The 57,671-nt window shown below is 37.7% G+C and carries 55 protein-coding genes and 2 pseudogenes (1 of these 57 cut by a window edge); 41 read left to right on the top strand and 16 right to left on the bottom strand.

Translation table 11 applies throughout. The features are described from left to right. The 14 genes and pseudogenes from ACE025_RS04235 to ACE025_RS04300 form a co-directional block, all read left to right on the top strand. A protein-coding gene (locus tag ACE025_RS04235) for a Gfo/Idh/MocA family protein (RefSeq protein WP_485937792.1) crosses the window boundary here: on the top strand, positions 1-172 show its final stretch. It extends 731 nt beyond the left edge of the window; 172 of the gene's 903 nt are visible here — the last part of the coding sequence; its start codon lies off the left edge, out of view; the stop codon is at positions 170-172. 147 nt (positions 173-319) lie between these two features. Continuing rightward, positions 320-1,699, top strand: a pseudogene (locus ACE025_RS04240) (TrkH family potassium uptake protein). Between the two features lie 188 nt (positions 1,700-1,887). Next, the gene (locus ACE025_RS04245) at positions 1,888-3,267 is read left to right on the top strand and encodes a TrkH family potassium uptake protein (protein WP_485937794.1); all 1,380 of its coding nucleotides are present in this window, start codon (positions 1,888-1,890) and stop codon (positions 3,265-3,267) included. A gap of 13 nt (positions 3,268-3,280) precedes the next feature. Then, positions 3,281-3,952, top strand: a complete 672-nt coding sequence (locus tag ACE025_RS04250) for a potassium channel family protein (RefSeq protein ID WP_485937796.1) — start codon at positions 3,281-3,283, stop codon at positions 3,950-3,952. A gap of 232 nt (positions 3,953-4,184) precedes the next feature. Next, complete coding sequence (murB, locus tag ACE025_RS04255; RefSeq protein ID WP_485937798.1) at positions 4,185-5,102, top strand: UDP-N-acetylmuramate dehydrogenase; 918 nt, start codon at positions 4,185-4,187, stop codon at positions 5,100-5,102. 331 nt (positions 5,103-5,433) lie between these two features. Then, entirely contained in the window at positions 5,434-5,976 is a 543-nt protein-coding gene (locus tag ACE025_RS04260) for a helix-turn-helix domain-containing protein (RefSeq protein ID WP_485937800.1), read from the top strand. Between the two features lie 74 nt (positions 5,977-6,050). After that, on the top strand, positions 6,051-7,142 hold the full coding sequence (locus ACE025_RS04265; RefSeq protein WP_485937802.1) for an ABC transporter ATP-binding protein: 1,092 nt from the start codon (positions 6,051-6,053) through the stop codon (positions 7,140-7,142). Positions 7,143-7,152: 10 nt separating this feature from the next. Further along, positions 7,153-7,968: an ABC transporter permease gene (locus ACE025_RS04270; RefSeq protein WP_284029578.1), complete on the top strand. Its 816-nt coding sequence runs from the start codon at positions 7,153-7,155 to the stop codon at positions 7,966-7,968. Beyond that, a complete protein-coding gene (locus ACE025_RS04275; RefSeq protein WP_485937804.1) occupies positions 7,965-8,798 on the top strand; it encodes an ABC transporter permease in 834 nt (277 codons plus the stop codon). The genes ACE025_RS04270 and ACE025_RS04275 overlap by 4 nt, the downstream gene beginning before the upstream one ends. Beyond that, positions 8,795-9,868, top strand: a complete 1,074-nt coding sequence (locus ACE025_RS04280) for an ABC transporter substrate-binding protein (protein WP_485937806.1) — start codon at positions 8,795-8,797, stop codon at positions 9,866-9,868. Before ACE025_RS04275 ends, ACE025_RS04280 begins: the two co-directional genes overlap by 4 nt. Before the next feature lie 344 nt (positions 9,869-10,212). Continuing rightward, complete coding sequence (locus ACE025_RS04285) at positions 10,213-10,671, top strand: ASCH domain-containing protein (protein WP_485937808.1); 459 nt, start codon at positions 10,213-10,215, stop codon at positions 10,669-10,671. 39 nt (positions 10,672-10,710) lie between these two features. Next, positions 10,711-11,382 carry a ribose-5-phosphate isomerase RpiA gene (gene rpiA, locus ACE025_RS04290; RefSeq protein ID WP_485937810.1) on the top strand — a complete coding sequence of 224 codons (672 nt, stop codon included), beginning with the start codon at positions 10,711-10,713 and terminating at the stop codon, positions 11,380-11,382. A 178-nt stretch (positions 11,383-11,560) separates the two neighbouring features. Beyond that, entirely contained in the window at positions 11,561-11,917 is a 357-nt protein-coding gene (locus ACE025_RS04295) for a hypothetical protein (RefSeq protein ID WP_485937812.1), read from the top strand. A 158-nt stretch (positions 11,918-12,075) separates the two neighbouring features. After that, entirely contained in the window at positions 12,076-13,380 is a 1,305-nt protein-coding gene (locus tag ACE025_RS04300; RefSeq protein WP_485937814.1) for a pyrimidine-nucleoside phosphorylase, read from the top strand. Between the two features lie 68 nt (positions 13,381-13,448). Here ACE025_RS04300 and ACE025_RS04305 read toward each other — a convergent pair whose 3' ends face one another. Continuing rightward, positions 13,449-14,048 carry a TraX family protein gene (locus ACE025_RS04305; protein ID WP_485937816.1) on the bottom strand — a complete coding sequence of 200 codons (600 nt, stop codon included), beginning with the start codon at positions 14,046-14,048 and terminating at the stop codon, positions 13,449-13,451. Between the two features lie 171 nt (positions 14,049-14,219). Here ACE025_RS04305 and ACE025_RS04310 point away from each other — a divergent pair, with 171 nt between their 5' ends. Further along, complete coding sequence (locus ACE025_RS04310; RefSeq protein ID WP_485937818.1) at positions 14,220-14,939, top strand: AzlC family ABC transporter permease; 720 nt, start codon at positions 14,220-14,222, stop codon at positions 14,937-14,939. Then, on the top strand, positions 14,932-15,261 hold the full coding sequence (locus tag ACE025_RS04315; RefSeq protein ID WP_485937820.1) for an AzlD domain-containing protein: 330 nt from the start codon (positions 14,932-14,934) through the stop codon (positions 15,259-15,261). Before ACE025_RS04310 ends, ACE025_RS04315 begins: the two co-directional genes overlap by 8 nt. 56 nt (positions 15,262-15,317) lie before the next feature. Here ACE025_RS04315 and ACE025_RS04320 read toward each other — a convergent pair whose 3' ends face one another. Then, entirely contained in the window at positions 15,318-15,665 is a 348-nt protein-coding gene (locus ACE025_RS04320) for a hypothetical protein (protein WP_485937822.1), read from the bottom strand. A gap of 560 nt (positions 15,666-16,225) precedes the next feature. On the opposite strand from ACE025_RS04320, the gene ACE025_RS04325 reads away from it, so the two are divergent. Next, positions 16,226-16,759: an acyl-CoA thioesterase gene (locus ACE025_RS04325; protein ID WP_485937824.1), complete on the top strand. Its 534-nt coding sequence runs from the start codon at positions 16,226-16,228 to the stop codon at positions 16,757-16,759. Between the two features lie 44 nt (positions 16,760-16,803). On the opposite strand, the gene ACE025_RS04330 is transcribed toward ACE025_RS04325, so the two are convergent. The 7 genes from ACE025_RS04330 to ACE025_RS04360 form a co-directional block, all read right to left on the bottom strand. Further along, positions 16,804-17,799: a YhdH/YhfP family quinone oxidoreductase gene (locus ACE025_RS04330; RefSeq protein WP_485937826.1), complete on the bottom strand. Its 996-nt coding sequence runs from the start codon at positions 17,797-17,799 to the stop codon at positions 16,804-16,806. A 420-nt stretch (positions 17,800-18,219) separates the two neighbouring features. After that, a complete protein-coding gene (gene fni, locus ACE025_RS04335) occupies positions 18,220-19,290 on the bottom strand; it encodes a type 2 isopentenyl-diphosphate Delta-isomerase (protein ID WP_485937828.1) in 1,071 nt (356 codons plus the stop codon). Between the two features lie 39 nt (positions 19,291-19,329). Further along, complete coding sequence (locus ACE025_RS04340; RefSeq protein WP_485937830.1) at positions 19,330-20,403, bottom strand: phosphomevalonate kinase; 1,074 nt, start codon at positions 20,401-20,403, stop codon at positions 19,330-19,332. A 56-nt stretch (positions 20,404-20,459) separates the two neighbouring features. Continuing rightward, the gene (gene mvaD, locus ACE025_RS04345) at positions 20,460-21,446 is read right to left on the bottom strand and encodes a diphosphomevalonate decarboxylase (protein WP_485937923.1); all 987 of its coding nucleotides are present in this window, start codon (positions 21,444-21,446) and stop codon (positions 20,460-20,462) included. Continuing rightward, positions 21,430-22,383 (bottom strand): mevalonate kinase, encoded by a 954-nt coding sequence (gene mvk / locus ACE025_RS04350; protein WP_485937832.1) that lies wholly within the window; start codon positions 22,381-22,383, stop codon positions 21,430-21,432. Before mvk ends, mvaD begins: the two co-directional genes overlap by 17 nt. Positions 22,384-22,413: 30 nt before the next feature. Further along, complete coding sequence (locus ACE025_RS04355) at positions 22,414-23,772, bottom strand: tripartite tricarboxylate transporter permease (RefSeq protein WP_485937834.1); 1,359 nt, start codon at positions 23,770-23,772, stop codon at positions 22,414-22,416. Positions 23,773-23,783: 11 nt separating this feature from the next. Then, complete coding sequence (locus tag ACE025_RS04360) at positions 23,784-24,032, bottom strand: hypothetical protein (RefSeq protein ID WP_485937836.1); 249 nt, start codon at positions 24,030-24,032, stop codon at positions 23,784-23,786. Between the two features lie 249 nt (positions 24,033-24,281). Here ACE025_RS04360 and coaA point away from each other — a divergent pair, with 249 nt between their 5' ends. Together coaA and guaA are read left to right on the top strand one after the other, a co-directional pair. Beyond that, positions 24,282-25,205, top strand: a complete 924-nt coding sequence (coaA, locus tag ACE025_RS04365) for a type I pantothenate kinase (protein ID WP_485937838.1) — start codon at positions 24,282-24,284, stop codon at positions 25,203-25,205. A 173-nt stretch (positions 25,206-25,378) separates the two neighbouring features. Continuing rightward, entirely contained in the window at positions 25,379-26,899 is a 1,521-nt protein-coding gene (gene guaA, locus ACE025_RS04370) for a glutamine-hydrolyzing GMP synthase (protein ID WP_485937925.1), read from the top strand. Positions 26,900-26,956: 57 nt separating this feature from the next. Here guaA and ACE025_RS04375 read toward each other — a convergent pair whose 3' ends face one another. Continuing rightward, complete coding sequence (locus ACE025_RS04375; protein WP_485937840.1) at positions 26,957-28,477, bottom strand: GIY-YIG nuclease family protein; 1,521 nt, start codon at positions 28,475-28,477, stop codon at positions 26,957-26,959. Between the two features lie 336 nt (positions 28,478-28,813). Between ACE025_RS04375 and ACE025_RS04380 the strand changes: the two genes are divergently transcribed. After that, on the top strand, positions 28,814-29,437 hold the full coding sequence (locus ACE025_RS04380; protein WP_485937842.1) for a dihydrofolate reductase family protein: 624 nt from the start codon (positions 28,814-28,816) through the stop codon (positions 29,435-29,437). Between the two features lie 124 nt (positions 29,438-29,561). Here ACE025_RS04380 and ACE025_RS04385 read toward each other — a convergent pair whose 3' ends face one another. Further along, complete coding sequence (locus ACE025_RS04385; RefSeq protein WP_485937844.1) at positions 29,562-29,882, bottom strand: DUF898 family protein; 321 nt, start codon at positions 29,880-29,882, stop codon at positions 29,562-29,564. A 213-nt stretch (positions 29,883-30,095) separates the two neighbouring features. Between ACE025_RS04385 and ACE025_RS04390 the strand changes: the two are divergent. The 3 genes and pseudogenes from ACE025_RS04390 to ACE025_RS04400 all read left to right on the top strand — a co-directional run bounded on the left by ACE025_RS04390 (position 30,096) and on the right by ACE025_RS04400 (position 31,848). Then, positions 30,096-30,482, top strand: a pseudogene (locus ACE025_RS04390) (VOC family protein). A gap of 66 nt (positions 30,483-30,548) precedes the next feature. Further along, the gene (locus ACE025_RS04395) at positions 30,549-31,052 is read left to right on the top strand and encodes a GNAT family N-acetyltransferase (protein WP_485937846.1); all 504 of its coding nucleotides are present in this window, start codon (positions 30,549-30,551) and stop codon (positions 31,050-31,052) included. 31 nt (positions 31,053-31,083) lie between these two features. Further along, entirely contained in the window at positions 31,084-31,848 is a 765-nt protein-coding gene (locus ACE025_RS04400) for an SDR family oxidoreductase (RefSeq protein WP_485937848.1), read from the top strand. A gap of 77 nt (positions 31,849-31,925) precedes the next feature. On the opposite strand, the gene ndk is transcribed toward ACE025_RS04400, so the two are convergent. From ndk to ACE025_RS04415, 3 genes are all read right to left on the bottom strand, one after another. Next, the gene (ndk, locus tag ACE025_RS04405; RefSeq protein WP_485937850.1) at positions 31,926-32,327 is read right to left on the bottom strand and encodes a nucleoside-diphosphate kinase; all 402 of its coding nucleotides are present in this window, start codon (positions 32,325-32,327) and stop codon (positions 31,926-31,928) included. Between the two features lie 146 nt (positions 32,328-32,473). Then, positions 32,474-33,379, bottom strand: coding sequence for a protein kinase family protein (locus tag ACE025_RS04410; RefSeq protein ID WP_485937851.1), 906 nt, complete (start codon positions 33,377-33,379; stop codon positions 32,474-32,476). A gap of 34 nt (positions 33,380-33,413) precedes the next feature. After that, complete coding sequence (locus ACE025_RS04415; protein ID WP_485937853.1) at positions 33,414-33,917, bottom strand: AAA family ATPase; 504 nt, start codon at positions 33,915-33,917, stop codon at positions 33,414-33,416. Positions 33,918-34,162: 245 nt separating this feature from the next. Here ACE025_RS04415 and ACE025_RS04420 point away from each other — a divergent pair, with 245 nt between their 5' ends. Beyond that, a complete protein-coding gene (locus tag ACE025_RS04420) occupies positions 34,163-35,749 on the top strand; it encodes a Mur ligase family protein (RefSeq protein ID WP_485937855.1) in 1,587 nt (528 codons plus the stop codon). A gap of 135 nt (positions 35,750-35,884) precedes the next feature. Here the strand turns inward: ACE025_RS04420 and ACE025_RS04425 are convergent, their stop codons facing one another. Then, entirely contained in the window at positions 35,885-36,988 is a 1,104-nt protein-coding gene (locus ACE025_RS04425) for an NADH-dependent flavin oxidoreductase (protein WP_485937857.1), read from the bottom strand. A gap of 246 nt (positions 36,989-37,234) precedes the next feature. On the opposite strand from ACE025_RS04425, the gene ACE025_RS04430 reads away from it, so the two are divergent. Further along, a complete protein-coding gene (locus ACE025_RS04430; protein ID WP_485937859.1) occupies positions 37,235-38,032 on the top strand; it encodes an SDR family NAD(P)-dependent oxidoreductase in 798 nt (265 codons plus the stop codon). A gap of 39 nt (positions 38,033-38,071) precedes the next feature. Then, complete coding sequence (locus ACE025_RS04435) at positions 38,072-39,301, top strand: NAD(P)/FAD-dependent oxidoreductase (RefSeq protein ID WP_485937861.1); 1,230 nt, start codon at positions 38,072-38,074, stop codon at positions 39,299-39,301. 61 nt (positions 39,302-39,362) lie between these two features. Here ACE025_RS04435 and ACE025_RS04440 read toward each other — a convergent pair whose 3' ends face one another. Next, on the bottom strand, positions 39,363-39,812 hold the full coding sequence (locus ACE025_RS04440) for a hypothetical protein (protein ID WP_485937863.1): 450 nt from the start codon (positions 39,810-39,812) through the stop codon (positions 39,363-39,365). A gap of 127 nt (positions 39,813-39,939) precedes the next feature. On the opposite strand from ACE025_RS04440, the gene ACE025_RS04445 reads away from it, so the two are divergent. The 15 genes from ACE025_RS04445 to ACE025_RS04515 all read left to right on the top strand — a co-directional run bounded on the left by ACE025_RS04445 (position 39,940) and on the right by ACE025_RS04515 (position 57,162). Continuing rightward, positions 39,940-40,320 (top strand): VOC family protein, encoded by a 381-nt coding sequence (locus tag ACE025_RS04445; protein ID WP_485937865.1) that lies wholly within the window; start codon positions 39,940-39,942, stop codon positions 40,318-40,320. Between the two features lie 172 nt (positions 40,321-40,492). After that, positions 40,493-41,332 carry a BglG family transcription antiterminator LicT gene (gene licT / locus ACE025_RS04450; RefSeq protein ID WP_092479302.1) on the top strand — a complete coding sequence of 280 codons (840 nt, stop codon included), beginning with the start codon at positions 40,493-40,495 and terminating at the stop codon, positions 41,330-41,332. A 150-nt stretch (positions 41,333-41,482) separates the two neighbouring features. Continuing rightward, complete coding sequence (locus tag ACE025_RS04455; RefSeq protein WP_485937867.1) at positions 41,483-43,435, top strand: beta-glucoside-specific PTS transporter subunit IIABC; 1,953 nt, start codon at positions 41,483-41,485, stop codon at positions 43,433-43,435. 53 nt (positions 43,436-43,488) lie between these two features. After that, complete coding sequence (locus ACE025_RS04460; RefSeq protein WP_485937869.1) at positions 43,489-44,904, top strand: glycoside hydrolase family 1 protein; 1,416 nt, start codon at positions 43,489-43,491, stop codon at positions 44,902-44,904. A gap of 20 nt (positions 44,905-44,924) precedes the next feature. Next, positions 44,925-46,334: a glycoside hydrolase family 1 protein gene (locus ACE025_RS04465; protein ID WP_485937871.1), complete on the top strand. Its 1,410-nt coding sequence runs from the start codon at positions 44,925-44,927 to the stop codon at positions 46,332-46,334. 123 nt (positions 46,335-46,457) lie between these two features. Continuing rightward, the gene (locus tag ACE025_RS04470) at positions 46,458-47,975 is read left to right on the top strand and encodes a glycoside hydrolase family 43 protein (RefSeq protein WP_485937873.1); all 1,518 of its coding nucleotides are present in this window, start codon (positions 46,458-46,460) and stop codon (positions 47,973-47,975) included. Between the two features lie 325 nt (positions 47,976-48,300). Beyond that, positions 48,301-48,996, top strand: coding sequence for a DUF969 domain-containing protein (locus ACE025_RS04475; RefSeq protein ID WP_485937875.1), 696 nt, complete (start codon positions 48,301-48,303; stop codon positions 48,994-48,996). Positions 48,997-48,999: 3 nt separating this feature from the next. After that, positions 49,000-49,923: a DUF979 domain-containing protein gene (locus ACE025_RS04480; RefSeq protein WP_485937877.1), complete on the top strand. Its 924-nt coding sequence runs from the start codon at positions 49,000-49,002 to the stop codon at positions 49,921-49,923. Positions 49,924-50,258: 335 nt separating this feature from the next. Then, complete coding sequence (gene pcp, locus ACE025_RS04485; RefSeq protein WP_485937879.1) at positions 50,259-50,906, top strand: pyroglutamyl-peptidase I; 648 nt, start codon at positions 50,259-50,261, stop codon at positions 50,904-50,906. Between the two features lie 247 nt (positions 50,907-51,153). After that, positions 51,154-51,360 (top strand): hypothetical protein, encoded by a 207-nt coding sequence (locus ACE025_RS04490; RefSeq protein WP_485937881.1) that lies wholly within the window; start codon positions 51,154-51,156, stop codon positions 51,358-51,360. A 169-nt stretch (positions 51,361-51,529) separates the two neighbouring features. Continuing rightward, positions 51,530-51,814, top strand: coding sequence for a DUF2089 family protein (locus ACE025_RS04495; RefSeq protein ID WP_485937882.1), 285 nt, complete (start codon positions 51,530-51,532; stop codon positions 51,812-51,814). After that, positions 51,814-52,110 (top strand): hypothetical protein, encoded by a 297-nt coding sequence (locus ACE025_RS04500; RefSeq protein ID WP_485937884.1) that lies wholly within the window; start codon positions 51,814-51,816, stop codon positions 52,108-52,110. The genes ACE025_RS04495 and ACE025_RS04500 overlap by 1 nt, the downstream gene beginning before the upstream one ends. 461 nt (positions 52,111-52,571) lie before the next feature. Further along, positions 52,572-53,240, top strand: a complete 669-nt coding sequence (locus ACE025_RS04505; protein ID WP_485937886.1) for a DUF421 domain-containing protein — start codon at positions 52,572-52,574, stop codon at positions 53,238-53,240. Positions 53,241-53,615: 375 nt separating this feature from the next. Further along, on the top strand, positions 53,616-55,370 hold the full coding sequence (locus ACE025_RS04510) for an ABC transporter ATP-binding protein (RefSeq protein ID WP_485937927.1): 1,755 nt from the start codon (positions 53,616-53,618) through the stop codon (positions 55,368-55,370). Position 55,371: 1 nt separating this feature from the next. Beyond that, complete coding sequence (locus ACE025_RS04515) at positions 55,372-57,162, top strand: ABC transporter ATP-binding protein (RefSeq protein WP_485937888.1); 1,791 nt, start codon at positions 55,372-55,374, stop codon at positions 57,160-57,162. Positions 57,163-57,671: the final 509 nt, after the last annotated feature.

Consider the following 57,671-nt stretch of genomic DNA (forward strand, 5'->3'; position numbering starts at 1 on the left):
AGAAACAAGAATGTTTGGCGATTGGGACAATACTTTAGAAAAACGAGGATTTGCTCCTTTGATTCGTCAATATATTGAAGCTATCAAAACAGGAGGAAAGAATCCTGTTAGTTTAGAATCTTCTTTCTTGAGTCACCAAATTTGTGAAGAAATCGTTTCTGAAAACGAATAGAAACAACTAATAAACAAAAAAATAGACAGGATATCTGTCTATTTTTTCGTTTATCTATGTTATCCTACATTTACTATTGCTGAACTATGAATCGGACAACAGATTAAAAATCAGCAGAAAGGTATCAACAAGAAAGGAATGTACTGAATGATCAGAGATAAATTTCGCGTATTATCGCTGTCTACAAAAATTGCGGTAAGTTTCTTGGTCATTATCTTTACAGGTTCTTTGTTATTATCTATGCCAATCAGTCATATGCCCGATTCAAACGTTGATTATTTTGATAACTTATTTACGTCAGTCTCAATGGTCTGTGTAACTGGACTCTTACCCACTCCTATTGTGACCACATACAGCTTATTTGGGAAAATCATTTGTATTCTATTGATGCAAGTAGGTGGACTGGGATTGATGACTATATTAGCGGCATTTATTGTTAGAGTAGGAAGAAGAATGAGTTTTAGAGATACTATTGCAGTCAATGAAGCTCTTAACAGGCATAAAGTTGGAAATTTTAAAGATTATTTAACATCTATTATTAAGTATACAGCTATTATCGAAGGTGTTGCTTTTGTTCTGTTAGCTTTTCGTTTTGTCCCTGATTTCGGCATGAAAAAAGGGTTGTTTCATGCCTTGTTTCTTTCTGTATCTGGATTCAGCAATGCGGGTTTTGACAGCTTTGAAGGAAACAGCTTGCAAAATTATGTTCATGACCCTCTAGTTAATGGTGTTATAATGGGATTGATCATTCTAGGAGGGATCGGATTCTCTGTCTGGTTTGACGTAACGGAAAATATACACTCAATTTTTAAAAACGAATCAAAATCGGTTTTATGAAAGATTACAAACGGCTACAAGTGCATACCCGCTTGGCATTAAACACCTCACTTTTTTGCTAGTCTTAGGAACGTGGTGTTCTTGATTCTTGAATGGGACAATCCTGAAAGTATCGGCACGTTTAGTGTTGGAGATAAAATACTTGCTGCTTTATTTCAAACAACGACTTTTCGAACAGCAGGTTTTACGACGATAGATTTTCAAAAGTTCAACCATTTATCCCTGTTCTATCTTTTTCTTACTAGTTTTATCGGCGGGTCTCCAGGAGGGACAGCTGGAGGATTAAAAATAACGACTGTGGCATTGGTTGTTTTGTTGATGTATAACGAAGTAAAAGGACAACGATATGTAAATTATACTTACCATACTATTCCAACTGAAACGGTGCGTCGTGCTTTAGTAGTTGTTATTACATTTTTTTTCTGTTTCATGCTGGGGACTAGTTTATTATTGTATTTTGAACAAGATCAACAACCTTTCCATCTCATGTTTGAAACGGCTTCTGCATTGACGACTATTGGACTGACGATTAATTTGACGCCTGAATTATCAGCAGCTAGTCAGGTAGTGATCATGGTGCTGATGTTCATCGGACGGATAGAACCTATCACTATATTTTTGAGTCTTGGAAGAAGTCACAAGAAACATAGAAATCACAAGTATGCTAAAACGAATATCTTGATTGGATAAAGATAAAGTGTATAATCCAAGTTCGCTTTTAAATAAGGGGTTTATGCACTAAAAAGAAGCTGGATAGAGAAGAAATTGCAGCAATAAAAATATTTTGTTTTTTTGATATTGAAACCTCTTTACTTTTACACTAGAAAGATTATAATACATTAGAACTTGAGAAAGAAATTATTATAAAGGAGGACGACATGTCTGCAAAAAAAATTAGGGAGATGTCCCCTGCTGTCAAGATTGCAATTAGCTTTGCTATGGTTATTTTTGTAGGATCCCTACTATTATCATTGCCTATAAGCAACCTTGACACTTCTGAAACTACTTATTTTGACAATTTATTTATGGCTGTTTCAATGGTGTGCGTTACTGGATTATTTACTGTACCTGTTGCAACATCTTATACTTTGTTTGGCCAAATAGTAACTATTTTATTAGTGCAAATCGGTGGTCTTGGATTAATGACCCTGTTGGCTACCTTTGTTTTAAAATTAGGTAGAAAGATTAGCTTTTCTGATACTTTAGCAGTAAATGAAGCATTAAACAGAAATGAACTTAGCAATTTCAACCATTATTTAGCTTCAATTTTGAAATACACATTTATTATTGAAGGTACAGGAATGTTCTTGTTGAGTTTTAGATTTGTTCCAGAGTTTGGTTGGGGGAAAGGGTTGTTTACTTCTTTATTCTTAGCCGTTTCTAGTTTTTGTAATGCAGGTTTTGACAATCTAGGAGCGCTCAGCCTTCAAAAATATGTTCATGACCCCTTGATCAACATTGTTATTGTAACATTGATTATTTTAGGCGGAATTGGTTTTTCAGTTTGGTTCGATGTCACTCATAATATCCAATCTATTGTAAAAATGAAAGTCCGCAGTGGCTGGAAACGTTCTTATCGTCTGCTCAAAACACATACTCGCTTGGCTATTAACATGACGATTGGGTTAATATTTATAGGTACGCTTATGTTCTTACTGGTAGAATGGAATAATCCAACATCCATTGGAACTTATTCAGTAGGAGAAAAGATATTAGCGGCTATATTCCAAACGGTAACGATGAGAACTGCTGGATTTGCTACGATTGATTATGAACTTGTTAAACCTTTTACATTGCTATTTTTTATTTTTACGATGTTTATCGGCGGATCTCCAGGTGGAGCAGCCGGTGGTATCAAAACGACTACATTTGCGTTAATATTTTTATTGATCATTAATGAAGTCAAAGGTCAAAAGCATGTCAATTACGCAAATCACTCGATCCCGATTGAACTTGTTAGACGGGCAATCGTTGTAGTAGCTACTTTTTTTGGTTTTCTTATGGCAGGAGTCAGTATCTTGATGCTTGTTGAAAATCAACCATTTTTATACTTGTTATTCGAATCAGTTTCTGCGCTAGCAACTGTGGGGGTAAGTGTCAATTTGACACCTGAATTATCTCCAGTTAGTCATGTGGTATTGATGTGTTTAATGTTCGTAGGAAGAATCGGACCGATTACAATCTTACTAGGATTGAACCGAAACAACAAAAAAACAAAAGACAAACTATTTGCAAAAACAACAATTTTAATTGGATAGGAGAAAAGTTGAAATGGCAGTTAGAACAATTGGTGTATTGGGACTTGGAGTATTTGGTTCTTCGATAGCAAAAGAACTGAGTGAATTTGATTGCGAAGTCATAGCAGTTGATATAGACATGGATAATGTCGAACGAGTTGAACCTTATGTTACTCAAGCGGTTCAAGGGAATATCACAGATTTGGATTTCTTACAAAGTATTGGGTTAGAAAATTGTGATGTTGTAGTAGTTGCAACAGGAACAAGTTTAGAAGCTAGTGTTTTGGCTGTTATGAACTGTAAAAAGCTGGGCATCACAACTATCGTCGCAAAAGCTAAAAACAAATCATTTATGGAAGTGCTGCTTGAAATCGGAGCTACTAAAGTGATTCGTCCAGAAAAAGAAGCTGGAACACGTGTAGCAAAAAGTGTTATTAGAAGACACATTACCGATATTGTCGATTTGGATGAGGACTATGCCGTTATTGAGTTTATTCCGCCAGAACCATGGATCGGGAAAACCTTTGATGAATTAGACTTAAGAAAACGCTACGAAATCAATATTATCGGAGTTCGCAGAACTGGTCAAAAACGGATGGATGTTTCATTTAGTCCTGATTATCGTATTGAAGGCGGTACGATACTAGTAGGAATTGCTGAATCAGAAGTGTTTGAACGCTATGACTATTTGAACAAATTAAAATAATTGTTAAAAGGTATGATGGGCGAAAAATTCTGTCATACCTTTTTTGTTCAAAAATTATTCTAAAAAATTGCTAAAATTTTACATATTTCGTAAAGCAAACTACTAAAAGACAACATTGCATGGTAAACTACAAAATGAGAATGAAAAAGTTCTTTTCAGCAATAGAAAAATTGCTTAGATTATTATAAAGTGGAATCTTTGTTCTATCCACACGAAAGGGTATTTTAACGCGATGGTAATTGAAGAATTTAAGAAACATTTCCCTAATTTGATTGTAAAAGAAAATGAACCTTTGTCTTTATATACGTACACTAAAACTGGAGGTCAAGCCGACATTTTAGTTTTTCCTACCACTATAGAAGAAGTGAAAAACGTAGTGGAATGGGTCAATAGAGAACAGCTTCCTTTAACAGTTCTAGGCAATGCCAGCAACTTGATCGTTAAAGACGGAGGAATCCGCGGAGTTGTTTTGATATTAACGCAAATGAACCAAATCAACATTGAGAAGAAAAAAGTAGTCGCACAAAGTGGAGCACGACTGATCGATACGTCTTATGCAGCTTATGAAGCTGAACTGACGGGGTTGGAGTTTGCGTGTGGTATTCCTGGAAGCATCGGTGGAGCGGTCTATATGAACGCTGGAGCTTACGAAGGTGAAGTCAGTGAAACGATTGAGTCGGTAACTGTTCTAACGCTTGCAGGCGAATTGAAAGTCTTGAAAAATAAAGATCTAGACTTCAGCTACCGTCACAGTGCTATTCAAAAAAGTCACGATATCGTTCTAGAAGTCGTTTTTGATTTAGACCACGGAAAGAAAAAAGAAATCAAAGAACGCATGGATGAATTGACGTTTTTAAGAGAGTCTAAACAACCCTTAGAGTTCCCTTCATGCGGGAGTGTCTTCAAAAGACCTACCGGATATTTTACCGGCAAATTGATCCAAGAGGCTGGTCTGCAAGGCTTGGTTTGGGGCGGAGCACAAATCTCCGAGAAACATGCCGGTTTTATCGTGAATATCGACCATGCTACTGCAACGGACTACATTGAGTTGATCGATCACATCAAACAAGTGATATTAGAGGTCAATCAAGTCCAATTAGAGACAGAAGTCCGGATTATCGGTGAAGACTTAGTGAGAGAGTTTTCCTAGAATTCATTTCGGATAGTTAAATTAAATAGCCAAGAAAAAAGCCATTTCATTGAATTGAAATGGTTTTTTTTGTGTATAAGGAACGATTTGTGTGAGAAAGAGATGCTTACATTACCTTTTCGAAGTCTCAGTGACAAAAAGGTAACGTAAACTCAATTAAGAATGCTGATTTGATGAAATTAATAGTCACAAATTATCATTCATAAAGTATTGCAATCTGAACAGAAATCCCTATAATAAGAAGAGGTTTTACTAAACAAAATAATTAGTCACAGAAAACTTTTGTGCTTTTTAGTTTAATGAGAGTAAACAAAAAAGAGGATGTATAACTATGGAAATCGGAAATCGAATCAAGAATTTACGTATTCAAAAAAATTTGACTCAAGAAGAGCTTGCAGAGCGTACAGATTTGAGTAAAGGGTATATCTCTCAAGTAGAAAGAGACTTGAGTATGCCTTCGATGGATGTGTTTTTTGATATGTTGGAAGTGTTGGGTTGTAGTCCGAAAGATTTTTTTGATGAAGAACAAGAAGAACAAAAAGTAGTGTACAAAAAAAGTGACCGTACCCATTTTGAATCGGTGGACAGCCAATACACTATTCAATGGCTGGTACCCGAATCGAATGAGAATGAGATGGAGCCAATCGAACTGACGTTAGAAAAAAATGGAGCCTTTAAAGAGTTTCCACCATCTATGGCAGAAACATTTGCCTATGTGACTAAAGGGGCTGTCTGTATCGAAATCGGTTTGAATCGTTACTACGCCAAAAAAGGGGACGCGATTTATTACCACGCGAATGAGACTCATCAAATTTTTAACCAATCTGATGGGGAAAGTCATTTGTTGATGGTTGTAACAGAGTCCTATTTGTAAAAAAAATTAAAAGATGTTTTACTTGTGCTAAAAAAATATAACCAATAGATTGAGACAAAAAGGAGTCCAGAAAAATGCCAGAAAATCCAATTATTACTTTTAAGAATGTCAAGAAACAATATGAAGACGATGTTGTGTTAAAAAACATCAACTTAAAGCTTGAACGCGGCAAATTTTATACATTACTAGGACCTTCTGGTTGTGGGAAAACGACTATTTTAAACTTGATAGCAGGCTTTACTGAAGTAACAGAAGGCACTGTGACGATCAATGGAGAGAAAGTCAACGATGTGCCGCCAAATAAACGAACAGTCAACACTGTTTTTCAAGACTATGCGTTATTTCCTCACATGAATGTATTTGAGAATATTGCTTTTGGATTGCGGATCAAAAAACTGGATACTAAAACGATTGAAGAAAAAGTGGCATCTGTATTAAAAATGATGCGTTTATCTGGATATGAAAATCGTGCAATCAGTGAAATGTCAGGTGGACAGCGCCAACGTGTAGCAATCGCTAGAGCTTTGGTGAATGAACCAGATGTATTGCTGCTGGACGAGCCTCTTTCAGCCTTGGATTTGAAATTGAGAACAGATATGCAATACGAATTGCGTGAATTGCAGCAACGTCTAGGTATTACTTTTGTCTTTGTTACTCATGATCAAGAAGAAGCATTGGCGATGAGTGATGAGATTTTCGTCATGAAGGACGGAAAAATCGTTCAGAGCGGGACTCCTGTGGATATTTATGATGAGCCGATCAACCGTTACGTAGCGGATTTCATTGGTGAGAGCAATATCGTTGAAGCAACCATGATCCAAGACTATGAGATTTCTTTTGTAGGAAGAACATTTGAATGTGTGGATGCGGGAATAGCGGCGAATGAAAAAGTAGAAGTGGTCATTCGTCCAGAAGATTTAGTTCTTACAGCACCTGAAAAAGGAAAATTGACGGTCAAAGTAGACACGCAATTGTTCCGAGGCGTGCATTATGAAATCATCGGCTATGACAATGAAGGAAATGAATGGATGGTCCATTCAACGAAGAAAGCAACAGTAGGCGAAATGGTCGGTTTATTCTTCAATCCTGAAGATATCCACGTAATGCGTATTGGAGAGACAGAAAAAGAGTTCGATGCACGTTTAGAAAGTTACGAAGAGGAGTAGGAGGGAAAAAATGAAACAAACGAAAACTTTTTATTTTGTACCTTATTCGATTTGGCTGCTCCTATTCGTAGTAGCACCGCTGATTTTGATTGTGTATCAATCATTTTTTGACATCCAAGGAAACTTTACCTTTGGGAATTATGCAACGTACTTTCAGTCGGGCACATACTTGACGATGACGTTCAATTCAATCTTTTATGCGTTTTTGATTACATTGTTCACTTTGTTGATCAGTTATCCAACAGCGTATTTGCTGGTAAGAACGAAACATAAGCAATTGTGGCTGTTGTTGATCATCTTACCGACTTGGATCAATTTATTGTTGAAAGCTTATGCATTTATTGGAATTTTCAGTATGAATGGAACGGTCAATGATTTCTTGAGTTTTACTGGGATCGGACGTCAGCAGATCTTGTTTACAGATATGAGTTTCTTATTGGTAGCTTCTTATATTGAGATCCCGTTTATGATTTTGCCGATCTACAATGCTTTGGAAGAAATGAATCCTTCTTATTTAAAAGCCAGCAATGATCTAGGGGCAAATAGTTGGGAAACATTCAGACGTGTAATCTTCCCATTGTCTTTAAACGGCGTAAAAAGCGGTGTGCAAGCCGTGTTTATCCCATCTCTATCCTTATTCATGCTGACACGATTAATTGGCGGCAACCGAGTGATTACGTTGGGAACAGCTATTGAGCAGCATTTCTTAGTAACAGAGAACTGGGGAATGGGTTCAACGATTGGGGTCGTTTTGATCATAGCAATGTTCTTGATGATGTTAGTGACAGGAGAAAAGAAAAAGAAAGGAGCAGTTCATAAAAAATGACAAAGAAAAAATTTAAATGGTCGAATTTATACTTGTTGTTGGTTTTTGTGGTCTTATATGCTCCAATCATGTATTTGATTTTTTATTCTTTTAATGATGGTGGAACGATGACTTCGTTCACTGGATTCACATGGGATAATTATGCGGCTGTATTTGAAGACACCAGATTGATGGGAATCGTCCTAGACACCTTTCTTGTAGCGTTGTTGGCGTCTTTGTTGGCAACTGTGATAGGGACTTTTGGAGCAATCGGTATCTATTACGTTAAAAACCGCAAAATGCGCAACACCTTTTTGAGCATGAACAATATCTTACTGGTTTCTCCGGATGTTATTATCGGGGCCAGCTTTTTGATTCTGTTTACCTTTATCGGTTTTAGATTAGGCTTTACATCAGTGCTGTTGTCTCACGTAGCGTTCAGTATTCCTATCGTTGTGTTGATGGTACTACCGAAGTTGCAAGAAATGAATCCGACGATGTTGAAAGCGGCCCAAGACTTAGGTGCAACGAATCTGCAAGTATTGACAAAAATCGTTTTGCCGGCGATCACACCTGGGATATTAGCTGGTTACTTTATGGCGTTTACGTATTCGTTAGATGATTTTGCAGTAACTTTTTTCGTTACAGGAAATGGATTCAGTACGCTTGCAGTAGAAATCTACTCGCGCGCGCGTCAAGGTGTGTCTTTAGAGATCAATGCATTGAGTACATTGATGTTCCTGTTCGCATTGATTTTAGTGATTGGATACTACTTTATCCAACAATACAATATGAGCAAAAAACATAAACAGGGCGGTAAAAAGAATACTAAGGCGGTGACTTTACTATGAAACGATTGGTAACGTTGGCAGCCGTTATTCTAGCAGCTTGCGGAGTCTTGTATTACTCTTCCAACAAGTTGGATCAAGCGCAAGGAATTACCGGGGAAAACACATTGAATTTATACAATTGGGGAGATTATATCGATCCAGAGTTGATCACTAAATTTGAAGAAGAAACAGGTTACGTGGTTTCCTATGAGACGTTTGATTCGAATGAAGCGATGTACACTAAAATCAGTCAAGGCGGTACAGCTTACGATTTAGCCGTCCCTAGTGAATATATGATCGAACGAATGATTGAAGAGGATATGCTGATTGAATTGGACCATTCTAAAATTAAGGGAATGGAGCACTTAGATCCTGATTTACTGGATATGGCATTTGATCCAGGCAACCAATACTCGATGCCATATTTCTGGGGAACGCTAGGAATCGTTTATAACACCAAATTTATTGAAGAAGGTTCTATCGAACATTGGGATGACTTGTGGAAACCTGAATTTCGAGACAATTTGATGTTGATAGACGGCGCTAGAGAAGTGATGGGGCTGTCGTTAAACAGTTTAGGGTATTCAGTCAATTCTAAAAATGATACGGAACTAGCTGAAGCAGCTGAAAAATTGGATACATTGACACCAAACGTCAAAGCAGTCGTTGCTGATGAAATCAAAATGTACATGATTCAAGAAGAAAGTTCGATTGCGGTAACCTTTTCTGGTGAAGTTGCGGACATGATGTGGGAGAATGAAGATTTACAGTACGTTATTCCGCCAGAAGGATCGAATCTTTGGTTCGATAACTTTGTTATTCCTAAAACGGCTCAAAATACTGAAGCTGCTTACGCGTTTATCAGCTTCATGTTAGATCCAGAAAATGCTGCTCAAAATGCTGAGTATGTCGGTTATTCAACGCCTAATTTATCGGCGATGAATATCATGCCGGCTGAGATCACTGAAGATGAACAGTTTTATCCTTCAAAAGATACGATGGAGCATTTAGAAGTTTATGAAAACTTAGGACAAGAATACATTGGTATCTACAATGATTACTTTTTAAGATTCAAAATGCACCGCAACTGATAGTTTTATAGAGTGGAGCTGGGAGAATAACTCCCAGCTTTTTCTTGTTTAAGAATATTTGGTTTGTAAACGTGCTCAAAAAGGCAGCCTCTAAATCCATTCACGAATCACGCTCGGGTGGTCTATGACCATCCGAGCGTGATTCGTGGATGAATATGAGGCTAAGCTCCTTTTTTCCCACTCTCGCTCTTTTTTGGATGAGAGAAACTTTAACGGAATCACATGCTTAATAAGTTTTCAAATCAACTAAAAAAGAGTATGATAGTAGACGGTAAAGGTTTAAAGAAACTATGTGTTGCCTCAGTTGCAGCAGATAGATTTATAGATAAGGTTAAGGTGTAAAAATGGAGAATGAGTCAGCAAAAGATTTGTGGGAGAGTTTTCAACAGCAAATTTCTAATTTGCCGGAGAAATACGATGTTTGGTCTTTTGGAGATACGAAAGAAACTGCAGATGAATTGGCAGCTTTGGTTTTAGCAGGTTTAAAAACGGCTACGTGCAGCCTAAAAAGAATGTATGAAATCGACGGCGCAGATTTGCCGCAGGTTGGGACATATTCTGTTATTCTTGATGGAAATGATCAAGCAGTAGGGATCATCCAAAACGTGGAAGTAAAAGTTTTTCCATTTGACGAAGTGACGGAAGACATTGCCATAGCTGAAGGTGAAGGAGATCGTTCAGTAGAATATTGGTCAGACATTCATAAAGAATTTTTCAAAAGAGAATGTCAATCGATAGACGAATCTTTTTCTACTAAAATGGAAGTTGTGTTCGAACGCTTTGAATTGGTGTATGCTGCTTAATCAGCAACAAGAATACTAAAGATGAGGAGAAGTTATCTGATGAACTTGAAAGAAATGGTTGGAGAAAAAGCTGCAGAATATGTAAAAGATGGAATGGTAGTAGGGTTGGGCACTGGCTCAACAGCTTATTATATGGTAGAAGCCATTGGAAGACGTGTGAAAGAAGGCTTGGACGTCGTTGGAGTAACTACTTCTAACCGTACAAAAGAACAAGCTGAAGGACTAGGTATCCCATTGAAAAGTGTGGATGAAGTTGACCGTATTGATCTGACAATAGACGGAGCAGATGAAATCAGCAAAGACTTTCAGGGTATCAAGGGTGGCGGAGCGGCTCATTTATTCGAAAAAATAGTTGCCGATAACTCGGATAAAGTAATTTGGATCGTTGATGACAGTAAAATGGTTGAACAGCTAGGCGCTTTTCCATTACCGATAGAAGTTATTCCTTATGGAAGCCAGCAATTGTTCCGCACATTTGAACAAAAGGGTTATAAGCCTGCGTTCAGAAAAACAGAAAGAGACGAAAAATTGCTGACAGATGCAGGGCATTACATCATTGACTTACATATGGAAGTGATCGAAGAGCCTCATTCATTAGCAACATGGCTGGACAGCTTGACAGGTGTCGTTGAGCACGGCTTGTTCTTAGACAGCGTGAATACGGTTATTGTCGGACGTGAAAACGGCGTTGAAATTTTAGAAGCTAGATAATCTTGAAAGATGAAACAGGTCCAAACTGGTCAATCGGTTTGGATCTGTTTTTTTATTTGTTAAGGATGATTCAAAAGAAGAAACTTCTCCTTTTAGGATAAAATAAATATGCTATAATAACTTAGGTAATCGTTTTCAAAAGATGCTTACATAAAATTCAAACTATCGGGGGGATAAGATGAGTCCTATATATACATTATACTGGTCATCATTTCGGTTTATTTTTGTACTTCTAGCCATCACGTTAACCATCGTGTTAGCTTCTGCGTTTATCAAGAAAGTGAAAGAGAATAAATTGATTGCTTTAGCACTCTGGGGAACTTCTTTCAGTTCATTCGTCACAGTGATTTTTGCTTCTTATTTTTCAGGTATCCTATATGATGAATTAAACATCCCGACTGATAATCTCATATTATTTTTGATGGGCTATGCATCTGTTGTATTTATCATCCATAGCGGATATTTTTTGTTTACATTGATCCGCAAAAAGAAATATTCTTCGGTGAATTCTGTTGGACGCGGTTATTATCTGTAAAAATGCAAAAAGGTCGAAAAGGAAACTTTTCGATTTTTTTTGCATTAAGAAAATCCGTTATTTTACTAGAAATTTCTCATAATTGATAAGAAAGAAAACGCTACCTTATTGAAGTGTGTTACACTATTCTTGTACTAATGATAGGGAGATGATATTGAGTGAGAATGGTAGATTTGATTCACAAAAAACAACATCAAAAAGAATTGAGTACTGAAGAAATTCAATGGATGATTGAGCAATACACAAACAATGAGATTCCTGATTATCAAATGAGCGCTATGTTGATGGCGATTTATTTTGAAGATATGACAGATGCTGAACGTGGTGCGTTAACCATGAGTATGGTCAAATCAGGTGATGAAATCGATTTGTCTCAAATTGAAGGGGTAAAAGTAGACAAACATTCCACAGGTGGTGTGGGTGATACAACAACTTTGATCTTAGCTCCATTAGTAGCCAGTGTTGGAGTACCGATCGCTAAAATGAGCGGTAGAGGATTAGGACACACAGGCGGTACGATTGATAAATTAGAAGCAATTCCAGGCTTCCATGTGGAATTGAGTCAAGAAGAATTCGTGAAACAAGTAAACGAACATAAAGTAGCTGTCATTGGACAATCTGGGAATTTAACTCCAGCCGATAAAAAATTATACGCCTTAAGAGATGTAACTAGTACAGTAGATTCTATTCCATTGATCGCTAGTTCAATCATGAGTAAAAAAATCGCTGCCGGAGCAGATGCCATCGTTTTAGATGTGAAAACTGGTGCCGGAGCATTCATGAAAACTCCTGAAGATGCACGCAATTTAGCTGATGCAATGGTGAAAATCGGTAATCATGTAGGACGTAATACAATGGCTGTTATTTCCGACATGAGCCAACCTTTGGGATTTGCTATAGGAAATGCTTTAGAAGTCCAAGAAGCAATCGATACGTTGAAAGGTCATGGACCAGCTGACGTTGTGGATCTATGCTTGACATTAGGAAGCCAAATGGCTCACCTTGCAGGTGTTGGTAAAGATCTTGATGAAGCAAGAGATCTATTAGAAGCTAATTTGCACAATGGAAAAGCTTTAGAAGTCTTCAAAACATTTGTTGCGGCACAAGGCGGAAATCCTGATGTAGCAGATGATCCAGATCTAATGCCTAAAGCAGCTTATCAAACAGAAGTTTTGGCACATAAAGACGGCTACGTAGCTGAGTTGGTTGCGGATCAGCTTGGTGTAGCATCTATGATGTTAGGTGCTGGTCGTGCAACAAAAGAAAGCGAGATCGATCTAGCTGTCGGATTAGTTTTACACAAAAAAGTTGGGGACAAAGTTGCTAAAGGTGAACCGTTGTTAACTATCCACAGCAACCAGCAAGAAATTCCTGACGTAGAAGAAAAAATCTGGGAATGCATTACGATCGCGGATGAAGCTAAGCCATTGCCGTTGATTTACGACATTTTAGCTGGTAAATAAACGTTCAAATCAAAAAACTTCCACAGATGAGTAATACCTGTGGAAGTTTTTTTCCTATCATTCACTGGTCACAGTGAGGCGATCAAGTGAATCACTGCCAAGTGAAGCGGGTAGTAGACATAACCTAAATATTTAGGGAAACGCGCTATGTGAGGATAGCCATTGAATAGTATCAACACTAATGATAGTACGGCATATATTTGAATAGATGGGAAAACAGTCAACTGTATAAAAAGATAAGCGATTATTCCAAGAGTACGGTCTTTTGAAACCAACCAATAAATCGCCCATCCTAGAAGAAAACCATAAATTCCGTATTCCACAAAATAACTGGCGATCAAGCAAGGAATAAAGAAGCGTTTGTCTTTGATAGATAAAGCTAATAAAGAAAGAGCGAATAAAATATTGATCCTGCCTAAAGTGACAGGGATAGAAATAATTCCAAATACAACCAATTGAAAAAGGTACTTTTTAAAGTCCCGTGTTCTTTGGGTCCCAAGGACAGTTGTGTATAAAAATAGTGGGAAAGAAATTCTGCCGATGATTCGAAGAATAATGTATTGAGGAAAGAGATATGCCCCAATATGGTCAATCGTCATGGTCAAAATCGCCAGCCATTTGATAAAATTGGTTTTCTCGTCATATGTTTTTTGTGGATAAGTCTCCATTGCTTAGCTCCCTCTTAATAAGATGAATTGTCCCCATACCTTTGTGGATAGAATCAGAAATAATCGAAAAGGTACTTTTACCTATTATACTAGAGAAAACCATTTTCTTTAACTGAAAAAGGAGTCTGTTATGCTATAATAATTTTTAATCTTTATAAGCGGGGTGAAGGAGTGGAAGAAAAAACTTGGTCAAAAGGTTTTAAAGTAGTCTTTCCAGTCATGTTGAGTTATGTTCCATTAGGAATGGCTTGCGGGATGCTGCTTTATGAATCAGGAATAAGTGTTATTGGTATTGGCTTAATGAGTACATTGGTTTTCGCTGGAGCTGGTCAATTTATGGCTGCATCCATGCTGACAGCTGGAGCAACTGTGCCATCCATCATCATCATGACATTCTTTTTAAATTTACGGCATTTATTGATGAGTTCTAGTATAGCGCCATTTTTCAAAAAGAAATCGTTGCCTTTTTTGATGTTGTACAGTCATACATTGGCAGATGAATCGTATGCGTTGAACTACACTCAATTCAGAACAGACAAAGAATGGACTCCAGATAGCGCGTTGACGACGAATTTGTTAGCTTACTTTAGCTGGGTATTTAGTACGATTCTTGGCGGATACATAGGCAGTTCATTTACCTTCAATGCAACGATCATGAATTACGTATTGATCGCCATGTTTATTTGCATGTTGGTGAGTCAATTCGTATCACGCATTTTTGTTATTGTAGGATTGGTAGCAGGGATTTTATCGGTTCTATTGATGGTATTGCTGAATCACAATATTGCTTTAGTAATTGCAGCGGTCATTGCTTCATTTGTAGGGTATCTATTAGATGAGCGAAGAGAAAAGAAACAAGCAGCGGAAGGAGAATCGGTTCAAAATGAATAGTAGCATAGCGATATTGATTTTAGGAATGGCTACAGTGACTTATTTGCCGAGATTCGTACCGATGTTGGTGTTGAGCAACCGAAAAGTACCCGAAAAACTTGTCAAATGGATGTCTTTTATTCCAGTATCTATTTTTTCAGCGTTGGTGTTTTCAGATGTCTTCTTTTGGAATAGTGAAGTGAATGTGCATCCATTGGAAAATGTGAAGCTGCTGCCGACATTGTTAGTTTTTTACATAGCTTATAAAACACAAAACTTATTATGGTCGATGGCATTTGGGATTCTGGGAATCAGTGTGATGATTTTATTTACGAGTATATAGATAGCTGCAAACAAACAGGACCTGATGAAATATATTCAGGTCCTGTTTATTGATGTTTATAAATCTAAGTATTGGTATAAGCGTTTCTTGAAGAAGAAATAAGGAAGTAACCAGAAAATGATGTATACTAAAGAAAATTTTAAAAGAAAGTTATCAGAAGGCCATAAGATAAAAGCAAAGCCAATGATGTCTAACATTTCGCTAAGGATAATTAACCGAGTGATTTTTAGACGAGTTGATTCTGTTACATAATCTGTATTTATGGGTTCGGCAGGGAAAAAAGACAGGTGTCGAACGAAACAAGAAGAATAGTCTCCTTTACTGACTTTTAAGATAGTTATGATTCGAAGTGAAAGAAACAGCACACACAAAATAATCGTTAAAATGACTAAATAAGTGTTCATGAGATCCCCCTATTCTTAAGTTTAGTAAGTTAACCTCTATTAGTTGAGTTCTGTGGATTCAAGTACTGACCCAATCGTTTCCTTAAGAATAGATCTGGAAGATTCCAGAAAAGTAGAGCAATCAACATATAGATGACATTAGAATGAAATGTAGATAGGATAAAAAGTACATAGCTAACAACATTAAATATTGCACTGATTACAGCTAGTTTACTGATTTTTTGATGGTCTGATTCTGTTAACTGGTCTGTGTTTACTGGTTCGGTAGGGAAGAAAGTACCATATCTTACAAATCGCGAAGAATAATCCTGTTTATGGATTTTAACAACGCCTATAAACTGAAGTAAAATGTCTAAACTGATTAGAATCACTACAACATAATTCATAGTATCCCTCTATTCTCAGATATGATGATAATTTCTGTTGAGTAAATCATACCATAAGGTGAATCGAAATAAATCGGTTACAAATAAAAAATATACAGGACTAGATAAGTGGAAAAATGATTGCAATAGAATCGTGTTATAATAAGCACAGTAATAAATATGGAGGCTTTTAGAATGACAAATCAATCTCGAGAAGTAAAAAAATGCTGGGAATCAAAAGTGGTACAGACGCACCGTGTCTTTCCTGGAGACGTAAATTCCCATCGGACTTTATTTGGAGGGAGATTAATGAGTTATATTGATGATACAGCATCGATTTCTGCTTCTCGTCATAGTCGCAGCGACGTGGTAACGGCATCAATGGACACACTTGATTTTTTACATCCCATCCACGAAAACCATTCTGTTTGTATCGAGAGCTATGTAACAGGTGCAGGAAATACTTCCATGGAAGTATTCTGTAAGATAATGGGAGAAGAACTATCCTCTGGCGAGCGGTATTTGGCAGCGACAAGTTTCATTACTTTTGTGGCAGTATCGAAAGTTCCAGGCGAAAAACGAATGGTTCCATTGGTCGAGCCAACGAGTAAAGAAGAACAATTTATCTGCAGCGGCTATGAGAGCAGAAAAGCTAAACGCATGTCCAGCCGCTCATTTCATGAAGAATTCGCCAAGACAATTGAAAATAAATTACCATGGTCAGAATAAAGTAAACAAAGCCCTCTGCGGATGATTCCGTAAAGGGCTTATGCTTATTTTACTTTAACAAGTGTGCGTCCAGTCATTTTTCCAGCAAGAATCTTTTCAAATGCACTCGGCAATTCTAGAAGAGTCACTTCTTGGTCAATCAGTTGTTCTAGATCACCAGGTTTCCATTCAGAACTCAACAACTCCCATAAACGACGTCGAAGGTCTAATGGACAGTTAACAGAATCTACTCCAATCAAACGGATGCCGCGTAAAATAAACGGCAAAACAGTTGAGTTAAATTTGATACCGCCAGCGTTACCGCTCAATGCGATAGCACCAAAGCTCTTGATTTGAGCAAATAAGTGCGGCAATTGTTCTCCACCTACAGGATCCACCACGCCTGACCAACGTTGTTTGGCTAAAGGTTTTAAAGGATCCAAGCGAACTTCGTCAGGATGCAAAATGGTGTCTGCTCCTAATTCTGTTAAATAAGCTGCCGAAGAATCTTTCTTGCGGCTCACGGCCTCGATGTTGTAGTTCAATTTTCTCAAAATCGCTATCGCAAAACTGCCTACACCGCCCGTTGCGCCTTGAACCAAGACAGGTCCTTTTTCAGGAAACATTCCCGATTCTTCCAAATAATACACCGATTGAGCCGCAGTAAAACCAGCTGTACCTATGATCATTGCTTCCTTTAGGGATAATCCTTCCGGCAAAGGCACTACCCATTCGTTCGGGACACGTGCGTATTCACTAAAGCCGCCAGAATGATTGACACCCAAATTGTAACCCGTCACCAAAACTTCGTCGCCAGGGTTGAAATCAGATGACACTGAAGAAACCACCACTCCGCTCAAATCGATCCCTAAAACCATCGGGTAGTTGCGAATAACACCAGTACCAGCTTTAGAAGCTAAAGCATCTTTATAGTTCACACAAGAATAATGTACTTCGATGACGACATCTCCTTGAGACAAGTCGTCTATTCCAATAGAACGCAATTCTGTATAAACTTCTGAATCTTTTGAATCCACAATTAAACTCTCGAAGTCTTTCATACATTTTCCTCTTTTCAATTTAGTGATAAATGATTAATATACAGTGTAAAAACTGATTTGTAAGCGGTACAATAATATACTATACCATAGAGGAGGCAATTTGATAAGAAAAGAGTATAATTATCCAAAATATGCAGAAAATTGATTGTGGGAAGATAGGGGAGAGGCTTTAGATTGACGGATAAACATCTTCTATTAATCAAATGAACGTTCAAATTGTGCTCACTTGATTAATAGAGTATGTCTATTAATCAAACGGGGCGATACAAAATGCTCATTTGACTAATAAAGCCATTCTATTAATCAAGTGAGGCAATAAAATATGCCCAATTGATTAATAGCACCTAACTCTCATCACTTCAGATAGACAAAAAAAGTGAGACCACTCATAAAAATCGAGTGGTCTCACCTTTATTTAAATTACGATCTCAGTTGATTTCTGCGCGCGTAAGAACGGTAATCGATGCCTCTAGCCTCGCACCAATCTTTTACAGGTCCAGAAATGATGACGTCGGCATATTGCAGCTCAGCAATCGTTTCGGCTCCTAGTAAAGTCATGATCGCAATGATGTGTTCTTTCAATTGTTCGATCTCAACAATCGTTTCTTCCACGCCATTTTTCAGGACAGAATGTAAGAAGTGTCCAGACACACCCACTGCTCGCGCGCCAAGAGACAAGCTTTTCACGATATCCATTGACGTACGGATACCTCCAGAAGCCAGGATTTCTGACGAGTGGATAAAAGATTGAGCTTCTAGAAGAGAGATCGCAGTAGATTGACCCCAACCTTCTAAAAAGTCCAGCTTGTTTTCTTTACGTCGGTAATTTTCGATTTGGGCAAAATTTGTTCCGCCCATACCGCTGACATCAACAGTTTTGACACCAATAGAAGTCAGTTGCTGGATCGCTTCATGGCTCATTCCAAAACCAACTTCTTTCACGATAACGGGAACATCGACACCATTAACGATGCGTTCTAATTCTGACATCCAAGTTGAAAAGTCCCGGTCGCCTTCTGGCATAACGATTTCTTGAGGCGTGTTCAAATGAATCTGCAATCCGTCTGCTTGAACCAAATCGATTGCTTTTTTAGCATTTTCCAGCGTTTGTCCACCGCCTAAGTTGGCTAAGACAAGACCATTCGGATTCGTTTCACGAATAATCGTAAAGCTATCGGCTACAGAAGGATCTTTCAATCCAGCACTCAATGAACCGGATGCCATCAACATGCCCGTTTCTCTAGCAACAGTGGCCAGCTTTTCGTTCACTTTTTTAGTCCACGTACTGCCGCCGGTGATCGCATTGATATAGATGGGCTGACCCATAGAAAGTCCAGCAAAAGAAGTAGAAATGTCGATTTTTTGCGTACCTGTTTCTGGTAAGGAATGATGAACGAAACGAAGGTGGTCAAAATCTGTTTGATGCGTATCTTGATAAAAATGTTCGGCCAACGAAACGTGTTCGTTCTTCCTATTATTTTTTTTCTCCATAATAAGCCTCCTGCTGGATAAGTATAATGTATCATTCATTTATTTTTTTGCGTAAACATGCAAGGGCAAATTGGTGATGCCTTGTTCTTCCCACGCTGTGATCAAAGATAATACGCCGTCTTTACGGTCAAAAATCACAATACCGCAATCTCCGCCGCCAGCTCCAGATGATTTAGCAGCCCCATTGAAGTCCTCTGCCAATTTGCACAAATGAGTTAACGCGGGCGTTTCGATTACGACTCCGGTTGTTTGACTCATTTTTTTCAACAGCACACGGTTGTGACGTATTTCTTCTTGGATCTTTTTGATATCGCCTTGTTCAAATCCTCGAATCATTTCTTTCACGCAAGCTGAACTAGCAGCTAAGAATTCATCATAAGCTAGTGCGTCTTGTGTTCGTTTGCTGGTCACTTCATCTACTAAATGAGAAGTAGATGCTGGAGAACCAGTCCAACCAATCAATAAACGCATTTCAGCTGGGGGAGTGAGTAGTTTGAAAGATAAATGAGGCCACTCCAACTCGATGACTTCTCGTACAGATAAAGCTTGCTGTTGTTGCAATACCCATTTGCGATCAAATGTCGTAAATGCCAGCCAGCCCCCAAATACGCTCGCCGCCACGTCACCGCAAGAACCATTGCTCTTAACGGACAAATGAGCTAAGGCAGCCAATTTGAAAATCGTTTCATTGGATTCGTCTTGCAGACCGTAAAAGCGCAAAACGCCCTTAACAGTAGCTACAGTTACAGCAGCACTGGATCCTAGACCGTATTTTCGTCCATTGGAGCTGTCTAATTCGCTGTCGACAGATAAATGATAGAAAGATAGTCCTTTACCAAAAGATTTTACGTAGCTTTCTGTCACTTCGATAGCTGCTAGAATGTAATGGAAAGGATTTTCTCGTTTATCCAAGACTAAACGGTCGTTTTCGCGTTTCCATGTGACCGGCAAGTTTCCATATTGTGTAGATTGAATGGTTCCCATATCCGTCGTTCGTTCAAGAGAGACGGTGATGAATTGATCAACAGCCACTAAAATAGCTGGATGACCAGGTTCTACCACAGCGTATTCCCCTGCGATATATAATTTTCCTGGTGCAGAAGCACTAATCATGTAAGACACTCCTTAAAAATGTTTTCAGAAATAAGAAACAGTGCTGCTTTGATTGTTTAAACGCTGATTTCTTCTAAATCTTTTCCAGGTCCAGAAATCACGATTTGTTCTGGGTTGAATGTTTGAACTAAGTAGTCTTTGATTTTTTGACTGTCAGACAAGCGGCACAGAACTTTGACGTTCGGACCGGCATCCATCGTAAAGTAACATGGAATACCTGATTGACGCAAATTTCTCACAGCTTGCATCGCACGAACGCTGTCCGGTTCCCAGTAAGATAGGGGAGGGTTCGCACCCAGCATAGTCGCATGCATTTTCATGCCGTTGCTTTCAGTGATCATGCCGACTTGTTCAAAGTCTTTTGCGAGGATAGCTTGTTTGATATTCGCTAAATCGACCGCCGTAGATTCTAACCAGCTTGGGTAGAAAGGAGAAGTGGCAACTGTATTTTTCATGCCTTCACGACTGGAAATCGATTTTTGCTTGTCATTGACGATGATCGTTACCATACCGATGTCCCACGAAGCGTCATCGATTTTGATTGCACAAGAATCTTCATTGTTCGTTCCTTTTTCCCACTCTACGAATCCGCCGAACATACTGCGCGTTGCAGATCCTGAACCGCGTCTAGCATAAGTAGATAAAGTCGTTTTGTCCAAATTCAATCCGCTTGCTAAATTAGCAGCTCCAGCTAAAGCAGCCATCCCAGAAGCAGAAGAAGCTAATCCTGCAGCAGTAGGAACAAAGTTGGTGCTTTTAACGACAGCTGATGAAGTAATTCCCGCTTCTTGACGGAACAAGTCCAGAAAACGGCTCACTTTTTGTGTAGCTTTAGTATCTTGCAATTCATCGTTTAAATAGAAGATGTCGTCTTCACTAGAGTCTTCAAAAGACACAGAGGTTTCGGTATAGAAAGAATCTAATGTCAAAGAAAGACTGCTGTTCATCGGCAAGAAGAGTTTTTCATCTCGTTTGCCCCAATATTTGATCAAAGCGATATTCGTATATGCGCGTACTTTTTTTTCATTACTCAAAAGAGTCATCCCCCAATTGATAGATCCACGTGTTGGAAGTTCCCGTTTCACGCAAGGTATCTGATATTTGTTGTGCAGTCTTTTCGCTGTCTGCTAAAGCGATCATACAACCGCCTCTGCCGCCGCCGGTCAATTTGGCGCCTAAAGCCCCATTTGCTAAAGCAGCATCAACTAATTGGTTCAACTGCTCATTGCTGACACCTAATTTATCTAGAAGAAGGTGAGCTTGATGCATGTAAGATCCTAGATCAATCGGATTGTTTTGTTCAATGGCTGTTTTTGCTTGGTCAGCTAGGGCACCGAGTTGGTGAATGTCCTTCATGGTCTCTTCAGGATTTTTTGTCATCAAATCAGCGATACTGCCGACTGCTTCTCTAGTTTGTCCTTTAATACCCGTATCTGCGACAACTAAATAAGCATTTACAGACAAATTGAAAGGAACGAATGGTTTCCCTTTGATGTAATACAAAGGTTGCTCGCCGCTGGTCATGGCTGCATCTAAGCCGCTTGGATTTCCATGAGCAATGACTTCAGATACATTAACTAATTCGAGTAATTGGTCATGAGTCAGTTCTTGCTCAAAGTAATTGAATAACGCACGGACAGTCGCTACAGCTACAGCCGCACTGGAACCCATTCCTCTTTCAGCGGGAATAGAACTTTCGATTTTTAAAGTAAAATCTTTCATTTCTTGTTTTAAAGCTTTTAAACTGACTTCTACCACAGTCAATAAGTTGGATAGTCGTTCAGGGACATCTGTCAATAGCCCTGTGTGGTAAATGCAATCTACTGTAATCGGTCCAGTTGATTGTGTAACAGTCGTTTGGATAGTCGCTTTTGGAAAAGGGATCGCTAGAGATGGTTCTCCATAAACCACTGCATGTTCTCCCATTAAAATGATTTTTCCTGTCGCTCTCCCAATAGCTTGGTTGTTTACTGTCTGCATTGGTACGTACTCCTTAAAGGTTGATTTGTATTAGATAAGCGCCAAGTATTGAACGATAAAAGGCGCAGCATATAAGGTCATGAACTGTATACCATAGTTCACACCCATTTTATTTAATGTTCCGCTTGTGATCCCAATCAATAACACTCCAAAAATATTGATTAAGCCTGCATCCATATAGGAAAGTAAAAGGATGAAAGAAATAAATAATCCTAAAATGGCTTCGTGGGGAATCTTTTTCAGAACAAATGTAGAGATTCTGCCTGCATACTTATTAATAATAACATAACTTAAGGTGGATGCTATAGCTGCACCTAAAACGATGGCAATCGCTTTTTCTCCTGTAGATAAAATATGAAACAAGTTGTTTTCAACTGTGTAAACAGGAGGGGCATTAAATAACGCGCTTCCCGGACCAATAGCAGTAGGAGACAAAGGAATACCAAGAGCTACCAAAGGAATGATGATCCCTGATATGTAAGTCGACTGGGATAAAGCACTCATAGTAGTGATCGTTGTTGTCGCCTTTTCTTCGGGGTCTTTGATTTTACTAGATACTGTTTCTCCAAATAACAAGATCAATCCTACTGGACTCAAGACGAAGAAAATATTGGAAATAAGTGCTGAAAAAGACGCAGCTTTCAATTCTTTTCTAGACAAGATCTTGAAAGGGTTCAATCTTTTTTCTTTATCTAAATCACTTGGGATGGTGATTTTCTTGTAGCTGTCGGTCAACATTGTTTTGCGTGTTTCTTTATTCAATAATTGCATCAATGACACGATCAATGGTCCAATCGTGATCCCTAAGAAAAATGAAGTAGTGATGTTGGCGTCTTCCGGAACAACTCCAGTGCTCCAATATAAGTGGCGCAAGCTTTGAAACAAGATCGCTAAAGGAATAATGCTTAATAAAGAAAGCATTTTGTGCTTGCTGATCAAAGACAGAAAGACGGCTCCTACGACGAACAGTAATGATGCATATGGCTGAATAGCTTCTGCAAATGGAATCAATAAGTTTGCCAATAAAAACGATACTGGAATTGAGATCAACGTTCCAATCAAAGCTCCAGCCGCCATTTTTTTAACGATGACACTGGACTTTCCTTCATTCTTTAAGTAGATAGCATGATCGATCATTGGAGCAGACAAAACGCCACCAGGTAATCCGACTAGAGCTGTTGGCATCAAGTTGGTTAAATTCAGTGTAATAAAAGAGGCTACGAAAAACGTTAAGATAATCATGGGATCAGCTCCTGAGAGAATCAATGCCAATGATACCGGCATTAGAACAGAAGTTTCATCTGTCCCTGGAATAAATCCGATAAACGTGTATAAAACGACCGCACTTAATGCAGCGAAAAACATTTGAACAAGCAATAAAACATCCATTTCTTAATCTCCTAACTAATGTGTTGGTCTTCTTCTTGAGACGAGCTGATGATGCGTTTTGGTTTCGTCATTAATGCTGAGATAATAAAACCAAGTACTGCTCCCCCTAGACCGAAAAATAATTGTAATGTTCTGTTTCCGTCTGGAGCTAAGAAATACAGGCCCATAGTGGAGACGGCAGAGATTAAAATGGAATGGACAAGGTCACGCAATTCGACTACATCGCCCCATATTTCAATATAGTTCTTTTCTTCTTTCATTGTCGAACTCCTTCCTATACGAATTTCTTATAGTTCCTTTAATGATTCGATAACTCATTTAAAACGCATTCTCACTTACAATAGTACAGTAGATGAATAACTTGTGGTAGTTAAGCTTCACTAAAACTCATTAAATTTTTTTAAAGATTTAGCCGGATTTTCATCTTACACAAAAGGAAAAACTATAATTAAGACTGAATATCTGATACAATTATGCGAAACTTTCAAAATCAGGAGGGACAAATACCCATGAATGAAACGGAAACTCATCACATTATTTCTCGTGATGATTGGAAAGAATTAGGACATGATACATCCATCAAAATGACATTTGAAGAATTGGAAAACATCAGAGGATTGAACGATCCGATTTCTCTAGCAGACGTAAAAGAGATTTATGTACCTCTAGTTCAATTAATCAATCTGTTTATCAAACAATATGAAAAACTGCAAAAAGAAAAGACCTTTTTCTTAGAGCACCGAACTGAGACAAAACCATTCGTGATTGGGATCGCAGGAAGTGTGGCTGTTGGAAAAAGTACGACAGCACGTTTATTGACTCAAATGCTGGCCAGCTACTTCACTGATTTGAGTGTAGAAATGATCACCACAGACGGATTTTTGTATCCAAACAAGGTCTTAAAAGAAAAAGGTATCATGAACCGAAAAGGATTCCCTGAAAGTTATGATATGAAAAAATTGATTACATTTTTGAGCAAAGTAAAAGTTGGCGAGACTGATCTTGCTTTTCCAGTCTATTCTCATGAAGTGTATGACATTATAGAGGGGAAGACAAACGTTTTGCACCGACCGGATATTTTGGTCGTGGAAGGCATCAATGTATTGCAATCACCCGCGAACGAGCAGATTTACATAAGCGATTTTTTTGACTTTTCGATTTATGTGGATGCAGAACCAGAACAAATCGAAAAATGGTACATTGAACGATTCGGACTATTGCTGGAAACAGCGTTTACTGATCCGAACAACTATTATTATGAATTAGCACAAAAAGGACCTGAAGCAGCATTTGCACATGCCCATGAAGTATGGAGAACAATCAACTTGGAAAATTTGAAAAACTTCATTCTTCCTACCCGTAAACGGGCGGACTTGATTTTACGTAAAAGCGAAGAGCATTACATCGATAAAGTTCTGTTAAAAAAATACTGAGTAAATAGGTAATCAAATAGTCAATAATGAAGAAAATAAACTTTTCATTAGAAAAAGCGCTATCATTTTTTTTGAGCTAACAAATCTATATCATTCATGATACTATGATAAGAAAAATATAGAAGAGGTGTAATGTTTTGACAACTATAACAGATACAAAAGAATTGGAAAAAATGATCGTACTTGATTTTGGAAGTCAATATAACCAATTGATCACACGCCGTATTAGAGAATTTGGAGTTTATTCAGAGTTGATGCCTCATACAACAACAGCTGAAGAGTTGAAGGAATTAAACGTTAAAGGAATCATCTTTTCAGGTGGACCGATGAGTGTTTATGATGAAGGATCATTTTCAGTAGATCCAGAAATTTTTAATTTAGGTATCCCAATTTTTGGTATTTGTTATGGAATGCAATTGATGACGAAAATGATGGGAGGAGAAGTCAGCCCAAGTACAAACCGAGAGTACGGTAAAGCTGAGATTCGCATCGAAGATCGTACAGCACCTCTTTTCACTACTTTAGATGAAGAAGAAACGGTTTGGATGAGTCATGGAGACTTGGTTACTCAAGCTCCTGAAGGTTTCGTTGTCAGTGCGACAAGCGCACACTGCCCGATCGCTTCTATGTTCAACGAACAAAAGAACTTCCATGCCGTTCAATTCCATCCAGAAGTTCGTCACTCTGTACATGGAAACGACATGTTAAGAAACTTTACGTTTAATGTCTGTGGTTTTGAAGGAAACTGGAGCATCAGCAACTTTATCGATTTAGAGATCGCTAAAATCCGCGAAACTGTAGGAGACAAAAAAGTCTTGCTAGGTTTATCAGGCGGGGTAGACTCAAGTGTAGTTGGAGTTCTATTGCAAAGAGCAATCGGCGACCAATTGACATGTATCTTCGTCGATCACGGTTTATTGCGTAAAGGCGAGAGCGAACAAGTTATGGAAAGTTTAGTCGGCAAATTCGGCTTGAACATTATCCGTGTTGATGCTAAAGAACGTTTCATGGCTAAATTAAAAGGCGTCAGCGATCCAGAACAAAAACGTAAAATTATCGGAAATGAATTTGTGTACTTATTCGATGATGAAGCGACAAAACTTGAAGGTGTTGAGTTCTTAGCTCAAGGAACACTTTACACTGACATCATCGAAAGTGGAACAGCTACTGCTCAAACGATCAAATCACATCACAACGTAGGTGGACTTCCTGAAGACATGCAATTCAAATTGATCGAACCATTGAATGCTTTATTCAAAGACGAGGTTCGTGAATTAGGAATGGAATTGGGTATGCCAGAAAGCTTAGTTTGGCGCCAACCGTTCCCAGGCCCAGGTCTAGGAATTCGTGTCATCGGTGAGTTGACAGAAGAAAAATTAGAGATCGTTCGCGACAGCGACTACATTTTAAGAGAAGAAATTGCTAAAGCCGGCCTTGACCGCGACATCTGGCAATACTTCACTGTTCTTCCAGGCTTCCGCAGTGTCGGAGTAATGGGAGATGGCCGTACGTATGACTACACAGTTGGAATCCGTGCTGTAACATCTATCGACGGAATGACAGCTGACTTTGCACGTATCCCTTGGGATGTATTGCAAAAAATCTCAGTCCGTATTGTAAACGAAGTAAAACACGTTAACCGTATCGTGTATGACGTAACGAGTAAGCCACCAGCTACTGTTGAGTGGGAATAACATAAAAGAAGCCTGTATGTATTAGTAAAAATACATACAGGCTTCTTTATTTATAGTTTAAATCATAGCTTCAGTTTTTAAATTTTCTTCTAAAGCTAATGTTTGGTTATATTCTTCAGCGAACATAGTAGCGTTGAATTCGGCAGTTGGGTCGATTTCTTCAACTAATAGCTCTAGAGTGGCGATATCCGTCTTAAAAAACTCTTTTCTATAATTAACTTTATTTACTCTTTGATTTGAAAGTTTTTTATGAAGTTCGTTTTCTAAGCTTACTGCGTCATCACTAAATATAAGAGCATGCACATCAAATCTAAATGGAACAGAAGCGCTACCTAGTTCATCTACTCGTTGTTGAGGTTCCATTCTTCTAGTCATACCTATTTTAAAAGTACTGTTACCAAAAGAACCCATATTCGAAATTATGTATACATAACCAGCTTTCCCAAGAGCTAAACTAGCTATCTCTTCTTTCTTATTTTCAACGCTATCCAATTGTAACTCCAGTTCCAGTAGTCGACTTTTTAGTTGTTGTATTTTTATTTCATCAGTTTCTAACTGTAAGATTTCTTTATTTCGTTCAATTTCTGTTTTAAATTTATTTTCTTCCTGTTCTAACTTTTTACGTTCTGCTTCAAGAGCTTTTCTTTCCTCAGCTTCTTGCTTCATCTGCTCTTTAATTGCTTTCTGCTCTTCTTTTTCTCTCTGTCTATAAATATAGTATCGGTATTCAATATCCACCAATTCTAAGTACAACGGTTCAATTTCAGAAATAAATTTTGTAATAGTTGGGAGGATTGCTTTGTTTCCTTCGGCAGCAATCACTAAGTATTTCGTCATTATGTCTTTAACTGATTGTTTTGTAATGTCTAATTTTTCATAGGTAAGCTTATATAAGAGAATTTGCATTTCAGATTGAAGACCAATAATCATTAAATTATAAATTGTTTTATTAGCTTTTGTTGTGTATCTATTTTCATAGTTTATTAATAGATTAGTTATTTCTTTTTTTGTAGCATTGGATAATTTTTTTAGTTCTTTAGAATTATCTGAATGCAAATGAAGTCTTATTATAGTACCAACAAGACTCTCATCATCTAATTCAGTGTGTAGTTCCTTCACAATGGAATCCACTCCCTCTAGGTCAATAGTATAAGGGAATCTTTCTTCAAAGTTTTTTAAACCTGCCAACTGTGATTTGAATTTACGAGCTTGATTCATATAACGACTTATTTCTTTTTGCAATTTGGAATTTTCAATATTTAAATCTTCATTTTCTAGTTTGCGTTGATTAATTGTCAGCAATAATGATGAGAGTTCTTCGTTAGCTTCTTTTTTTATGTTTTCAGCTTCGACTTCGGCAGCATTGATAATTAGCTCTTTCTTATTTTGATTTTCAGCCTCGACTATATTTTTGAAGTCTTGTATAAGTTTTTCTTTATCATCTAGCAATTTGTTTTTTGTATCGATTTCCGTTTGTAAAGAAGATTCCTCGAAAATCAAATTTTCTAATTCCAATTTCTTAATATCGATACTTTTCTTAAGGTATATGTATTCTTTCAGTCGTTGAAAAACTCCCATTGTTAATTTCCTCGTTTCTATATAATAGTTTGTAGGTTATGGATAAAAAGAACTGGTTCTTCTCTAGTATATAATAAAACAACAGTATTAATACTAAATAAAAAATAAATATTCAATATAACCGAACAATTATTAAATATACACGATATTACGCTGTTTGTTTTGACCATTTTGATCCGTTTATCGTGTTTAGAATATATAGCTAAATGTTAAAAATACTTGCTTCAAATATACAAAATCTACCTCAGAAATAAATTCTTGATTTTTGTAACATATAAATTGATACATCTTTTTTATTTGCTAAAATTAGTATAACAAGTTTAATATTCTAGAAAAATGGACGAGTTAAATAATACAAAAATAGGAAGTGCTATTGAAATGCCTAAACTAATTTACCCGATTAACGTATCTTTGGACGGCTATATAGAGGATAAAAGTGGAAATCTCGAGTGGTCAATTTCTGATGATGAGATTTTTGCATTCTGGACGGACTTTCAACGTTCGATTGGCACTTACCTATACGGGCGTCGAATGTACGAGTCTATGGTGTATTGGGAGACAGAAGACCCTCGAACACCAGCTAACTTTGCTAGCGGTGAGCAGCCAAAGGTGATGCAGCAATTCTCTCAAATTTGGCAATCGGCTGATAAAGTTGTGTACTCCCGGACGCTTGAAGGGGTTTCAAGTGACAAGACTAGAATTGAACGTGAATTCAATCCTGATACTATTCGGCAATTGAAGAAGTCATTTAGTACGGATATTACCATTAGCGGTGCTGATCTTGCCGGGCAGGCTATGAGAGCTGGCTTAATTGATGAGTGTCATTTGCTTATTCATCCGATTATCTTGGGTGGGGGAAAACAGGCGTTACCGAATAATCTTAGTTTGCAACTCAAGCTTGTCAGTGAACATCGCTTTAAAAGTGGTGTTGTTCATCTGCACTACCTTATAATGGATTAAACATTCTAATGAAAGACCAACAAACTTTTAAACTGGTTTGTTGGTCTTTTTATTTTAGCTGAAAAACTAATTATAGATTTTTTTATGAGTGCTACTTAATTGACAGAATAAAATCATGTGTATTCTAGTTTACAAAGATTGTATTGCGCGCTTTCCAATCTTCCAATTTAATAGTGACCCAGAAGCTGTATATGCCTAAAGTAATAACTGAAAGCAAGAACCATTTGATCCAATGACTAAATAAACTTACAGCTGAACCATGGAATCTCATTCGTTTTCCTTCAATTACTGTATGATTGATTTTCCATCCATAGACCATACACAATGCCCAGGGATAACCAATTCCTAAAGTAAAGAATGTGATAATTGCTCCTAAAATACTCCAACCGATTAAACTTAAAAGACTTCCATCAAAAAATGAACTTCTACCTTTATGTACTTCCAACTTTTATTTTCCTCCTAAAACGATTTATAATATTAGTTTATCACATAAAAAAGTTGCTGTTATCGTAATCAGCAACAAGTTGTAATATTGTCACTTTCTTGTAGCAGCCAATCAGGTTTTACTTACTAATTAATTAGGATTTCTTTTGCTATAGAGAAAGTATATTAGGTAAAATGTACTTATTGACAAGGAGCATGCACAATGTCAAAAGGGCTGATTCATCATATCGAGATATATGTTTCAAATTTAAAAAGATCTACTAATTTCTGAGGTTGGTTATTAGAAGAGCTGGGGTACGAAGACTTCCAAACTTGGGAACTGGGAAAAAGTTGGAAATCAGGAGAGTCCTACATTGTTTTTGTGCAAGCTGAGGAAAAATACTTGAATGTGCCTTATCATCGATGTCGAGTAGGGTTGAATCATTTAGCTTTTCATGCCGAATCTAGAGAACAAGTAGGTGAAATGATAAAAGAGTTGAAACAGAGAGGTGTCAACATTCTTTATTCGGATAAGCATCCTTTTGCTGGCGGAGAAGGGTATTACGCTGTTTATTTTGAAGACCCGGATAGAATAAAAGTTGAATTAGTTGCGCCAGAGTAAGTGAGTTATATACTATGATTGCCAACTATTTTTTCATATATAAATTGATAGGAGAAAGGAACCGCTATGAATTATTCCATCAAGCCATTTGAAATGAAAGATCTACCGTTCTTGTGGGAAATGTTGTATCAATCTATTCATGTTCCTGAAGGGCAAGAAGCACCTAGTTTAGCTATTTTGAAAGAACCAACGATAGAAAAATATTTAAGCCATTGGGGTAAAGAACATGACCATGCTTTAGTAGCGGTGAATGAGAACAATTATCCTATAGGCGCCGTGTGGATAAGATTATTGGATCAAGAAAATGCTGGTTATGGTTTTGTGGATAACAATACACCGGAACTTGGAATGGCGATTGAAACTTCATATAGGAGTATAGGGGTAGGGAAAGATTTGTTGTCTAAAATGATGGATTTAGCTGAAGATTTAGGATATTCTGCTATATCATTGAGTGTAGATCCACGGAATAAAAACGCCTTGAGACTCTACGAAAATAGTGGATTTAAAAAAGAATACCAAGACGACGGCGGTTCTTGGACGATGAAAAAAGATTTGCAGCACCAAAAATGAGAGAATCACTGAATAAACTGGGGGGATAATGATGAAAAAAATCGTACTTACCGGCGGAGCAAATGGAATCGGACGAGCGATTGTGGAAAGTTTGGCAGGGAAAGCAGAGTTGTATGTAATTGATCGTGATCGAGAAGCAGGAGAGGCTTTAGAGAAAGAGTTGTCTTCTTCTCATACTCATTTCTTTTACGGAGATTTGGCAAGTCAGACTGTTTTAGAAGAGTTTGCCCGTTTCGTAACGGAACGAACAGATCAGATTGATGGATTTATCCACAATGCGGCTATCAACAATGGTGGATTAGTTTCTGGAGCAACGTACGACGAATTTATGGAAGTATTGAAAGTCAATGTGGGAACGGCCTATTATTTAACGCAGCAATTTGAGGAATATTTTTCTGATTCTGCCAGTATCATTTTGATGTCTTCTACCCGAAATCGCCAAAGTATGGAAAACAATGAGAGTTACAGCAGCTCGAAAGGAGCATTGCTTTCACTTGCCCATTCCATGGCGAACAGTCTTCGTAGTAAAGCCAGAGTAAACGTCATCAGTCCAGGATGGATCGAAACCAACGATTTCCAACTTGAAAAACAAGCAATGGCATTGTCCACAAGCGACCACTCCCAGCACTTAGTAGGTAGGGTAGGTTATCCAGCAGATATTTTCCACATGGTGGAATTCCTATTAGATGAAAGCAAATCAGGTTTCATCACAGGACAAGAATTTGTAGTAGACGGCGGGATGTCGAAACAAATGATTTACCATGAAGAACATGGGTGGAAATACACCACTGATTAAAGTTAAGGTTGAATCCTACAAGAAAGCTGCGCCAACATTTATTGTTGGCGCAGCTTTCTTTAACTATCCATGCTTAATCAACCGAACCAAATCGCTCTTTCTCGTTTGGAACTTTCTGTTGAATCGGAGGCATGAACGGTATTTTCAGACATGCTTTTTCCATAAAGAGCGCGGATCGTGTTGTCGGGAGAATCTGCAGGATCAGTAGTTCCGTTCAATGCTCGTACGCGACTAATAGCATTTTCTCCTTCTAACACTAAGGCAACTAAGGGGCTTCTTGTCAGATAAGCAACCAAGTGGTCAAAAAAAGGTTTTCCCTCATGTTCTGCGTAATGCTGTTCCGCTAATGTTGGAGAGGCTTTCATTAGTTTCATCTCTAAAACGGTTAGTCCGTTTCTTTCATATTCAACTAAAATACGGCCGATCAGATTACGTTCTACCGCATCAGGTTTAAGTAGTACCAATGTTTTCTCTGTCAATTTCTTATCCCCCTTAGAAATATTCTTACTATGAGTTTAACATAGCTGCTTTTTAAAAGCTGAAAGAAAGTGAACAATAAAAATGATTGTATTTGTAAGTGAAAGATCAATGATATGTAATGTCTACACTTATTATAGGGAATAGGTTATAGAGCTATAGCTTTATTCCATGCTGCATGAAATTCAGTCATATTCCGAAAACGATGTTTCCTATTTAAACCAGTTGCTTTTAATACCACAGCATAACTTTCTTCATTTAGTTGCCATTTGTCAAAAGAGCAAGGAAAGAATTGGTTGTTTTCATACCTCACAGCAATATCAGATGGGGAAAATTCACCAAAAAAGTTAAAAATCAAAGCACCAAGCGTAAATACAGTTGTGTCATCGTCTATTCGTGCGTTTAATACATATTCTTCTGGAGCTTTCAATCGTTTTGTGCCAAACCAATGTTTACCTAATGTATTGGTGAGCGGCTTTTTTTGGAAAAAATCTATGTCACAGATAGTCGTTTTCTTGGTCGAAAAATCATACATGATGCTTCCATCGTAAAAATCGACTGCTACGTAATCAGCGTTTGAGACAGTGGTCAAAAATGAAAATAAAACAGTCACTGCATCTAATTTTTCTTTTACCGGTAATTCGTTGAATCTATGAGCAGGGCTTTTCAAGGAGGAGTTAGTTTTGTATTGATCAAAATTCCAGTGATCGAATAAACACTCCCCATCTGACCATTCAAAAACAACGATATACATATCTTCATATTCGTAATGTTCAATCACTTTTGTTAAATTCGGATGACACAAATCTTGATATAGTTGTACAGAATGCTTCAGTACATTTACAGATTCTAGAGGCGAGACGTCAGCTTCTAAAGTTTCTACACCAGCTATTTTACAAAAATATTTTTGATTCTCGTTTTGCATACCTATACAAATGCAACCTGAACCTGTCTCGTCAATACTCCAAAAAGCAGAACCATATTTTTTCAGCCACTTGAAATCTCGAGCTTTCCTTAATTTAAAAGTAACCCCATCTAAATCGTGTAGGATCATTACAGCACCTCCATTTAATTCAAGTTAAAAACACTTATTGCTTCAGTAAATCTGTCAGCATCAATTCCAATACCTCTTCTTGGCTGAACGACTCATCAATGATAGTCTCATTCACAGTATTTAAGTAGTCCTTTTCCAACCACCATTTTTTCATTCTGTCAGGACCAAAAACATTCACTTTATCTCTCGTTTGGTGACGTATAACAGTCTCTTCAAATGGAATCTCATAATAGTACGCATAGACATGTGGAGCAAACAAATTCATTAACTCGTCAAATAATTCTTTATATCTTACAGAAGCAAAAATCCCTTCAATGATGACGTATTCATACTTGTCTTTACCGAATTCAGCCATCAGTTTTACAAGGTCTACCGTAGGATTTAAAGGTCGGTCTTTAGTATTTAAAATGTCGATTCGAATAGTGTCTTGTGAGATCAACATGGCTTGTTCATAATCAAATTGTTTTTGGAGCAGTTGAGCAGTGGTCGTTTTCCCGCTTCCAGAGTTGCCTCTGATGATAATGAGTTTAGAATCCATTTTTACCTCCGCATGTATTTGATGATTTTATTATATCAATAGAAATCAGAATGGTATAGGGTTCAGTAACGTACCAAGAGGACTGTATTTGATACAGAATAGTCGCTGGTTACTTATTTTCTGTGAGCAGATTATATGACATTCAGTAGAGAAGATTGTAAACTAAAATTTAACAATAGACGTAATTTGTCTAAAAATAGGTTGGAGAGATTACTCATACACTCACTGAAGGAGTCACGATCATTATGAAACTAAAGGACTTATTGAAATCGGTAAAGATCGACTCTAGCTGTCCTGAACAGCTTAAAGCGAAATTAAATGAAATCGATATCAAAAAAATTGCGTATCACACAAAAGAAGTCAGTGCAGATACTTTATTTGTCTGTATCAAAGGGCACAAGACAGATGGGCATAAATATGCCAAACAAGCAGTAATCAATGGAGCATCAGTTATTATCGTTGAAAATTTTATTGCAGATATAGGTGTTCTTCAACTCAAGGTCTCTGATAGCCGAGAAGCTTTAGCTCTGTTATCGAGTAATTTTTTTGGTCATCCTTCTAAATCGATGAGTCTGTTCGGAGTAACCGCAACTAATGGTAAAACGACGATTACCTACATGATGGAGGAGATATTTAAAGCTTATCAATTGAAAACCGGATTAATAGGAACGATTTTGGTCAAGTGTGATAAAGAGATTGAAATGAGCCAGTTAACGACTCCAGAGTCTTATGACTTGCAGCAGTATTTGGCGAAGATGAGAGATCAAGAGATCACTCATGTCTCTATGGAAGTTTCTTCTTCGGCATTAGAATTGAAACGAGTCCACGATACGGAATTTGATGTAGTAGCCTTTATGAATATCAGTCCTGAACACATCCGATTGCACGAATCATTTGAAGCTTATTTTGATGCCAAGGCTTCTTTGATAAGGAATGCTCCTAGAATGAGTACAGCTATTTTAAACATTGACGAACTGCTGCTCATTCCTTTAGCGAATCAGACAGAAGCTCAAGTGGTTACATTTGGAATTGAAAACAATTCCGGTACTATAAGCGTTTCAGATATCCAATTCTCGGCTGGGATGCCGTCCTTTACCGTTCATATTCAAAAACCTTTTAAAACACTGAGTGGAAATCGCATTGAACCGGTGAGTTTTAGGTTGGAAATGTCGGTTCCGGGGTACCATTCGATTTACAATGCACTTACGGCTCTGGTTACAGGATTGGTCAACGACATTCCAATAGAAGTAGTACAACAAGGAATCAAAAACTTTTGCGGAGTCGAGAGACGATTCCAAATTCTTTATGACAATGAATTCAAAGTGATCGACGACTTATTGCTCAACCAGAACAACATCCACTCTTGTATGGAAACCATCAGTCATTTAACTTACGATAAACTGCACCTTGTACACGCCCTCAGAGGAAGCAACGGACCCGAACACAGTACAGAAATCGCTGAAACGTTAGCAGCCTGTTTCGATCAAATGAATGTCGCAAAAATCATTTTGACAACAGCTTCTTCACATGTGGAGAAAAAAGATGAGGTTACTCCGGAAGAGCTAGCAGCGTTCTTAAAAGTAATGGAACAAAACAAGATTGAAGTTGCTTTTTTTGAGGAATTAGACGAAGCCTTGCAGTTCGGAGTTGCACAGTTGGAACAGGGGGACATTCTTTTATTATCAGGAGCACATTCGATGGATCAAGGTGCCCAAAAGACATTGGAATTGATAAAAGAACTTTATCCTACAGTGGATCATGAAAAAATCAATCAAGTGCTAGAGTCTAAACTCATTGGAATGGATACTTACAAATTAGCTGAAAACTTTTAGTTCAATTGGTAAAATAAATCAAAATAAAAACAACAAAGAGGTTGGGATTTTTATCCCAACCTCTTTGTTGTTTTGTAACAGAATATTTATATTGCAGACTATTCAAATTGATGTATGGGTAGTTAGCAGAAAAGATTACTTGATTCTCTCAGGCATCATGACTTCCATAAATCCCCAAACGCCTGTGTTTAAGCGTAGTTCTTCACGCTCTTCTATAGTGACGGACTCTCGAATCAAGTCTTCTCTACCGCTTAATACTTTACTTACCCAATGAGGATCAGCAAGCAGTACTCGTCCCAACGCAACCATTTCACTGTTTTGAAGTACGTCTTCAGCGTCAGCGCCAGATCTGATATCTCCAACACTGATTAAAGGAACTCTTCCATTGATTTTGTCGTTGATATACTCAATCATTGATTTATCTTGATAACTTTCTGATCTAGAAATTTGTTTGTAATTTCCAATAGAAATGTGTAAATAGTCTAAGTCCTTATCAGCAAGCTTGTCTACAAGATATAAGGTATCCTCAAAACGGATTCCTGGGTTTTCATATTCCTCTGGTGAAAAACGGTACCCAATAATAAAAGGCTCATTGGTTTCTTTCTCTACGATTTCAATGATTTCATTCACTAAGCGGTCAACAAAAGAGTATCTCTTTTCTAAACTTCCGCCCCATTGATCTTCTCTGCGGTTAGAGTGTGGAGAAAAGAATTGTTGAATCAAATAGGTATTTGCCCCATGGATTTCAATACCATCGAAGCCAGCTTTTACAGCACGTACTGCTGCAGCTTTAAAGTCTTCGATAACTTCTAAGACTTCTGCTTCAGTCAATGCTCTTGGTTCTTCTGCATCTGGACGCTCAGCTTTTACTGCGCTGGCAGAAACGGGTTGTTTCCCTTTTAGAATGGAAGAATGTGTCATTCTACCACCATGAAAAATTTGTAATATTGACTTTGTACCAGATTTTTTGATTGCAGCAGAAAGTTTAGCGAGACCTTCTATGTGTCGGTCATCAAAGACGCCAATTTCACCGTCCCAACCTTTTCCGATCTCTTGAACATTAGCAGCAGCTGTTATAACAGCGCCAACTTCACCACTTCTTAGTGCATAATATTCGATTTCATCTTTTGTAACAGTCCCATCGAAAAAGCTCATCATATTTGTCATAGGTGCCATTACTGCACGGTTTTTAAGCGTTACTCCACGCTTTAACTCTATCGATTTGCCTAATTTAGTCAATTTTAACCATCCTTTCAAAGTGAATGACGGCTTACAATAAGTAAGTTGTCATTCGTTTATTGTAACTGCTGTTTCTAAATTATGCAACCTTTTCTACTTGAATGCTCCAGTAGAGAGAAAACAACTACAAAAGCGTAAAAATTGTCTTTCTTTGTGTAGAATAGTACCATTTTAGATAGTAAGCGGCTGAGAGTATTGGATCAGTCAAATAAAATCAAATGGGCACTCACTGAGGAGGCAATAACGATGGATTTAGGGATTACAGGAAAATCAGCACTGATTACAGGGTCGAGTTCAGGAATCGGATTAGCAACAGCAAAAGTTCTTTTGGAAGAAGGAGCTACCGTTATTTTGACTGGAAAAGAAGATGATGAAGTAAAAGAAGCGGTCAATGAACTGGGAGAAAATGACAGACTGTTTGCTTATGCCGCAGACATTACTAATGAAGAAGAAATCAAGCAGCTCCGCGATAAGATTGCTAAAGATGTCGGAAAAATCGATATTCTTGTTCACTCTGCCGGAATCACAGGTAATCAAGGATTGTTCCATGAATTGTCTGTTGAGGATTGGCAACATACTCTGGACGTGAATTTGATCGGACCAGTTCGTGTAACAAAAGAATTCTTACCCGATTTAAGAGATGGCGGTTGGGGTAGAATTGTCTTTATCTCATCTGAAAATGGAGTTCAACCTTATGACGATGAATTGCCATATGATAGTGCTAAAGCTGGAATCATTGCCTTTTCAAAAGGGCTGTCACGGACTTATGCGCGTGAAGGATTGTTGGTCAATACTGTGTCCCCAGCCTTTATTGAGTCTCCGATGACAGATACCATGATGGAAAATCGTGCTAAAGAGTTAAATGTATCTATAGAAGAAGCGGTAGAATCTTTCCTAGATATAAAGAGACCATTTATGGAACTAAAACGCCGAGGTCGAGTAGAAGAAGTGGCCAGCGTTATTGCTTTTCTATGTTCAGACAAAGCTTCATTTGTAAATGGTTCGAATTACCGAGTAGATTCCGGTTCAGTAGCAACGATATAAAAATATGAAGTAGTTGATAATGGAGAGGAGAATAGATACATGAAAAACGAAGAAAGAGATAACATTCAAAATATGCAACAAGCGAACCAACCGTATAATTACTTGATTGTTGGAGGTGGGATGGTCGCCGCATATGCAGTCAAAGGGATTCGCGAATACGATAAAATAGGCAGTATCGGCATTATTTCAACAGACCAAGATGTTCCCTATACGCGTCCAGCATTGACTAAAAAGCTGTGGACAGATGATGAGTTTACTCAAGACCAGATTCCTCTAGATACAGAAGAAAATGGCGTGGAGTTGAAATTAGAAACAGCCGTCACGGAAATCAACCGAGACCAAAAAACGGTTCGATTGAATGATGGTTCAATTTTAAGTTACGATAAGCTGCTTTTAGCTACGGGTAGCGAGCCTATCGAAATTGAAGGACCAGATGATGATCGTGCGATTTTCTTTAGAAGCTGGGAAGATTATCGCAAGTTGCGTGCTTACTCAGGCAACAACAATCATATCATTGTTGTAGGCGGAGGTTACATTGGAACAGAACTAGCGGCTGGATTGATTCAAAACGAAACGAGAGTAACTTTTGTCTATCCTGAAGAGGTGTTAGGAGAAAAACAATTCCCTGAAGAAATCACGAAAGAATATGAACAACCTTTTAGAGAAGCTGGCGTTCAAATGATGAATGGCAAGCGTGCCGAATCTTACCGAAAAGACGGAGACAAGATTATCGTGACTCTTGATGATGGACAGGAAATCGAAGGAGACGCTCTTGTGAGTGGTTTAGGAGTTTCACCGCGAACGGATCTTGCTGAAGATAGTGGTTTGAAAGTAGACGATGGAGTCATTGTAGATCAGTATTTGCGCACCAGTGATCCAAATATCTACGCGGCAGGAGATATTGCTACTTATCCAGATGAGATTTTAGGCAGCAACCGCATCGAGCATGTGGATCATGCCCGAAATTCTGGAGAAACAGTAGGTAAAGTGATGGCTGGATCGGATGAGCCATATACGTATACGCCATACTTTTATTCCGTGGTATTTGACATTTCATGGAAAGCGATCGGTACTTTGGATTCAGGGCTGGAGACAATGATCGACGAAGTGGGTGAAGGAAAAGTGGTTTATTACTTGAAAGACAATAAACCGGCAGGCATCTTGTTATGGAATGTAGAAGCCGACTTAGACGAGGTCAGAAATATCTTAGACAATCCTCCTTCTGATCCAGCTCAATTGAAAGGCGCTATTCAAGAAAAAGAAGAATAAGCAGAATAAGCAGAAAACAACCTTTGCTTTTGCGGCAAAGGTTGTTTTATTGAATTAATCTTTATAGAAAATTGACTACACCATACACAATGTGGCAGAACGTGAAAATTCCCATCGGAAAAAGCGCTATGTGATTTCTTTTCTCCAAGGCATAGAAAAGAAAAGCGGCGCAAGGAGCAAGGGTTAAAGCCAGAATCACTGCGAAATTAACAATTCCAATGTAATAAACGAACCAGGAAAGATAATAAACAGAACAAGAAAGAATAGTCGAAATCATTGGTTTAGATTTAACATTACGTTTTGGAGCAGCAACATTTACTGTGAAGCATAATATTCCGATAAAGATAACTTGACTAACAGAGGCTGCCGTATCGGAAATAGGAGTGACGGATTCTGTTCTTAATACATCATTAGGAGCAGGGAAGAAATACCAGACAACACTTGGCACCAGTAGAAAAACAGTCAGCCATAAACTATCTAAATTCAAATCAAAGGTATATTTTTTAATCATAATAAACATGCTCCTTATTACTGACAGAATTAACCATGACAATGAGTCTTTTTTTCATTATACTATTGGTAACGATTGCAATTAGTATAGCAATAAAAAATACGAGAATAAAATAGGAGAGTACACTATGCATATTGAACACATCGCACTATGGGTAAAAGATTTGGAAACTGCAAAAAAATTCTATTGCAACTATTTTGGTGCTACATCAAATGACGTGTATCATAATTCTGCTAAAGGTTTTAAATCTTATTTTCTGACATTTGCAGAAGGAGCTCGATTGGAATTGATGTCGCGTACTGATGTCACAGAAGCTCATGAACCAGCTATGTTAGGATGGGCGCATTTGGCCATTTCAGTAGGCAGTAAAGAAAAAGTGGACCAACTGACAGAGCAGTTGATCAAAGATGGCTACACCTGCCAAGGAAAACCGCGTACAACAGGTGACGGTTATTACGAAAGTGTGGTAGAAGATCCTGAAGGGAATTGGATCGAGATCACAGTGTAAAGACTAAAAAATAAAAAAGAAAGGGCTTGCATAACAAAAAGTTACATGGTATTATCTTTTTAAGGATTGTTACTGGTTGTGCAGGCAAAACCTAAATTGTTACGAAATGATAATTTTTTGTCATTTGGTATCAGTTTAGGTTTTTTTTATTGAAAGGGGGAATGTTTGCTGCATGCGAGTAAAAAAAGTATTTAACAATAATGTTGTGCTTGCCGAAACAAAAGGACAATCCGAAATGATTGTAATGGGTAAAGGAATCGGTTTTCAAAAAAAATCTGGAGATGCCATCGAAGAAGAGTTCATTGAAAAGAAATTTGTTATTCAAGAAGATGAACCAGCAGAATATTTAAAAGCTGTATACCAAACTCTTCCAGTTGAAGAATCAGATGCCGTTTTTGCTATTGTTGTTAAAGCCGAGCAAGATCTACAACAGACTTTTGATTCAAATGTTTACCTTACTTTAGCAGATCATATACACTACGCTATCCAAAGAACAGCTGAAGGAATTAATTTGAAAAACCCATTAGCTTGGGAAGTTAGACGGTTTTATCGAAGAGAGTATGAATTAGGGAAAGAAAGTTTAGCTATTATTGAAAAATATACGGGTACAGCACTTGATGCAGACGAAGCAGCTTCAATTGCATTGCATTTTGTAAATGCTCAAAAAGAAGGTCAACTGATCGAAGAAACAATCAAAGTAACCAGAATAGTACAAGATATTTTAAATATCGTTCGGTTGCATTTCGGAATTGTTTTTGAAGAAGAATCGATTTCTTATAATCGATTTATGACTCATTTGCAGTACTTTAGTCAACGAGTAGTCTCTAAAGAAACTTATCCAACTTCCCAAGATACCTTTTTACTTGAACAGGTCAAATCTAATTACCCGGATGCGCTAAAATGTACAGAAAAAATAGCTGTGTATATTTCAGAGAGCTATCAATTTCAAGTTTCTCCAGATGAAAAAATTTACTTAACCATTCACATCCATCGAGTAGTAAATCATATATAACTAATTAAATCTGATCTTAAAGGATTGTTACTGTTCAATCAGGCAAAACCTAAGCAGATAGTAAGTAAGAGCAAAGCAGAATTGCGCTCTTAGTATGCTATCCGTTTAGGTTTTTATTTTTACCAAATAAACTTAAAAAGAGGGATTAAAATGAAATATGAAGAATTAGCAAAAGATATATTAGATCATGTCGGCGGAAAAGAGAATGTCAGCAGTTTAGCACATTGTATTACAAGACTTCGCTTCAAATTAAAAGATGAAAGTAAAGCGGATACAGCTTACTTGAAGAAAAGAGAAGGGGTCGTAACTGTTATCCAAAGCGGCGGACAATATCAAGTGGTCATTGGGAATCATGTACCTGATGTTTACAACGCTGTTGCTAAAGTGGGTAATTTGAACACTGAGGGAGAAGTTCCAGTTGATGAAGGAGAAAAAGGAAGTGTCTTTAATCAGTTCATTGATATGATCTCTAAAATTTTCCAACCGATTTTAGGTCCGTTAGCTGCTACTGGGATGTTGAAAGGTTTAGCTGCAGTACTAGTGGCTTTTGGTGTAGCACAAACTAGCGGAACTTACTTATTGATTCAAGCTGCAGGGGATGGATTATTTAACTTCTTACCTATCTTCTTAGCTTTCACAGCAAGTAAACGATTTGGATTGACCCCTTTTACAGGGATGGCGATTGCTGCAGCGATGCTTTATCCAAGCTTAGTGAACCCAGCAGATGTTGAACCTTTGTATACATTATTTGCGGGAACGATCTTTGAGTCACCAATCTATATGACTTTCCTAGGGTTGCCAGTCATCTTGATGAGCTATGCTTCTTCAGTAGTGCCGATCATTTTGGCTACTTACTTTGGAGCAAAAGTTGAAAAAGCAATGAAAAAAATCATTCCAGATGTAGTAAAACTATTCTTAGTACCTTTCCTTACTCTATTGATTGTTGTACCGGTAACGATTTTAGCAATCGGACCAATTGCTACATGGGCAGCAACCTTGATTGGATCAGGAGTATCAGCTGTATACAATTTTAGCCCAGCAATTGCTGGAGCAATTATGGGTGGTTTCTGGCAAGTATTTGTAATGTTTGGTTTACATTGGGGTTTTATTCCAATTGCCATCAACAACTTATCCACTATGGGATTTGATACTTTGCTTCAAACGGTATTAGGAGTTTCATTTGCTCAAACAGGTGTCATCATCGCTATTGCGTTGAAGACAAAAGAAGCAAAAGTGAGACAATTGAGTATCCCGGCAATCATCTCTGGTTTCTTTGGGGTAACAGAGCCAGCTATTTACGGTATCTCTTTACCAATGAAAAAACCATTTATCTTAAGCTGTATTGCTGGGGCTGTAACGGGTGTTCTTGCAGGAGTATTCCAATTAACTGGATACAACATAGGGGGATTAGGATTGTTTGCTCTACCAGCGGCTATTGATCCATCAGGAGTCAATACCTTTAATTTCTGGGCAGCAGTGATTGTAAGTTTAGTGGGGTTAGTTTTAGGATTCGTATTGATGTACTTTACAAAAGTTCCTACTTTATATGAAGAAACAGCAACTGAAACAACTGGCACATCAACAAATGGTATGACCACTGATTCAACTGTTTCAGTATCAGCAACTAAAAATAGTCAAAACGTTGCTGAAAAAGATTTGATTGCTAGTCCGATGACTGGAGAAACGGTTGAATTGTCTCAAGTCAAAGATGAAGCATTTTCTACAGGAGCTTTAGGGAAAGGTATTGCGATTCAACCAATAGACGGAAAAGTTTATGCTCCTGCCAATGGGACCATTACGATATTGTTTCCAACTCTTCATGCTGTAGGACTCACAACAGAAAATGGCACAGAGATCTTGATTCATGTTGGAATGGATACCGTTCAACTAGAAGGTGAAGGATTTACAGCTCATATTAAACAAGGCGATAAAGTTGTTGCTGGTCAATTGTTGTTAAGTGTCGATTTAGATGTCGTTCGTGGTAAAGGTTATGAAACGATTACTCCAGTCATAGTAACAAACACAAACGACTATACAGACATTTTGTCTACTAAAGATAGAGACTTAACAAATGGAGATTATTTATTGTCCATTGTAGGCTAGGTAGAAACTGATTTAAAAAACAATCAAAAAGAATGAGAGAGGAAGAAAAATAGATGATAACAGAATTTCCAAGAGACTTTTTATGGGGCGGCGCAACAGCTGCTAATCAATATGAAGGGGCATATAATGTAGACGGAAAAGGATTATCTGTACAAGACGTTACCCCACAAGGAGGTTTTGGGCCGATTACAGATGGTCCGACAGAAGACAATTTGAAATTAGAAGGTATTGATTTTTATCACCGTTACAAAGAAGACATCGCACTTTTTGCAGAGATGGGTTTCAAAGTTTATCGCACATCTATTGCCTGGTCGCGTATTTTCCCAAATGGAGATGAGAGTGAGCCGAATGAAGCAGGTTTAGCTTTTTACGATAGAGTATTTGATGAGTTGCATAAATATGGAATCGAACCATTAGTAACGTTATCACACTACGAAACACCTCTGCATTTATCGAAAGAGTACAATGGTTGGACCAATAGAAAATTAATTGGTTTTTACGAAAATTATGTACGAACTGTATTTACTCGGTACAAAGACAAAGTGAAGTATTGGCTGACGTTTAATGAAGTCAATTCAGTCTTGCATGCTCCATTCATGAGTGGTGGAATCCTGACTCCACCTGAAGAACTGTCTAAACAAGATTTATACCAAGCTGTTCATCATGAATTGGTTGCTAGTGCGTCTGCAACAAAAATCGCGAAAGAAATTAATCCAGATTTCCAAATCGGCTGTATGGTCATCGCTATGCCAACGTATCCAATGACACCTAATCCAGATGATGTTGTGGCAGCAATGCATGCAGAGCGACAAAACTACTTGTTCTCTGATATCCATGTACGCGGAAAGTACCCTAATTACATCAAACGTTTCTTCCGCGACAATGACATTTCGATTCATTTTGAATCAGGTGATGAGGAACTTTTGGCTGAAAACACGGTCGACTTTATCTCATTCAGTTACTATATGAGTGTTGCTCAATCGGCACACCCTGAGAAATACAATAAAGGAAAAGGAAATATTATGGGAGGAATCGCTAACCCTCATTTAGAAGCATCAGAGTGGGGATGGCAAATCGACCCGAAAGGTTTATATATTGCCTTAAACGATTTCTATGATCGTTACCAAAAACCATTGTTCATTGTGGAAAACGGTCTGGGAGCAGTAGATGAGTTGATTACTGACGAAAACGGCAATAAAACGGTCTATGATGATTATCGGATTGATTACATGAATGATCACTTGGTTCAAGTAGGCGAAGCCATTAAAGATGGCGTAGAAGTCATGGGTTACACTTCTTGGGGTTGTATTGATTTAGTAAGTGCTTCTACTGCAGAAATGAAAAAACGTTATGGATTCATTTATGTAGACCGCAATAATGATGGGACAGGAACACTAGAACGTTACAAAAAGAAAAGTTTCTACTGGTACAAAGATGTCATTGCATCCAATGGAGCAATTTTAAAATAGAAGAGAGGGGAATGTAATCAATGAATCAACCAAAGGTATTTCCTGAAAACTTTCTGTGGGGCGGCGCAACTGCTGCGAATCAATTTGAAGGTGCTTGGAACGTTGATGGAAAAGGTCCATCAGTAATTGACGGGCTGACGTGTTCTCGCGATATGAAAGAGCGTTTTAGAGGGGTAGGAGATTATCATCCTTCACATGTGGGAATAGACTTTTACCATCGCTATAAAGAAGACATTGCTTTATTTGCAGAAATGGGTTTCTCGATTTTTCGTTTATCCATCGCCTGGACAAGAATTTTTCCAAATGGAGATGAAACTGAACCGAATGAAGCTGGGTTAGCTTTTTATGATAAAGTTTTTGATGAATTAGACAAATATGACATAGAACCTTTAGTGACTATCTCTCATTTTGAAATGCCTCAGTACTTAGTGGATCATTATGGAGGATGGAAAAACCGTCAATTAGTTGATTTCTATGTTCGTTTTGCAACAACTTTATTTGAACGATACAAAGGGAAAGTAAATTATTGGCTGACGTTTAATGAAATCAACATGGCGACGTTTATTCCTCAAATCTCAATTGGTTCAGCGGCTGATGAAGGTGAAAATCCAGAAGAAGTGATGTACCAAGCGCTTCATCATCAATTTGTTGCGAGTGCGCTGGCAACTAAGGAGGCTAAATTGATTGATTCAACAAGTCAAATAGGGTGTATGATTGCCTATGCGCCTGTCTATCCATTGTCTTCCAAGCCTGAAGATGTTTTTACGGCAATACAAAAAGAAGAAGAAAAGCATTTTTTCACAGATGTTCAAGTCAGAGGATATTATCCTGATAATAAGTTGGCTTATTTTGCAGAAAAGGGTATTCATATTGAAGTAGAGCAAGGAGATGAAGAAATATTAGCGGCTTATCCGGTTGATTTCATTTCGTTCAGTTATTACTCATCTGGTGCCGCAAGTTATGAAGAAACGGGTAAAAAGAATAACGGCAACGCAATGATAAGTGAAAAGAATCCTTATTTAAAAGAGTCTGAATGGGGATGGGCAATTGATCCGATAGGGTTACGGACATCACTAAACACCTTATACAATCGTTACCAAGTTCCTTTAATGGTCGTAGAAAACGGATTGGGAGCTGTTGACGAAGTTGTAGACGGCAAAATTCATGATGATTATCGGATCGCTTACTTAAAGGAACACATAGAAGCTATGCGGGATGCGATCATAAAAGACGGAGTAGACTTGATTGCGTATACTTCTTGGGGCTGTATTGACTTAGTCAGTGCAGGAACGGGAGAAATGGCAAAAAGATATGGATTTATTTACGTAGATCGTCAAAATGATGGATCAGGTTCATTGAATCGTCTTAAGAAAGATTCCTTCTATTGGTATAAAAATGTGATTGCATCAAACGGTGCGCAACTGAATTAAACGAATAGCTTGCTGACTAAAGTCAGCAAGCTATTTTTTACTACAAAAGAGCTTATTTTAACAGTATAAATAGAAAGCGTTTTCTTGGATAATCAAGCTATAAAATGATAAAGGAGATATGAAATGAAATTTAAAAACCCGATTATCAGTGGCTTTTATCCAGATCCAAGTATTTGCAGAGTAGAAAATGATTTTTATTTGGTGACCAGTACATTCGAATATTTCCCAGGTGTACCAATTTTTCACAGCACGGATCTTGTGAACTGGGAACAAATAGGTCATTGCTTAACTACACCAAAGCAGCTGCCATTGAACGAGACACCAAGTTCTTGCGGTATTTATGCGCCTACGATACGCTATCATGATGGCGTGTTTTATATGGTGACCACAAATGTATTAGAAGGCGGAAATTTCTACGTTACGGCTACAGATCCGGCTGGACCATGGTCAGAACCTATTTGGTTTGAAGACAACCAAGGAATCGATCCTTCATTCTTCTTTGATGAAGACGGGAAATGCTACTTGACTGGAACTGGCGGTGTTGGCGAGAAGCCGGGTATCTATCAAGTAGAAATTGATGTGCAGACAGGGAAATATCTTTCTGAACGTAAACTTATATGGGAAGGAACTGGTGGTGCGTATCCGGAGGGGCCTCATCTTTATAAAATAGGAGAGTACTATTACTTAATGATTTCAGAAGGCGGAACAGAATATGGGCACATGTTGACGATTTCCAGAAGCAAAAATCCGTATGGTCCATTTGAAAGTTACGAAGGGAACCCTATATTGACACATCGTAGTAAGGATCATCCGATACAAGCTACAGGTCATGCCGATCTAGTGCAGCACATAGATGGTTCTTGGTGGGCTATATTCTTGGCGTTTAGGCCCATTGGTTATCCAAGAAAACATCATTTAGGTCGGGAGACATTTTTAGCACCGGTTACTTGGACAGAAGACGGTTGGCCTATAGTGGGAGACAACGGTATGATCGGGGAAGAAATCGAGCATGATTCCATCACATCAGTACAGCGTTTCGATTGGAAAGAAAGAGAAGATTTTAATCAATCTGTATTAGATCACAAATGGATTTATAGAAGAAATCCAATAGAAGAGAATTACGTGCTGAACGAGCAAGATGGTACCTTGAGTCTGATCGGTTCTCCAGCAACGTTACGGGATACTGCAAGGCATACGTTTGTTGGGCGTCGCCAAGAACATTTTGATTGTGAAATATCAACATTGCTGCATTTTAAACCGCAACACTCTGAAGAAGCTGGATTGACGGTATTTGCTAATGAACACTATCATTATGAAATTGGTTTAAGAACTGTAAATGATAAACAGGAAGTATTTTTGAGAAAAAATGTTGGTTCAATAAGTGTGATCGAAAAAAGTTTCGGTTATGAAGAAGACTCTATTGAATTACGTATCCTAGCTGACTCTGAATGGTATAAATTTGAAATCATTTCTCCTGATGGCGAGATTGTCCATCTGGGACGTGGTGAGTGCGGGTTGTTGGCTACAGAAGTCTCAGGCGGCTTCACTGGAAACGTATTTGGATTGTATGCAACTGGTAATGGAGAAAAGAGTCAGAACGAAGCCCATTTTGACTGGTTCAACTATAAATTAAGAAAATAAAACAATCTACTCTTTAAATACTCATTTACAGGTATGATAACGATTCATTTAATATTGAAAGACCAATTATTTGGAGTGAGAACTCAGGCCTGAATTTAAGAAAAGAAACCCTAGAATGAAAAGTGTATTTTCCATTCTAGGGTTCTTTTTTGTATAATATTTCACCTATACCAAAATTTGAAATGAAAAAAATATGCAAATAAATACGTTTTCAGTCAAAAAAAAGTTGCAAACCTTCTAAGATATCTTTAATCTGTTTATTAACGCTTATTCATAAATATGAATAAAGCGTACATAATAATAAAGAAGAAAGAAGTGGGAAGCAGTGGAAATTATTAAATTAATTGGAATCGCCATTATCGTTGTCGGTTTTATATTTAAATTCGATACTATTGCGGTTGTTTTAATAGCAGCTCTAGCAACAGCTTTGGTTTCGGGAATATCATTTACAGAATTCATATCTTTACTTGGAGAAGCTTTCGTAGCTAATCGTTTAGTTACGTTGTTCTTATTGACATTGCCGATGATTGGAATATCTGAGCGTTTCGGTTTGCGTCAACAAGCTGTAAAGCTGATTGAAAGAATCAAAGGATTGACTCCTGGACGTATGTTGTCTCTTTATATGGTTATCCGGGAAATGGCTGGATTATTCTCTATCCGCATGCAAGGACAAACTCAATTTATTCGTCCTCTTATCGAGCCGATGACTCAAGCATCTGCAGAAGCTAAATATGGAGAACTGGATGAACAGGATGTTGAGCGTATCAAAGCTCGTTCAGCTGCCACAGAAAATTATGGAAATTTCTTTGCTCAAAACACTTTTATTGCAGCTTCAGGAGTGTTATTGATTGCAGGAACGATGAAATCACTGGGCTATGATATCTCCGCTGTAGCAGTTGCGCAAGCTTCTATTCCAGTAGCTCTGATTGCATTGGCTTTTGTAGCTACTTCAAACATATTGTTTGATAGAAAATTAAAAAATAAATACGGTAAAAATCCAACTGAAAAAGGAGCTGAGTAGTCAATGGAATCAACGATCAATAATTTATTGGAATTTTTCTTTATTTTAACTGGATTTTTATTGATCTACACTGCTGGTTCAGTATTTGTAGATAAAACGCATCCGACTAGATTAGGCACTACTGTATTTTGGCTTTTGTTAGGTGTAATATTTGCTATAGGAAACTTCATTCCATATTCTTTAAGTGGGATCATGCTATTAGTGATTGGTGTCCTGACTTTATTGAAGCAAGTCAAACTTGGTCATGTTCGTCCAATCGAAGAGGCTAAAGCCGGAAAAGCTAGTGACCGTATCGGTAATTGGATTTTTCTTCCAGTTGTTGTATTAGCTGCAGTTGCGGTCAGTGTGGCACAATTTACTGAACTTGGCGGACAAGTTGGAATCGGTATTGGTGCAGTAGTTTCTTTACTGACAGGTATGCTCGTCACGAAAGCAACTCCAAAAACAGTTATGGATGACAGCAACCGGATGATTCAACAAGTTGGGACAACAGGTATTTTGCCTCAATTGTTAGCAGCTTTAGGAGTGATCTTCACAGCTGCAGGCGTTGGAGAAGTAATTGCTGGAGGAATCTCAACAGTGCTTCCTGAAGGAAACCGCTTCTTAGGAGTCGTTGCTTATTGTTTAGGAATGGTCATTTTCACAATGATCATGGGAAATGCATTTGCAGCATTTACAGTCATTACTGCAGGGATCGGGGTTCCGTTTGTTATTGCACAAGGAGGAGATCCTGTAATTGCAGGAGCTCTAGCTATGACAGTAGGATTCTGTGGAACACTATTGACTCCAATGGCAGCAAACTTCAACGCACTGCCAGCAGCGCTATTAGAAATGAAAAACGAATCAGGTGTTATCAAAGAACAAACACCATTAGCCCTGATCATGATCGTTGTCCACATAGCCCTAATGTACTTCTGGGCATTTTAAAAGAAGGATATGGAGATTGCTGTTCTGGCTTGATGAGAAAATCACGGAAAATTGTTTGGGATTCTTTTCAATCCCAAAAGGTATCTTTGTTGCTTCATTGCTAGGCCTCGCAGCTCAACTCCAGGATGTGGAGTGCCTCGTTTAGCTCCGGCAGAAAAACCTATTTCATTTTTAGAGGATGCTTTTTATCCTCAAAAAATGAAATGATTTTCTCCGAGGAGCTGAGGCATGCAGCTCAACTCCAGGATGTGGGAGATTGCGTCTCTAGTTCGAAAGTAAGATTAGTGGTATAATTTCAACCAATATTAAACGATTTAAAGAAAGGGATTTTAAACATGAAAATTTTAGTTACTGGATTCGATCCATTTGGCGGAGAAAAAATCAATCCTGCATTGGAAGCTGTAAAAGGATTAGCTGATACTATTAATGGTGCCGAAATTAAAAAGTTGGAAATTCCAACAGTTTTCAATAAATCAGCAGAGGTAGTAAAAGAAGCTATCGAAGATTTTCAACCTGATTACGTATTAAGCATTGGTCAAGCTGGGGGAAGATTTGAGATTTCTCCTGAGCGTGTAGCCATAAACGTCGATGACGCACGCATTGCGGACAATGAAGGAAACCAGCCAATTGATGCTCCTATCAAAGAAGACGGTGATGCAGCTTACTTCACTCAATTACCCGTCAAAGCTATGGTAACAGCGATAAAAAATGCCGGTATTCCGGGAGCCGTATCAAATACAGCTGGAACGTTTGTGTGCAATCATATCATGTACCAAGTTCAATACATGATTCACACCAACTTCCCTGAAATAAAAGGCGGATTTATCCATGTTCCTTATATTCCAGAACAAGTTGTAGACAAACCTGGTCAGCCAGCTATGAGTCTGTCAGATATGACAAAAGGCTTAACAGCAGCTATTGAAGCTGTTGTAGAATTTGATGGCAAGGAAGACTTGAAACAAGTTGGAGGAGCTATTCACTAAGCTTTTGCAGGAATAGAATCAAATATAGGTAGTAAGGTCGATGATGCAGAATTCACTTTATGTGGTTTCCGTGACATTGACTTTATTTTTTTTTGTTTTTTTATCCTAGCCCCTATCTTTCTGCTAGAAAATAACGTAAGGTATAAGAGTAAAGTCCCTTATTATTGAATTTGTTAATCAAGCAATATTAAGAAATCCTTGAGACAATTTATTGAATCGGTGGATGGAAACAAAGGAGAAGTGAATAATGGGAATAAAAGACTTTGAACTAAATTTTGAAATGATCCAAGGTTCCAAAAAAATCAGCTGTGAAAGAAAAAAAGAGCTGTTCCAAAACTTTTTGAATGAGATAGAAATGATATTTTTTCATTCGACTGAATATAACAATTCGCCAGAAAAAAAATCTGCTGAGAATTTGTATAGCCAAATAAAAAATTATTTAAATCAAGCATAAAACCTCGAGAAAAAATCTTGAGGTTTTTTTTGTCCTTTTCATGGATCGAATACATATTGGCATTCGATCCATGAAAAGGACAAAAATTTAATAATATTAATAAAAATATTGAAATAATTTTTAATAATGTTAAAATAAAAGTAAATAATTTTTAAAAAAGGAGACGAGTATGGAGAATTACCCATGGTTTGATAATTTGGAAAAAGACGAAAAAGAGTTTATCAGACAGTTGATTTTAGCATCTGGATCTTTAAAAGAATTAGCAAAAGTATATGAGGTCAGTTATCCAACTGTAAGATTGAGACTAGACCGAGTGATTAATAAAGTGAGATTATATTCAGATAAAGAAAAGGATCCATTTGTCAGTTCAATTATGCAAATGGTGATAGAAGATAAAATCAGCTTAGATAATGCAAATGAAATTATTGAAAAATATAAAAAAGAGGTGCAATAATGGATTTATTAACGATATATATTCTGGTTCCTTTAATAGCGGTATTCGGTCTACAGTATTACTTTGGATATAAAGAATACAAAGCATTAGGTTTCGTATTTCCAATTGCTTTTATCGGGTTAGTGATTTTCTTCGTTTTAGAAGGAGTACTGGAGTTTTCAATAAGAGACGTATTGATGCCGTTTCTTGGTTTGTTCACATTAGCAGGTATATGGGAAAGTGGTCATGATAAAAAACAAAAAGCTGTACAGAAGGAACTAGACAAAATGAAAGCTAGAGATCAGCAAAGAATTTAGCAAGGTCTAGATGCATATGAAAAACACATACGGAAAGCATGTGATTTAATCAATTATTGAGTTAGAAGATGCAGAATGCAAAGCAAAATCAAAGGAATTTTAGAGCTTACAATCATCGTGATAGTCACAATGATGATTGTGCAATATGTAAAAGATCAATATATGAATTGGGCTCAAATCTTTATGGTAACGGTCATTTTTGTAGTTAGCGTAACTCTGGGAGCTTTCTACCAACATAAGCGTTACTCCAAAAGAGGCACGAAATAGCCGGCTCTCTTCCTAGAATAAGACATTTCCAAGTTATGAGCATAAAAGAGGGGTTATCAAGAGAAAAGTGATATAAATAGGATAGGATGGATATGTTATTGCTCCTGTAGTTATTTACGAAAAATTAAGGGAGTGATTGATACTATTCTACTTAATGGAAACAATCAAAAAGTGTAATTAAGGTGGGAAAGGGTATGCTCATATCGATAGCTCTTAAATTAATATTTGGATTGTTAGGTCTATTGATCGTCGTTCGGTTGATAGGAAAAAAATCATTATCCAATATTACTCCATTCGATTTAGTTTATACACTGGTATTAGGCGGAATTTTAGAGGAATCCATTTACGATGACAAAGTGGGCGTTGGACATTTGCTGTTCGCATTGGTGTTATGGGCCGTAATGATTTATCTTATAGAACGAGTCGTTCAAAAAAACGACAAAATCAATCATTTATTAAAAGGAGAACCTTCTATACTGATAAAAAATGGCGTTCTAAACGTAAAAGAGCTGTCTAAAAATCATATTGAATTAGAACAATTGAGAACGATGCTAAGACAGCAACAGTGTTTCTCAGTAGAAAATGCCAGACATGTGGTATTGGAAAACGCCGGACAAGTTAGTCTGATCAAAGAATCAGACGACGATAAAGTCATGTCTATTATGGTAATAGACGAAGGCGTCATACAAAATAGAGTTCTTCAGACGCATGATTTAGAACGAGCTTGGTTGATGGAAAATTTAGAAAGAAAAGGATACTTTTCCTTAGAAGATATTCTTTACGCTGAATGGTCTGAAGAAAATGGTTTTTATATTTTAACAACTGATGACGTTTTAAACAAAACTTATCGAATAGACGGGTAAATCAGAAGTGCAAAAGATAATAAAATTCACTAAAATATCGTTCATCCATCAAATGGCGACTACTAAGTTATGTTATAAGCGAATCTGCTTTTTTTAATAACGATGAATATTTCTATGAAAGAAGCGACTTCATTGTAGAAGTCAGCTTCTTTTTCAGTCCAGTTTAAGACAAATTAATGAAGCTTACTTGTGGTAAGCGTTATGCTTATGCTATTCTGGAGCTGGACGTTTTTTGACGAGCTGAATAATTATTTTAGTCGAATAATAAAGGTGCTGCTATTGAGAACAAATAGGAAAGATTTCTAGTTGTTCTTTTTTGTGGGAAAAGATGAAATACGGATGGAAATGAAAATAGAAAAAGGAAGGATTGAAAAAATGTTTTCTACGTTTAAAAAATATGGATGGTTCTTCAAGCTGCGCTGGAAGAGCTACACATTTGGTGTTGTGGCATTGATTATTTGTGCCATACTGCAAGTTATGAATCCTAAAATTATTGGGACAGTCATTGACCATTTTGTAGAAGGGACATTGACATGGCCTATTTTACTGTCGTGGGTTGGATTGATTGTTTTATTTGCACTTATTATGTACGCGTTGCGTTATGGATGGAGAATGGCTTTATTCGGAAATTCAACGTTGATTGAGTCGATTCTTCGTAATCGATTGTTTTCTTTTTTTACTCGAATGGACGCAGAATTTTTTCACAAATACCGTACTGGAGATTTGATGGCGCATGCGACCAATGATTTAGCAGCGATTCGTTTTGTGGCTGCTGATGGAGTGTTGACATTGACGGATGCCTTGTCTTTAGGCGGAGTAACGCTGTTTTCAATGTTCTTTTTTATTGATTGGCAACTAACGCTGGCTGCTGTTTTGCCGTTTCCGATTTTGATCGTCGTTTCTACTCGTTTGGGGAAAATGATTCATTCTCGTTATCGCGGAGCTCTGCAGGCTTTTTCTTCCATGAATGACCATGTTCAAGAAAGTGTGACAGGAATGAAGGTATTGAAGACTCTTGGAGAAGAAGAGGAAGATTTTTCTGCTTTCAAAAATGAGACAAGGCATGTAGTGGATGAAAACCAAAGTGTTTATAAATTAAAAGCAGCTTTGAATCCTAGTATTGAAATCGTGATGGGTTTGACTTACGTCATTGCTTTACTAGTTGGCGGAAACTTCGTACAGATCGGACGAATCTCGATTGGAGATTTAGTTGCGTTTATGAGTTACATTGGAATGATGCGCTGGCCATTATTGGCAGTTGGTGGTCTGATCAATACGCTGGAGCGCGGAAGTGCGGCTTATGACAGAGTAAATGCTTTATTAAGTTATAAACCTGCTATTGTTGAAAAAGAAAATCCACATCTGGGAGCTCTGGATGGCGATATTGCATTTGATATTCGATCTTTTACTTATCCAGAAGATACTCAGGCTGCTTTAACTGATGTTTCTTTCACAGTAAATCAAGGAAACTTGTTGGGGATTGTCGGAAGAACAGGTGCTGGGAAAAGTACGATCTACAAATTATTGATGCGCGATTATGATCAATACGAAGGCCGAGTGGCTTATAACGATATTGATAACAAAGACTACAGTTTAGAGTCTCTTAAAAAAGGAATCGCTATTGTTCCCCAAGAAAACTTCTTGTTTTCAACAACGATTCGAGAAAATATTCGATTTGGGAACCCGCGTCTTTCACAAGAAGAAGTGGAGAAGTACGCTAAAATTGCTAATATTCATGAAGATATTCTTCAATTTCCGAATGGTTACGATACGGAAGTCGGTGAACGAGGTGTTTCTCTGTCGGGAGGACAAAAGCAACGGATCGCTATTGCTCGTGCATTAGCTGTAGAATCTGAGTGCTTGATTTTAGATGATTCTTTGTCTGCAGTAGATGCACATACAGAAGAGGCTATCTTAACTTCATTGAAACAAGAAAGAAGCCATAAAACAACAATCATTTCTGCTCATCGTATCAGTTCTATCATGCACGCAGATGAAATCATTGTGATGGAAAACGGCACTATCAATGAGCGAGGTACACACCAAGAATTGATTTACACACAAGGATGGTACAACGATATGTACCACAAACAACAATTGGAAATGAAGCTAGATAAGGAGGGAGTATAATATGGAAGCACAAAAACAAACTTCTTTCTCTCTCAAAGAATCCTTTAGTATTTTAAAAACGTTGTTTCATTTTGCAAAACCATTTAAGTGGTTTTACACTGTTTCCTTTATCTTTTTAGCTGCTGGATCGGCTATAGCTGCATATTTACCGATTATTATCCAACGCTATATTGATACGTATTTGACAGACGGAACGGCTACTATGGAGATCACCGTACGGATCGTTATTTTTTATGGGATTTTGACATTGCTGAAAGCAGCTTCAGATTATGCTAAAGATTTTTTGTTTAATACAGCATCTGAAAGAACAGTTGGAAATATTCGAAACCAATTGTACCAAAAAGTGGTGACTCTTGGGATGCGCTACTTTGACCAAACGCCTGCCGGTACAGTGGTTTCACGAGTAACTAACGATACTGAGACCATTAAAGAGTTTTGGACAGTCTTTTTAACGATTGCTACCGGACTATTCAATGTTATCTCAATCGGAATCGCGATGTTTGCTTTGAACTGGAGGATGGCTTTGGTATTTGTCCTGTTTATTCCATTTATTGTTTGGATCGCAGGAGTTTACCGTAAAAGAAGTACATTAGTATATGGGCAAATGAGAAGGGTATTGAGTCAATTGAATGCAAAGTTGAGTGAATCCATCAGTGGGATGAGCATCATTCAAAAATACAATCAAGAAAAAAGATTGATTGATGAATTTGATGAAGTCAATCAAGATTACGTTGTGTCACGCCGGTCAATGTACAGTATGAATGCTTTGCTATTGGCTCCGGCTATCAATGTTATTGAATCCCTTGCTTTAGTCGCAGTCTTAATTATTTTTGGTTACCAAGATTGGAACCAAAGTGCTGTAGATATCGGGCTGGTTTATGCTTTTACCTCTTACTCGCGCTCATTCTTCCAACCCATCAGCCATATGATGAACAGCTTGAGTTCATTACAAGACGGAATTGTTTCTGGGCACCGAGTGAAAGAATTATTGAACAATAATGAACTGGCTCCGACAACCAACGCTGATAGTGAAGCTAGAATCACTGAAGGACATATTCGTGTCAGCAATTTGAATTTTTCTTATGACGGAGAAAAACAAGTCTTGCGTGATATCAATTTTGAAGTGAAACCGGGTGGAACGGTGGCTTTAGTCGGTCAGACGGGATCTGGTAAAAGTTCAATCATTAATGTATTGATGCGCTTTTACGATTATTTTGATGGGGACATCACAATTGATGGGCATTCTTTAAAAGACATTCCTGTAGAAGAGCTGCGCAGTAAAATGGGATTGGTGTTACAGGACAGTTTCTTATTTTACGGAACGATCTTGGACAATATTCGCATGTACAGCGGGGAATATACGGAAGAAGAAGTGAAGAATGCAGCAGAATTCGTTTATGCCGATGACTTTATCAAAGAAATGGACCAAGGTTACCATTCAAAAGTAATCGAACGCGGAGCGAGTTTATCTGCGGGAGAAAAACAACTGATCAGTTTTGCCAGAACGATTTTACGCTCACCTCGTATTTTGATTCTTGATGAAGCTACTGCTAACATCGATACAGAAACAGAAGAGAAAATTCAAAAAGGGTTGGCAAACATGCGTAAAGGCCGGACATCGTTGATTATTGCTCATAGATTGTCGACCATCAAAGATGCTGATTTGATCTTAGTAATGAAAAACGGACAAATCATCGAACATGGGACGCATGATCAGTTGATTGAGAATAAAGAAACTTATTACGACATGTATCAACTGCAAACGTATCAAGAAAAAACTGGTGAAATGTAAAATGAGTAAAAGAAACACTTTCTGTTTAAGGAAAGTGTTTCTTTTTGTGTACAGAATTTTTTGAGAAATTAAATAATGATTGTCTTTCTATGCGAAAGCGTCTTCTATATAATAGAAGTAAATAAAATGAACTGTTAGAAGTCGTAAAGAGATGGAAATAGGGACAAGAGATAGTTTATTTCTGATTCTTAAAATAATGATGGAGCGAGTTTTAATACGGGGGCTAAGATGGGAGACTTTCCTATACAAGAATCTTATGATTTAGGAGCTTATTTTGTTGCTTATTGTATTATGATTACCTCTTTATTACACTCGCTATATTTTATATAGGAACCTCAATTATAGAATTCATCCGCAATATAACTGAAGATTTTTGAAAGAGTACTTTTTATAAAAAGCAGCTTCAAGATCAGGAGGGAATATAATGATTTACTTTTTGATAGACATGATTGCATCCATTGCAGAAAGTATCAGCTGGGCTAATCTTGAGAAATTGACGAATCGTAAAG

This window comes from Desemzia sp. AGC72, from assembly GCF_057334175.1.

Excerpts from the sequence above, each read along its gene's own strand:
- ACE025_RS04330 (WP_485937826.1), bottom strand. The coding sequence starts at position 17,799 with ATGAAAGACTTCGAGAGTTTAATTGTGGATTCAAAAGATTCAGAAGTT.
- ACE025_RS04515 (WP_485937888.1), top strand. The coding sequence starts at position 55,372 with ATGGAAGCACAAAAACAAACTTCTTTCTCTCTCAAAGAATCCTTTAGT.
- ACE025_RS04315 (WP_485937820.1), top strand. The coding sequence starts at position 14,932 with ATGAATAGTAGCATAGCGATATTGATTTTAGGAATGGCTACAGTGACT.
- ACE025_RS04440 (WP_485937863.1), bottom strand. The coding sequence starts at position 39,812 with ATGATTAAAAAATATACCTTTGATTTGAATTTAGATAGTTTATGGCTG.
- ACE025_RS04420 (WP_485937855.1), top strand. The coding sequence starts at position 34,163 with ATGAAACTAAAGGACTTATTGAAATCGGTAAAGATCGACTCTAGCTGT.
- ACE025_RS04505 (WP_485937886.1), top strand. The coding sequence starts at position 52,572 with ATGCTCATATCGATAGCTCTTAAATTAATATTTGGATTGTTAGGTCTA.
- mvaD (WP_485937923.1), bottom strand. The coding sequence starts at position 21,446 with ATGACTCTTTTGAGTAATGAAAAAAAAGTACGCGCATATACGAATATC.
- guaA (WP_485937925.1), top strand. The coding sequence starts at position 25,379 with ATGATCGTACTTGATTTTGGAAGTCAATATAACCAATTGATCACACGC.
- ACE025_RS04285 (WP_485937808.1), top strand. The coding sequence starts at position 10,213 with ATGGAGAATGAGTCAGCAAAAGATTTGTGGGAGAGTTTTCAACAGCAA.
- ACE025_RS04360 (WP_485937836.1), bottom strand. The coding sequence starts at position 24,032 with ATGAAAGAAGAAAAGAACTATATTGAAATATGGGGCGATGTAGTCGAA.
- ACE025_RS04500 (WP_485937884.1), top strand. The coding sequence starts at position 51,814 with ATGGATTTATTAACGATATATATTCTGGTTCCTTTAATAGCGGTATTC.
- ACE025_RS04320 (WP_485937822.1), bottom strand. The coding sequence starts at position 15,665 with ATGAACACTTATTTAGTCATTTTAACGATTATTTTGTGTGTGCTGTTT.
- ACE025_RS04340 (WP_485937830.1), bottom strand. The coding sequence starts at position 20,403 with ATGATTAGTGCTTCTGCACCAGGAAAATTATATATCGCAGGGGAATAC.
- ACE025_RS04375 (WP_485937840.1), bottom strand. The coding sequence starts at position 28,477 with ATGGGAGTTTTTCAACGACTGAAAGAATACATATACCTTAAGAAAAGT.
- ACE025_RS04495 (WP_485937882.1), top strand. The coding sequence starts at position 51,530 with ATGGAGAATTACCCATGGTTTGATAATTTGGAAAAAGACGAAAAAGAG.
- ACE025_RS04480 (WP_485937877.1), top strand. The coding sequence starts at position 49,000 with ATGGAATCAACGATCAATAATTTATTGGAATTTTTCTTTATTTTAACT.
- ACE025_RS04410 (WP_485937851.1), bottom strand. The coding sequence starts at position 33,379 with ATGATCCTACACGATTTAGATGGGGTTACTTTTAAATTAAGGAAAGCT.
- rpiA (WP_485937810.1), top strand. The coding sequence starts at position 10,711 with ATGAACTTGAAAGAAATGGTTGGAGAAAAAGCTGCAGAATATGTAAAA.
- ACE025_RS04455 (WP_485937867.1), top strand. The coding sequence starts at position 41,483 with ATGAAATATGAAGAATTAGCAAAAGATATATTAGATCATGTCGGCGGA.
- ACE025_RS04305 (WP_485937816.1), bottom strand. The coding sequence starts at position 14,048 with ATGGAGACTTATCCACAAAAAACATATGACGAGAAAACCAATTTTATC.
- murB (WP_485937798.1), top strand. The coding sequence starts at position 4,185 with ATGGTAATTGAAGAATTTAAGAAACATTTCCCTAATTTGATTGTAAAA.
- mvk (WP_485937832.1), bottom strand. The coding sequence starts at position 22,383 with ATGCAGACAGTAAACAACCAAGCTATTGGGAGAGCGACAGGAAAAATC.
- fni (WP_485937828.1), bottom strand. The coding sequence starts at position 19,290 with ATGGAGAAAAAAAATAATAGGAAGAACGAACACGTTTCGTTGGCCGAA.
- ACE025_RS04250 (WP_485937796.1), top strand. The coding sequence starts at position 3,281 with ATGGCAGTTAGAACAATTGGTGTATTGGGACTTGGAGTATTTGGTTCT.
- ACE025_RS04275 (WP_485937804.1), top strand. The coding sequence starts at position 7,965 with ATGACAAAGAAAAAATTTAAATGGTCGAATTTATACTTGTTGTTGGTT.
- ACE025_RS04245 (WP_485937794.1), top strand. The coding sequence starts at position 1,888 with ATGTCTGCAAAAAAAATTAGGGAGATGTCCCCTGCTGTCAAGATTGCA.
- ACE025_RS04325 (WP_485937824.1), top strand. The coding sequence starts at position 16,226 with ATGACAAATCAATCTCGAGAAGTAAAAAAATGCTGGGAATCAAAAGTG.
- ACE025_RS04435 (WP_485937861.1), top strand. The coding sequence starts at position 38,072 with ATGAAAAACGAAGAAAGAGATAACATTCAAAATATGCAACAAGCGAAC.
- ACE025_RS04270 (WP_284029578.1), top strand. The coding sequence starts at position 7,153 with ATGAAACAAACGAAAACTTTTTATTTTGTACCTTATTCGATTTGGCTG.
- ACE025_RS04490 (WP_485937881.1), top strand. The coding sequence starts at position 51,154 with ATGGGAATAAAAGACTTTGAACTAAATTTTGAAATGATCCAAGGTTCC.
- ACE025_RS04355 (WP_485937834.1), bottom strand. The coding sequence starts at position 23,772 with ATGGATGTTTTATTGCTTGTTCAAATGTTTTTCGCTGCATTAAGTGCG.
- ACE025_RS04465 (WP_485937871.1), top strand. The coding sequence starts at position 44,925 with ATGAATCAACCAAAGGTATTTCCTGAAAACTTTCTGTGGGGCGGCGCA.
- ACE025_RS04470 (WP_485937873.1), top strand. The coding sequence starts at position 46,458 with ATGAAATTTAAAAACCCGATTATCAGTGGCTTTTATCCAGATCCAAGT.
- ACE025_RS04400 (WP_485937848.1), top strand. The coding sequence starts at position 31,084 with ATGAAAAAAATCGTACTTACCGGCGGAGCAAATGGAATCGGACGAGCG.
- ACE025_RS04260 (WP_485937800.1), top strand. The coding sequence starts at position 5,434 with ATGGAAATCGGAAATCGAATCAAGAATTTACGTATTCAAAAAAATTTG.
- ACE025_RS04295 (WP_485937812.1), top strand. The coding sequence starts at position 11,561 with ATGAGTCCTATATATACATTATACTGGTCATCATTTCGGTTTATTTTT.
- ACE025_RS04395 (WP_485937846.1), top strand. The coding sequence starts at position 30,549 with ATGAATTATTCCATCAAGCCATTTGAAATGAAAGATCTACCGTTCTTG.
- coaA (WP_485937838.1), top strand. The coding sequence starts at position 24,282 with ATGAATGAAACGGAAACTCATCACATTATTTCTCGTGATGATTGGAAA.
- licT (WP_092479302.1), top strand. The coding sequence starts at position 40,493 with ATGCGAGTAAAAAAAGTATTTAACAATAATGTTGTGCTTGCCGAAACA.
- ACE025_RS04430 (WP_485937859.1), top strand. The coding sequence starts at position 37,235 with ATGGATTTAGGGATTACAGGAAAATCAGCACTGATTACAGGGTCGAGT.
- ACE025_RS04460 (WP_485937869.1), top strand. The coding sequence starts at position 43,489 with ATGATAACAGAATTTCCAAGAGACTTTTTATGGGGCGGCGCAACAGCT.
- ACE025_RS04280 (WP_485937806.1), top strand. The coding sequence starts at position 8,795 with ATGAAACGATTGGTAACGTTGGCAGCCGTTATTCTAGCAGCTTGCGGA.
- ACE025_RS04415 (WP_485937853.1), bottom strand. The coding sequence starts at position 33,917 with ATGGATTCTAAACTCATTATCATCAGAGGCAACTCTGGAAGCGGGAAA.
- ACE025_RS04380 (WP_485937842.1), top strand. The coding sequence starts at position 28,814 with ATGGACGAGTTAAATAATACAAAAATAGGAAGTGCTATTGAAATGCCT.
- ACE025_RS04510 (WP_485937927.1), top strand. The coding sequence starts at position 53,616 with ATGTTTTCTACGTTTAAAAAATATGGATGGTTCTTCAAGCTGCGCTGG.
- ACE025_RS04445 (WP_485937865.1), top strand. The coding sequence starts at position 39,940 with ATGCATATTGAACACATCGCACTATGGGTAAAAGATTTGGAAACTGCA.
- pcp (WP_485937879.1), top strand. The coding sequence starts at position 50,259 with ATGAAAATTTTAGTTACTGGATTCGATCCATTTGGCGGAGAAAAAATC.
- ACE025_RS04265 (WP_485937802.1), top strand. The coding sequence starts at position 6,051 with ATGCCAGAAAATCCAATTATTACTTTTAAGAATGTCAAGAAACAATAT.